Source organism: Winslowiella sp. 2C04, assembly GCF_050037805.1.
In the GTDB taxonomy this organism is placed as follows: Bacteria; Pseudomonadota; Gammaproteobacteria; order Enterobacterales; family Enterobacteriaceae; genus Erwinia; species Erwinia toletana_A.
Map to the genome: position 1 here is coordinate 4,893,523 of NZ_CP188300.1, position 57,382 is coordinate 4,950,904.

General features: G+C 52.8%; 54 protein-coding genes (2 of these 54 running past the window's edge). 27 read left to right on the forward strand and 27 right to left on the reverse strand.

Going from position 1 to position 57,382, the window contains the following annotated elements; translation table 11 throughout:
* A protein-coding gene (locus tag ACP3TC_RS22245) for a glycosyltransferase family 9 protein (protein ID WP_426817272.1) crosses the window boundary here: on the forward strand, positions 1–459 show its 3' portion. Its footprint begins 642 nt before the window's first position; 459 of the gene's 1,101 nt are visible here — the last part of the coding sequence; its start codon lies off the left edge, out of view; its stop codon occupies positions 457–459.
* A gap of 32 nt (positions 460–491) precedes the next feature.
* Positions 492–1,739 carry an O-antigen ligase family protein gene (locus ACP3TC_RS22250; RefSeq protein WP_313854539.1) on the forward strand — a complete coding sequence of 416 codons (1,248 nt, stop codon included), beginning with the start codon at positions 492–494 and terminating at the stop codon, positions 1,737–1,739.
* A 21-nt stretch (positions 1,740–1,760) separates the two neighbouring features.
* Here ACP3TC_RS22250 and ACP3TC_RS22255 read toward each other — a convergent pair whose 3' ends face one another.
* From ACP3TC_RS22255 to rfaD, 4 genes are read right to left on the reverse strand one after another with little or no spacing between them, the layout of a single operon-like run.
* A complete protein-coding gene (locus ACP3TC_RS22255) occupies positions 1,761–2,684 on the reverse strand; it encodes a glycosyltransferase family 2 protein (protein ID WP_426817273.1) in 924 nt (307 codons plus the stop codon).
* A 10-nt stretch (positions 2,685–2,694) separates the two neighbouring features.
* Positions 2,695–3,660, reverse strand: a complete 966-nt coding sequence (gene rfaC, locus ACP3TC_RS22260) for a lipopolysaccharide heptosyltransferase RfaC (RefSeq protein WP_426817274.1) — start codon at positions 3,658–3,660, stop codon at positions 2,695–2,697.
* Entirely contained in the window at positions 3,660–4,709 is a 1,050-nt protein-coding gene (gene rfaF / locus ACP3TC_RS22265) for an ADP-heptose--LPS heptosyltransferase RfaF (protein ID WP_313857837.1), read from the reverse strand. Before rfaF ends, rfaC begins: the two co-directional genes overlap by 1 nt.
* Before the next feature lie 17 nt (positions 4,710–4,726).
* A complete protein-coding gene (gene rfaD / locus ACP3TC_RS22270; RefSeq protein ID WP_426817275.1) occupies positions 4,727–5,659 on the reverse strand; it encodes an ADP-glyceromanno-heptose 6-epimerase in 933 nt (310 codons plus the stop codon).
* Between the two features lie 235 nt (positions 5,660–5,894).
* Between rfaD and kbl the strand changes: the two genes are divergently transcribed.
* Both kbl and tdh read left to right on the forward strand, forming a co-directional pair.
* Entirely contained in the window at positions 5,895–7,091 is a 1,197-nt protein-coding gene (kbl, locus tag ACP3TC_RS22275; RefSeq protein ID WP_313854529.1) for a glycine C-acetyltransferase, read from the forward strand.
* An 11-nt stretch (positions 7,092–7,102) separates the two neighbouring features.
* Complete coding sequence (gene tdh, locus ACP3TC_RS22280) at positions 7,103–8,128, forward strand: L-threonine 3-dehydrogenase (protein ID WP_313854528.1); 1,026 nt, start codon at positions 7,103–7,105, stop codon at positions 8,126–8,128.
* Between the two features lie 49 nt (positions 8,129–8,177).
* On the opposite strand, the gene ACP3TC_RS22285 is transcribed toward tdh, so the two are convergent.
* Positions 8,178–9,095 carry a divergent polysaccharide deacetylase family protein gene (locus ACP3TC_RS22285; RefSeq protein ID WP_390902470.1) on the reverse strand — a complete coding sequence of 306 codons (918 nt, stop codon included), beginning with the start codon at positions 9,093–9,095 and terminating at the stop codon, positions 8,178–8,180.
* 3 nt (positions 9,096–9,098) lie between these two features.
* On the reverse strand, positions 9,099–10,406 hold the full coding sequence (gene envC, locus ACP3TC_RS22290; protein ID WP_313854527.1) for a murein hydrolase activator EnvC: 1,308 nt from the start codon (positions 10,404–10,406) through the stop codon (positions 9,099–9,101).
* A gap of 515 nt (positions 10,407–10,921) precedes the next feature.
* Here envC and ACP3TC_RS22295 point away from each other — a divergent pair.
* The 5 genes from ACP3TC_RS22295 (at position 10,922) to cysE (ending at position 14,049) form a co-directional block, all read left to right on the forward strand.
* Entirely contained in the window at positions 10,922–11,353 is a 432-nt protein-coding gene (locus ACP3TC_RS22295; RefSeq protein WP_313854526.1) for a rhodanese-like domain-containing protein, read from the forward strand.
* Between the two features lie 19 nt (positions 11,354–11,372).
* The gene (gene grxC / locus ACP3TC_RS22300; protein ID WP_313854523.1) at positions 11,373–11,624 is read left to right on the forward strand and encodes a glutaredoxin 3; all 252 of its coding nucleotides are present in this window, start codon (positions 11,373–11,375) and stop codon (positions 11,622–11,624) included.
* A 48-nt stretch (positions 11,625–11,672) separates the two neighbouring features.
* Complete coding sequence (gene secB, locus ACP3TC_RS22305; RefSeq protein WP_313854521.1) at positions 11,673–12,137, forward strand: protein-export chaperone SecB; 465 nt, start codon at positions 11,673–11,675, stop codon at positions 12,135–12,137.
* Positions 12,137–13,156 (forward strand): NAD(P)H-dependent glycerol-3-phosphate dehydrogenase, encoded by a 1,020-nt coding sequence (gpsA, locus tag ACP3TC_RS22310; protein ID WP_313854520.1) that lies wholly within the window; start codon positions 12,137–12,139, stop codon positions 13,154–13,156. Before secB ends, gpsA begins: the two co-directional genes overlap by 1 nt.
* 71 nt (positions 13,157–13,227) lie before the next feature.
* Positions 13,228–14,049 (forward strand): serine O-acetyltransferase, encoded by an 822-nt coding sequence (cysE, locus tag ACP3TC_RS22315; protein WP_313854518.1) that lies wholly within the window; start codon positions 13,228–13,230, stop codon positions 14,047–14,049.
* A 34-nt stretch (positions 14,050–14,083) separates the two neighbouring features.
* On the opposite strand, the gene trmL is transcribed toward cysE, so the two are convergent.
* From trmL to cpxR, 3 genes are read right to left on the reverse strand one after another with little or no spacing between them, the layout of a single operon-like run.
* Positions 14,084–14,554 carry a tRNA (uridine(34)/cytosine(34)/5-carboxymethylaminomethyluridine(34)-2'-O)-methyltransferase TrmL gene (gene trmL, locus ACP3TC_RS22320; protein WP_313854517.1) on the reverse strand — a complete coding sequence of 157 codons (471 nt, stop codon included), beginning with the start codon at positions 14,552–14,554 and terminating at the stop codon, positions 14,084–14,086.
* 43 nt (positions 14,555–14,597) lie between these two features.
* The gene (gene cpxA, locus ACP3TC_RS22325) at positions 14,598–15,971 is read right to left on the reverse strand and encodes an envelope stress sensor histidine kinase CpxA (RefSeq protein ID WP_313854516.1); all 1,374 of its coding nucleotides are present in this window, start codon (positions 15,969–15,971) and stop codon (positions 14,598–14,600) included.
* Positions 15,968–16,666, reverse strand: a complete 699-nt coding sequence (cpxR, locus tag ACP3TC_RS22330; RefSeq protein WP_313854515.1) for an envelope stress response regulator transcription factor CpxR — start codon at positions 16,664–16,666, stop codon at positions 15,968–15,970. The genes cpxA and cpxR overlap by 4 nt, the downstream gene beginning before the upstream one ends.
* A gap of 151 nt (positions 16,667–16,817) precedes the next feature.
* Between cpxR and cpxP the strand changes: the two genes are divergently transcribed.
* A complete protein-coding gene (cpxP, locus tag ACP3TC_RS22335) occupies positions 16,818–17,333 on the forward strand; it encodes a cell-envelope stress modulator CpxP (RefSeq protein WP_313854513.1) in 516 nt (171 codons plus the stop codon).
* 204 nt (positions 17,334–17,537) lie between these two features.
* Here the strand turns inward: cpxP and ACP3TC_RS22340 are convergent, their stop codons facing one another.
* Positions 17,538–18,419, reverse strand: a complete 882-nt coding sequence (locus ACP3TC_RS22340) for a transcriptional regulator (protein ID WP_313854512.1) — start codon at positions 18,417–18,419, stop codon at positions 17,538–17,540.
* A 353-nt stretch (positions 18,420–18,772) separates the two neighbouring features.
* Here ACP3TC_RS22340 and fieF point away from each other — a divergent pair, with 353 nt between their 5' ends.
* From fieF to ACP3TC_RS22360, 4 genes are all read left to right on the forward strand, one after another.
* The gene (fieF, locus tag ACP3TC_RS22345) at positions 18,773–19,675 is read left to right on the forward strand and encodes a CDF family cation-efflux transporter FieF (protein WP_313854511.1); all 903 of its coding nucleotides are present in this window, start codon (positions 18,773–18,775) and stop codon (positions 19,673–19,675) included.
* A gap of 215 nt (positions 19,676–19,890) precedes the next feature.
* Complete coding sequence (pfkA, locus tag ACP3TC_RS22350) at positions 19,891–20,853, forward strand: 6-phosphofructokinase (protein WP_313854509.1); 963 nt, start codon at positions 19,891–19,893, stop codon at positions 20,851–20,853.
* A gap of 148 nt (positions 20,854–21,001) precedes the next feature.
* A complete protein-coding gene (locus tag ACP3TC_RS22355; protein WP_313854507.1) occupies positions 21,002–21,991 on the forward strand; it encodes a sulfate ABC transporter substrate-binding protein in 990 nt (329 codons plus the stop codon).
* 114 nt (positions 21,992–22,105) lie between these two features.
* Complete coding sequence (locus tag ACP3TC_RS22360; RefSeq protein WP_313854506.1) at positions 22,106–22,858, forward strand: CDP-diacylglycerol diphosphatase; 753 nt, start codon at positions 22,106–22,108, stop codon at positions 22,856–22,858.
* Positions 22,859–22,926: 68 nt separating this feature from the next.
* Here the strand turns inward: ACP3TC_RS22360 and tpiA are convergent, their stop codons facing one another.
* Together tpiA and ACP3TC_RS22370 are read right to left on the reverse strand one after the other, a co-directional pair.
* The gene (gene tpiA, locus ACP3TC_RS22365; protein WP_426818315.1) at positions 22,927–23,691 is read right to left on the reverse strand and encodes a triose-phosphate isomerase; all 765 of its coding nucleotides are present in this window, start codon (positions 23,689–23,691) and stop codon (positions 22,927–22,929) included.
* Positions 23,692–23,812: 121 nt separating this feature from the next.
* Positions 23,813–24,403 (reverse strand): DUF1454 family protein, encoded by a 591-nt coding sequence (locus ACP3TC_RS22370; protein ID WP_426817276.1) that lies wholly within the window; start codon positions 24,401–24,403, stop codon positions 23,813–23,815.
* Positions 24,404–24,505: 102 nt separating this feature from the next.
* Here ACP3TC_RS22370 and ACP3TC_RS22375 point away from each other — a divergent pair, with 102 nt between their 5' ends.
* Positions 24,506–24,943, forward strand: a complete 438-nt coding sequence (locus ACP3TC_RS22375; protein WP_426817277.1) for a DUF805 domain-containing protein — start codon at positions 24,506–24,508, stop codon at positions 24,941–24,943.
* On the opposite strand, the gene fpr is transcribed toward ACP3TC_RS22375, so the two are convergent.
* Complete coding sequence (gene fpr / locus ACP3TC_RS22380; RefSeq protein WP_313854502.1) at positions 24,934–25,680, reverse strand: ferredoxin--NADP(+) reductase; 747 nt, start codon at positions 25,678–25,680, stop codon at positions 24,934–24,936. The two genes, ACP3TC_RS22375 and fpr, sit on opposite strands and share 10 nt — an antisense overlap.
* A 313-nt stretch (positions 25,681–25,993) precedes the next feature.
* Here fpr and emrD point away from each other — a divergent pair, with 313 nt between their 5' ends.
* Positions 25,994–27,172, forward strand: coding sequence for a multidrug efflux MFS transporter EmrD (gene emrD, locus ACP3TC_RS22385; protein ID WP_313854501.1), 1,179 nt, complete (start codon positions 25,994–25,996; stop codon positions 27,170–27,172).
* 39 nt (positions 27,173–27,211) lie between these two features.
* Here the strand turns inward: emrD and glpX are convergent, their stop codons facing one another.
* From glpX to ACP3TC_RS22400, 3 genes are all read right to left on the reverse strand, one after another.
* Positions 27,212–28,222: a class II fructose-bisphosphatase gene (glpX, locus tag ACP3TC_RS22390; protein ID WP_313854499.1), complete on the reverse strand. Its 1,011-nt coding sequence runs from the start codon at positions 28,220–28,222 to the stop codon at positions 27,212–27,214.
* A gap of 153 nt (positions 28,223–28,375) precedes the next feature.
* On the reverse strand, positions 28,376–29,887 hold the full coding sequence (glpK, locus tag ACP3TC_RS22395; protein ID WP_313854497.1) for a glycerol kinase GlpK: 1,512 nt from the start codon (positions 29,885–29,887) through the stop codon (positions 28,376–28,378).
* 34 nt (positions 29,888–29,921) lie between these two features.
* Positions 29,922–30,776, reverse strand: coding sequence for an MIP/aquaporin family protein (locus ACP3TC_RS22400; RefSeq protein ID WP_313854496.1), 855 nt, complete (start codon positions 30,774–30,776; stop codon positions 29,922–29,924).
* A gap of 441 nt (positions 30,777–31,217) precedes the next feature.
* Here ACP3TC_RS22400 and zapB point away from each other — a divergent pair, with 441 nt between their 5' ends.
* The gene (gene zapB / locus ACP3TC_RS22405; protein ID WP_313854494.1) at positions 31,218–31,457 is read left to right on the forward strand and encodes a cell division protein ZapB; all 240 of its coding nucleotides are present in this window, start codon (positions 31,218–31,220) and stop codon (positions 31,455–31,457) included.
* 64 nt (positions 31,458–31,521) lie between these two features.
* On the opposite strand, the gene rraA is transcribed toward zapB, so the two are convergent.
* From rraA to priA, 6 genes are all read right to left on the reverse strand, one after another.
* Complete coding sequence (gene rraA, locus ACP3TC_RS22410; protein ID WP_313854493.1) at positions 31,522–32,007, reverse strand: ribonuclease E activity regulator RraA; 486 nt, start codon at positions 32,005–32,007, stop codon at positions 31,522–31,524.
* 199 nt (positions 32,008–32,206) lie between these two features.
* A complete protein-coding gene (hslU, locus tag ACP3TC_RS22415; protein WP_313854492.1) occupies positions 32,207–33,538 on the reverse strand; it encodes an HslU--HslV peptidase ATPase subunit in 1,332 nt (443 codons plus the stop codon).
* 11 nt (positions 33,539–33,549) lie between these two features.
* Positions 33,550–34,080 carry an ATP-dependent protease subunit HslV gene (gene hslV, locus ACP3TC_RS22420; RefSeq protein ID WP_004154863.1) on the reverse strand — a complete coding sequence of 177 codons (531 nt, stop codon included), beginning with the start codon at positions 34,078–34,080 and terminating at the stop codon, positions 33,550–33,552.
* A gap of 89 nt (positions 34,081–34,169) precedes the next feature.
* Positions 34,170–35,069 carry a cell division protein FtsN gene (ftsN, locus tag ACP3TC_RS22425; RefSeq protein ID WP_426817278.1) on the reverse strand — a complete coding sequence of 300 codons (900 nt, stop codon included), beginning with the start codon at positions 35,067–35,069 and terminating at the stop codon, positions 34,170–34,172.
* 180 nt (positions 35,070–35,249) lie between these two features.
* Positions 35,250–36,284 (reverse strand): DNA-binding transcriptional regulator CytR, encoded by a 1,035-nt coding sequence (gene cytR, locus ACP3TC_RS22430; RefSeq protein ID WP_313857834.1) that lies wholly within the window; start codon positions 36,282–36,284, stop codon positions 35,250–35,252.
* Between the two features lie 211 nt (positions 36,285–36,495).
* Positions 36,496–38,691, reverse strand: coding sequence for a primosomal protein N' (gene priA, locus ACP3TC_RS22435; protein WP_313854488.1), 2,196 nt, complete (start codon positions 38,689–38,691; stop codon positions 36,496–36,498).
* A gap of 217 nt (positions 38,692–38,908) precedes the next feature.
* On the opposite strand from priA, the gene rpmE reads away from it, so the two are divergent.
* On the forward strand, positions 38,909–39,124 hold the full coding sequence (gene rpmE / locus ACP3TC_RS22440; protein ID WP_313854487.1) for a 50S ribosomal protein L31: 216 nt from the start codon (positions 38,909–38,911) through the stop codon (positions 39,122–39,124).
* 92 nt (positions 39,125–39,216) lie between these two features.
* Here the strand turns inward: rpmE and metJ are convergent, their stop codons facing one another.
* Positions 39,217–39,534, reverse strand: a complete 318-nt coding sequence (metJ, locus tag ACP3TC_RS22445) for a met regulon transcriptional regulator MetJ (RefSeq protein WP_125290568.1) — start codon at positions 39,532–39,534, stop codon at positions 39,217–39,219.
* Between the two features lie 341 nt (positions 39,535–39,875).
* Here metJ and metB point away from each other — a divergent pair, with 341 nt between their 5' ends.
* The 3 genes from metB to metF all read left to right on the forward strand — a co-directional run bounded on the left by metB (position 39,876) and on the right by metF (position 44,600).
* Complete coding sequence (gene metB / locus ACP3TC_RS22450; RefSeq protein WP_313854485.1) at positions 39,876–41,036, forward strand: cystathionine gamma-synthase; 1,161 nt, start codon at positions 39,876–39,878, stop codon at positions 41,034–41,036.
* Between the two features lie 2 nt (positions 41,037–41,038).
* Positions 41,039–43,474: a bifunctional aspartate kinase/homoserine dehydrogenase II gene (locus ACP3TC_RS22455; protein WP_313854484.1), complete on the forward strand. Its 2,436-nt coding sequence runs from the start codon at positions 41,039–41,041 to the stop codon at positions 43,472–43,474.
* Positions 43,475–43,700: 226 nt separating this feature from the next.
* Positions 43,701–44,600, forward strand: a complete 900-nt coding sequence (gene metF / locus ACP3TC_RS22460; RefSeq protein ID WP_426817279.1) for a methylenetetrahydrofolate reductase — start codon at positions 43,701–43,703, stop codon at positions 44,598–44,600.
* Positions 44,601–44,643: 43 nt separating this feature from the next.
* On the opposite strand, the gene ppc is transcribed toward metF, so the two are convergent.
* The gene (ppc, locus tag ACP3TC_RS22465; protein ID WP_313854481.1) at positions 44,644–47,295 is read right to left on the reverse strand and encodes a phosphoenolpyruvate carboxylase; all 2,652 of its coding nucleotides are present in this window, start codon (positions 47,293–47,295) and stop codon (positions 44,644–44,646) included.
* A gap of 244 nt (positions 47,296–47,539) precedes the next feature.
* Positions 47,540–48,691, reverse strand: coding sequence for an acetylornithine deacetylase (gene argE, locus ACP3TC_RS22470; protein ID WP_313854479.1), 1,152 nt, complete (start codon positions 48,689–48,691; stop codon positions 47,540–47,542).
* A gap of 186 nt (positions 48,692–48,877) precedes the next feature.
* Between argE and argC the strand changes: the two genes are divergently transcribed.
* The 4 genes from argC (at position 48,878) to argH (ending at position 53,378) form a co-directional block, all read left to right on the forward strand.
* Positions 48,878–49,882, forward strand: coding sequence for an N-acetyl-gamma-glutamyl-phosphate reductase (gene argC, locus ACP3TC_RS22475; protein ID WP_426817280.1), 1,005 nt, complete (start codon positions 48,878–48,880; stop codon positions 49,880–49,882).
* Between the two features lie 20 nt (positions 49,883–49,902).
* Positions 49,903–50,679, forward strand: a complete 777-nt coding sequence (gene argB / locus ACP3TC_RS22480) for an acetylglutamate kinase (RefSeq protein WP_313854477.1) — start codon at positions 49,903–49,905, stop codon at positions 50,677–50,679.
* A gap of 29 nt (positions 50,680–50,708) precedes the next feature.
* Positions 50,709–51,923: an argininosuccinate synthase gene (locus ACP3TC_RS22485; protein ID WP_052901678.1), complete on the forward strand. Its 1,215-nt coding sequence runs from the start codon at positions 50,709–50,711 to the stop codon at positions 51,921–51,923.
* Positions 51,924–52,004: 81 nt separating this feature from the next.
* Complete coding sequence (gene argH / locus ACP3TC_RS22490) at positions 52,005–53,378, forward strand: argininosuccinate lyase (RefSeq protein WP_426817281.1); 1,374 nt, start codon at positions 52,005–52,007, stop codon at positions 53,376–53,378.
* Between the two features lie 45 nt (positions 53,379–53,423).
* On the opposite strand, the gene ACP3TC_RS22495 is transcribed toward argH, so the two are convergent.
* A complete protein-coding gene (locus ACP3TC_RS22495) occupies positions 53,424–54,158 on the reverse strand; it encodes a redoxin family protein (protein WP_313854472.1) in 735 nt (244 codons plus the stop codon).
* 137 nt (positions 54,159–54,295) lie between these two features.
* Here ACP3TC_RS22495 and oxyR point away from each other — a divergent pair, with 137 nt between their 5' ends.
* On the forward strand, positions 54,296–55,213 hold the full coding sequence (gene oxyR / locus ACP3TC_RS22500) for a DNA-binding transcriptional regulator OxyR (protein ID WP_313854469.1): 918 nt from the start codon (positions 54,296–54,298) through the stop codon (positions 55,211–55,213).
* Here oxyR and sthA read toward each other — a convergent pair.
* Positions 55,196–56,596 (reverse strand): Si-specific NAD(P)(+) transhydrogenase, encoded by a 1,401-nt coding sequence (gene sthA, locus ACP3TC_RS22505; RefSeq protein ID WP_313854467.1) that lies wholly within the window; start codon positions 56,594–56,596, stop codon positions 55,196–55,198. The genes oxyR and sthA overlap by 18 nt on opposite strands.
* Before the next feature lie 194 nt (positions 56,597–56,790).
* Here sthA and fabR point away from each other — a divergent pair, with 194 nt between their 5' ends.
* Positions 56,791–57,382 carry the 5' portion of an HTH-type transcriptional repressor FabR gene (gene fabR, locus ACP3TC_RS22510; protein ID WP_052901668.1) on the forward strand. The gene runs 50 nt beyond the window's last position, so 592 of the gene's 642 nt are visible here — the first part of the coding sequence; it begins with the start codon at positions 56,791–56,793; its stop codon lies off the right edge, out of view.

Here is a 57,382-nt window from a genome sequence, read left to right on the forward strand (position 1 = left end):
CGTTGCTGGCCTGCGGAAAGTTTTGCCGATGTTGCCAATACGCTGCTGGCGGAAAATCCTCGGGCCAGCGTGGTATTGATTGGCGGGCCAGGCGAAAAACATCTGGAAAGTCCGTTTATGGACAAGGTCGATCCGGCTTTCCGCGACCGAATTGACAGCCAAATTGGTAAGACGACGTTGCCGGCGTTGGTTGAGACCATCAATAACTTCGATGTATTGCTGACCGGTGATACCGGGCCGTTGCACGTGGCGATTGCACTCAAAGTACCGACATTGAGCTTGTTTGTTACTGAGGAGCCGTATTCAAGTGGCCCGTATCAGGATACTGAGATACATCAGATTCTGTATGGTGTGCGAATGGCACTTATTCCAGGATCGTTGTCTAACGAAGCGATGAAAACGATTACATCAGCGCAAGTGATTGCCTGTTTACGAAATAATTTTGCTGTTTTTAGCTGAATCAACGGCCATTGCTGCCAGGCAGGAAGAGAATGTCTTTACTCGGACCGTTAAAAAATTATCGTCGCACGTTGTTTTACACCGTTTTGCTGCTGGTTTTATTGTCTAACCTGACAATGTTTTTCAGTGTTAAAAGCGCCAAAGTGGCATTTTACTGGGCGTTCTATTTTTCACTACTGGGGATGCTCTGTGATTTTCATCGCCTGCAAAATCGTCACTGGTGGATTATTGCCCCGATACTTTTGCTCGGCATCAGCGATCTTATCTGGTTTGCCTGGATCTATATCGGCAATCCCGACTTCGACGAGTTCAACGCTTACCTTAATACCGGCAAGCGCTTAATTCTGGCTGCGGTGATTGGCTACTATTTGCTCAGTGTGATGCCGAAATATCACCAGACCAGCCGGGCAGTGATCAAGCTGGCGCTGGTTCTGACCTTTATTGTCGCCAGTGGCGTGGGCATCTGGCAGCATTTCTATATGCCGGGTCGGGTAGACTTCTTCCTTGGCCGTGCCACCAATGCTGCCTATGATTACTCCATTCTGTCTGCTGCATTAATCTTTCTGCTGGTCTACGAAAATGTGAACCGCAGAACCATGCTGTGTAGCCTGGTGATCTTTGCCGTCTCTTATTACATTATTTTCCAGACCGGAACGCGTAATGTTATGGCAACGTATCCGCTGCTGATTATCTTTGTCGGTATTGTTAAGCTGCGTCATCTTGGCTTTAAGCCACTGATTTTTGTGTTACTGAGTATTGGCGTCGTCACTGCGTTGAGCTATCAACATGTTATTAAGCCGAAGTTTGATGCCACGGTTAGCGAGTTCAATCGCTATGAAAATACGAATGGTAATGAGCATGGCTCACTGACCAGTCGTCTGGCTATGTGGAGTATCGGCAAGAGTTTAATCATCGATCATCCGCTCGGTAACAGCCTCGAGGAACGCTGGAACTATGCGCAGGATTATGTGAAGCGTAATGACGCGGATAAAAGTGCATTAAGATATGTTAACGTCCATCTGCATAACGAATTGATCGAGGTGGCCAGTTTAATGGGCGTACAGGGAGCGCTGGTGCTGCTTTTTTTCTACTTCTCACTGTTGGGATACGCTTATTACACCCGTAACCCGCCGCTGTTCGCCATTATGATGGGGATTATCGTTTGTGGGCTTACGGATGTGCTGTTTGGCAGCCGCGAGCAGACCATTATGCTGAGCTTACTGATTATTTCAGTGGTGGTATGGCATAACGATCGCTTGCCAGGTACGCATCGTAAATAAGCCCCTGTTGGGCAGGCGTGATTATTGCGCCTGCCTGGCGACTCTCAGCAGTTTACGTTTATAACTAAAGCGAACGCGCCTGTTGGCTAAAAACGCTAACTTCCCTATCTCCCTGATGCGCTTCTTTGTCTTCTCCAGTTCTACTGTCCCGGCCATTTCCCCCGCGTAGCGGTTAAAGAGATCGATCCAGTGGCAGGCAATAAGATGGCTGAAACGGGCAGGAAGTACCAGATCCATATGTTCCAGCGTCTGATACAGGCATTGCACTTTCGCCAGATTAATTTTGCCGGAAAGGCTTCCGCTGCGCTTGATATACAGATAGAAACCGCTGCGTGAATAGAGGATTTTGTTGCTTAACGCCAGCACCTGCGGAAACACCCAGCTGTCTTCGTAGCAAACAAATTCAGGAAAGGGTGCAGCAATTAAAATCTCTCGCCGGAAGAACTGGCCGATAACATGTGCCTGAAAATCACGGTGAATCAGGAAGCGCTCAATAGCATTATCCGGCGACAGGATTTCTGGCGCGGATGCGGTGACGATTTCGGGATGCGTGGCGTTTTCTTCTGTCTCAATCAGCTTACAAATCAACAGATCGGGGCGCTGCTGTTGCAGAATTTGCAGTTTCTCGTTCAGCTTATTGGCTAACAGCAAGTCATCACCATCGATCATCAGAATATATTCACCCTGACACTCGGCGACGGCAAAATTACGCACCTTTCCAATATTGGCAAATTGCGTAATAAAAGTTTTACTGGCCGGATAAGTTGCGGCGAACCGATCGATAATCTGCTGGGTGTTGTCAGTGGAGTTATCATTGGTAATGATAAATTCGCACAGTGGCAGGGCGCCACCGAGCGACGTAATCACGCTAGCCAGAGTGGCTGATAACCATGCCTCGCCATTATGTGCCGTGATAATAATGCTTAACAGTGGAGGCATTGGCATAGTGTGCTCGTTATAAGAGATTGTTCAAAGCCGCCGCCACGCTGGCAGCGGAAATATCAGCCATTAGATGACCGCTTTCAGGCTTCAGCACAAACTGATTTTTACCATAGCCGCCAATCAGGCCGGGATCGGTTGGACCATAAAGCGTGATATTAGGGCGATCGAGCGCTGCCGTTAAATGGCTCAAGCCAGTATCCACTGAAACCACCGCTTTAGCGCCCGCCAGCGTTTTTGCTACCTGTTCCAGCGTCAGCTTCGGTAATACATCAACGAAATCAAAACCCTCTGCCAGCCGCTGCGCACGCTGATGCTCATGCTCTGCGCCCCAGGGTAATTTAATGCGTAATCCCGAGTCGGCCATCAGGGCAATCAGCTCGCGCCAGTGCTCTTCCGGCCAGTGTTTGCTGTCACGGGTCGTCGCATGCAGAAATACCAGGTAAGGATGAGCATCAACCGGTGGCTGTGCGAGGAAGTGCGCCGCAATGGCGTAATCCCCGTTTGTCTGCGGTTTTTCATAGCCGAGACTTTTGGCAAACAGCTCACGCGTGCGCTCTACTGCATGTTGCTGCTTACTGATTTCGTGGCGTTTATCAAACCACCAGCTGGAAAACGGCTCGCGTGCGCTGCGGCTGTCGTAGCCGTGTTTCTCACCTTTGGCGAGGCGGGTAACCAGCGCGGCGCTCTTAATCAAACCCTGAGCGTCGATCACCCGATCGTAAGTGCGCAATTGCAGCTCACGTTTAAACAGCACGCGTTCTTCACGCTGCTGGCTGCCAAACCAGTGCTTCCGCCAGCGGCGGATTGCCACCGGTAATACGCGATCGACCGCCGGATGCCACGAAGGAATCTGCGCGAAACCCTCTTCAACCACCCAGTCAAAACGAATATCGGGAATGGCATTCATGGCGTCAGTCAGTGCCGGCAGCGTATGCAGCACATCGCCCATAGAAGACGTCTTAACAATCAAAACCTGCATTAATTCTCCTGGCTCTGTACGAGCAGGGTTTCCAGCTCATTCAGCACGCGAGCCGGCTGAATATCGATCAGGCTTTGGTGATAGCCCTGTTCCGCGTCACCTTTACGGACTTTGTGATAGCCGGTAATCAGGCGGATAACCCGCGCCTGCTGGGAAAGTGGCGGAGTAAAGTCCGGGCTGCTGGGGCCATAAAGTGCCACCAGCGGGCGATTCAACGCAGCAGCAATATGCATCAGCCCGGAATCATTGCTGACCACCGCCCGGCAATGTGCCAGCAGAATTACCGCCTGCTCCAGCTGGGTTTCACCCGCCAGATTGCGACAGAATGGCCGCGCTGATTCATCCAGAGATTGCAGAATTTGCTCGCCGGTTTCATGGTCTTTCGCCGATCCAAACAGCAGGATTTGATAGCCCTGATCGATCAGCTGCTGCGCTAGCGCCGCGTAGTGATAGTGTGGCCAGCGTTTTGCCGGGCCAAATTCGGCTCCCGGACAAAAACCGATAATCGGACGCGCGCTGGTTAGTGAAAAAGCGGCAGCAGTGGCGACTTTTTCCTCTTCGCTGACCTGCAACTGCGGCCACAGCAGCGGCTGCGGCAGATCGCGCGCTGAGCGAATCCGATCTTTGTCATAAGCCAGCGCGGCATAACGCTCGACCATTAACGGGAAAGCTGGTTTATCCAGCACGCGCAGATCGTTCAGTAAGCCGTAGCGCATTTCACCGCGCCAGCCGGTACGTTGCCGGATACCGGCAAAGAACGGTACTAACGCCGATTTGAATGAACCCGGCAGTACATACGCGCGGTCATAGCCTCTGGCGCGGAGGGATTTCCCCAGCCGACGACGTTCACCGATCGCCAGCGCGCCGTGACCCAGCGGCATCGCCAGCGCTTCGTTGACTTCCGGCATGCGGGACAGCAGCGGCCGGCACCACGCGGGTGCCATAACGTCTATCACCGCTTCAGGATGGTTTGCCTTCAGCGTGCGATACAGACTTTGCGACATCATCATGTCACCGACCCATGACGGCCCGATCACCAGAATTTTCATCAACGAATTTGCCTTCCTTAAGCGTCGCGGTTCAGCCAGGCCATATAGTCAGCCACGCCTTCAGCAACGGTTTTAAACGGCTTGTCATAGCCCGCTGCACGCAGCTTGGTCAGGTCGGCCAGGGTAAATGCCTGGTAGCGTCCTTTCAGTTTTTCCGGGAACGGCACATACTCAATCTCACCTTTCTGGTGATAATTCAGCGCGGCATCCGCCACTTCCTGGAACGACTCGGCACGACCGGTGCCGCAGTTGTAAATGCCGGAAACGCCATTTTTCCAGAACCACAGATTCACCGCCGCCACATCTTCAACGTAGATAAAATCGCGCTTGAAGCTATCGCTGCCTTCAAACAATTTTGGATTCTCGCCGTTGTTCAGCTGGGTATTCAGGTGGAAAGCAACGCTGGCCATGCTGCCTTTGTGGCCTTCACGCGGACCATAAACATTGAAGTAGCGGAAACCACAAATCTGCGACTCTGCTTCTGGCAAAATCTGGCGAACATACTGATCAAACAGTACTTTTGAGTAGCCGTAGACGTTCAGCGGCTGCTCATACTGACGCTCTTCTATAAAATCAGTATTACGACCGCCGTAAGTGGCTGCGGAAGAGGCGTAGAGGAAAGGAATTTCGCGTTCAAGGCAGAAGTGCAGCAGCTCTTTCGAATACTGATAATTGTTGTCCATCATGTACTTGCCATCCCACTCCGTAGTGGAAGAGCAGGCACCTTCATGGAATACCGCTTCGATAGGGCCGAAATCATCACCGGCAACCACGCTGGCGATAAAATCTTCTTTATCCATATAGTCAGTGATGTCCAGATCGACCAGATTGACGAACTTGGTGCCGTCTTTCAGGTTATCCACTACCAGGATGTCGTTAAAACCGTCGTTATTGAGTGCTTTAACAATATTGCTGCCGATAAAACCAGCGCCGCCAGTCACGATAATCATGAGCTTAACCTTAACCTTGAACAGTGGTATGAAACAGGAGGTTTCATACGCTTATAACTGACATCATAACATTTCATTGCCGGGCAGACAGCCAGATGAGTCCGTAACGTAATGTAAGTAATCTTTCAGGGCGTGATATATGCTGCAAAAATGATAATCGGTAACGCAGATTATCGTTTAATGATTTTCTCTTCAGTAAGATATCCCGGACATTAGCCCGGAATGGAGGATAAACATGGCCGCAGATTTTTATCGTCAAATCAATGATCAACTGTCGCAGGCGCGTCAGGAAGGTCTGTTCAAAGAAGAGCGCATTATTACCTCGGCACAACAGGCCGATATCGAAGTGGGTGAAGGGAATCACGTCATCAACTTCTGCGCTAACAACTACCTGGGGCTGGCTAATCATCCGGCGCTGATTCTGGCGGCGAAAGAGGGTATGGAAAGCCATGGTTTCGGTATGGCCTCAGTGCGCTTTATCTGCGGCACGCAGGATACGCATAAACAGCTGGAAAAACGGCTGGCCGAGTTCCTCGGCATGGAAGATGCGATCCTCTACTCCTCCTGCTTCGATGCCAATGGCGGCCTGTTTGAAACGTTGCTCGGTGCGGAAGACGCGATTATCTCAGATGCGCTCAACCACGCTTCAATTATTGACGGTGTGCGTTTATGTAAAGCGAAACGTTATCGCTACGCTAATAACAATATGAGCGAGCTGAAAGCGCGGCTGGACGAGGCACAAGCAGCCGGTGCGCGACACATCATGATCGCGACCGACGGCGTATTTTCGATGGACGGGGTGATCGCTAACCTGAAAGCCGTGTGCGACCTGGCTGATGAATATGGCGCACTGGTTATGGTTGATGACTCTCATGCGGTAGGTTTTGTCGGTGCCAATGGGCGCGGCACCCATGAGTACTGCGACGTGATGGGCCGCGTGGATATTATTACCGGCACGCTGGGTAAAGCGCTGGGTGGCGCTTCCGGCGGCTATACCGCCGCGAAAAAAGAGGTGGTTGAGTGGCTGCGCCAGCGTTCACGACCTTATTTGTTCTCTAACTCGCTGGCTCCGGCGATTGTGGCTGCCTCAATTCGCGTGCTGGATTTGCTGGCCGAAGGCGACGGCTTGCGTCAGCGTCTGTGGGATAACGCCCGCTTCTTCCGTGAAGAGATGACCAAAGCTGGCTTTACCCTTGCCGGTGCCGACCACGCCATTATTCCAGTGATGCTGGGCGAGGCGACGGTAGCGCAGGAATTTGCGCGTCTACTACAGAAAGAGGGGATCTATGTCACCGGCTTCTTTTATCCGGTGGTGCCGAAAGGCCAGGCGCGTATCCGTACTCAGCTGTCGGCAGGGCACACTCACCAGCAGATTGTGCGGGCAGTTGACGCTTTTACGCGTATTGGTAAGCAACTTAAGGTTATCAGCTGAGGAGTGAAGAGATGAAAGCACTGGCGAAACTGAAAGCGGAAGAAGGTATCTGGATGACCGAGGCGCCCATTCCGCAGCCGGGCCATAACGATTTGCTGATTAAAATTCGTAAAACCGCCATTTGTGGCACTGATGTGCATATCTACAACTGGGATGAGTGGTCGCAGAAAACCATTCCAGTGCCAATGATTGTCGGGCATGAGTATGTCGGCGAAGTGGTGGCAGTTGGCCAGGAAGTGAATGGCTATCAGATTGGTGACCGCGTCTCTGGCGAAGGACATATTACCTGTGGACACTGCCGTAACTGCCGCGCGGGGCGTACGCACCTCTGCCGCAATACCATCGGCGTCGGCGTGAACCGTCAGGGCTGTTTTGCTGAGTATCTGGTGATCCCGGCGTTTAACGCCTTCAAAATCCCCGATAATATTTCCGATGAGCTGGCGGCGATTTTTGATCCGTTCGGTAATGCGGTGCACACTGCGCTGTCATTCGATCTGGTTGGCGAAGATGTGCTGATATCAGGAGCCGGGCCGATTGGCATTATGGCGGCGGCGGTGTGTAAACACGTCGGCGCGCGTAATGTGGTGATCACTGATGTAAACGACTATCGCCTTGGGCTGGCGCGTAAAATGGGCGTCACGCGCGCGGTTAACGTCAACACGGAAAATCTGAATGACGTGATGAGCGAACTGGGCATGACGGAAGGCTTTGACGTCGGGCTGGAAATGTCCGGCGCACCACCGGCTTTTCGCACCATGCTGAGCGTGATGAATCACGGCGGCCGTATTGCTTTACTGGGTATTCCTCCTTCTGAGATGTCGATTGACTGGAATCAGGTCATCTTCAAAGGTTTGTTTATCAAAGGGATTTACGGTCGTGAGATGTTTGAAACCTGGTACAAAATGGCTGCGCTGATTCAGTCTGGCCTTGATTTAACGCCGATAATTACTCATCGCTACAGTATCGATGATTTCCAGCAGGGCTTTGACGAGATGCGTTCCGGCAGATCCGGCAAAGTGATTTTAAGCTGGGATTAAGAAATAATGCAGGGGAGCCGCTTTCGGCTCCCTTGTAGAAAAGTCGACGTCAGAACAGGCTTCCCAGCGTCTTCGCAATATGTCCTTCGGCGATACTGTCGCCAATCACACCCAGTGCGCGTGTGGCTGGTACCGGTTGTTGTGGCAGTTTATTCACGCAGGTTTCAATACCCCGGAATGGATTACGCGGTTTAACCGGTGGAACGGGCTTACTCTCTGGCGGCAGTGGTTTATTATTAATCCGCTGTGGCTCGTTTAGTAACTGACTTGGCCGTACCAGCGTAATGTCACCAGGCAGAGTTGGCAGCATCTGTTGCAATACCCTGACGGTAGAAGGGTGCGGGTGACCAATGGCAATGGCTGAACCATCGCGCTGAGCAAGCCGTACCGCGCGGGTAAACTGCTTGCGGATCTCTGCTTCATTCTGATTATCATCAAGGAACACGCGGCGTTTAATCACTTTCACACTGGTGCCTGTCGCGGCGCGCGTTGACTGGCTGTTGCCGATAGTCATGCTATCGAGGAAGTAAAGGTTGTAGTGATCAAGCACCTGCATCACTTTTTGCATACCAAACAGGCTGGAAGTCATCGCGCTACCCATATGATTATTGAGACCGACCGCATAAGGTACATCCTTCACCGCTTCGCTGATAATACGCTCGATCTCTGCGCTGCTCATATCGGGACGTAAGGTGTCTTTTTCCAGCGGCTGTTTGCTGAGCGGTGCCATTGGCAGATGGATTAACACTTCATGACCACGCTGATGGGCTTTGGTTGCCATTTCACGAGCGTGCGGCGCGTTTGGCAATACCGCGACGGAGATCGCCTGTGGCATCTGCAAAACTTGATTTTCCTGCGCGGGGCGATAACCGAAATCGTCGATAACGATGGCCAGTTTGCCTGCATGGGCTGAGCTGGCAAGCAACATGCCGCCGAGCAGTGCGGTGAGTTTTAAGCGCTGAAACAAGACTTATTTTCCTAACCACGGCAGTGGATTGACGGCCTGTCCTTGTCGTCTGATTTCAAAATAGAGTGAAGGCGTGCCCCGGCCACCGCTGGTACCGACCAGTGCGATTGGCTGTCCTGCCCTAACCTGGGTTCCCACGCTCACCAGTGCACTTTGGTTGTAGCCATACAGGCTCATATCGCCTTTACCGTGCTCCACTACCACAACCAAACCGTAGCCTTGCAGCCAGTCGGCCATTAAGACCCGGCCATCTGCAATGGCTTTAACTTCAGTACCTTCGGGCGCATCAATCACCAGGCCTTTCCAGCGTAGCTCGCCCTGCAGCGTTTCGCCAAAGCGATGCTCAATTTTGCCGCGCACTGGCCACACCGCCTGACCGCCTGCGCGGCCCAGGCCACCGGTGCGTGACATCAGGGAACGTTCGCTTTCGGTGGGTTTGTAGGTGGTGCCTTTGCTCTTCGCCTGCTGCTGGCGAGCGCGTACGCGCTCAGCTTCTTTTGCCTCACGTTCAGCACGCGCACGCGCTTCGCGCTCGGCTTTGGCAATTTTGTCCTGCAGGCGCGTCTGGTTCTGTCGCATTTCTACCAGCTGAGCCTGATCTTTCTCCAGCGACGACTCCAGCGTGGTGATGGTTTTCTGCCGCGCGGCACGCGCTTGCTCCAGCCTGGTTTGCTGATTCTGCTGCTCGCCCAGCAGTGATTTCTGCTGCGCCTGCTTACTTACCAGTGATGCTTTCTGCGTGGAGAGTTCAGTACGCGTCTGTTGTAACTTATCGATATTTTTTTGCCGCTCGGCGTTGAGATAGCCGAAATAGGCAAGAATACGTTCGCTGCGCTGGCTCTCTTCGCCACTCAGCACCAGTTCCACACCACTGTGTTGCCCCTGGCGAAAAGCGGCATCAAGCTGTTCTGACAGCAGTTTTTCTTGCTGGACTTGCTGAGTTTGCAGTTTATTAATCGACGCGGTCAGCGCGGCGATCTCTTTATTCAGGGAGGTCAGTGAGGTTTGCGTGTCGCGCAGTTTGCGGCTGGCCTGAGCGATAACTTTTTCCTGACTTTGCAATTGGTCGAGCAGTTTACTGCGCTGCTCTTTTTGCAGTTTGACGCTCTTTTCCTTCTCAGCGATATCCTGCTGGATGGATTTTAGCTGCGATTTATTATCGTCGGCGGCGTAGCCAGAAAAAGGCAACAGCAAAACGCCAGCGCACAGAACGCTGGCAGACAGAGTGGACAATCTTGAGCGTAACGGGATGCGTGTGGCTAATCCGTTAAACCGGGTCCGTTGATATGAAACTGTCGCTTTTTCCCTCACAGCAGGGATTATTCCACGATGAACAGCGGCTTACCAGTCATCTCTGCGGAGATTTCCATTTCATTCAGTGACAAATTACCGCTGATGCCGATGCCACTAATGCTGGCAGTGTGATTATTATTGCAACAGAGAGTTAAGAAACGCGGCTAATAGTGTCGCTATTCTGCCAGGTTAATACGATAAAATCAGGCTGACTCAGGCCATGAACGACGAAAGCCCCGAAACCTTTAGTTACATATGCCAGAGGTAATCTGTCCGTGCATTCAGCGCGACAAGCTTGAAGCAACAACGTAAAATATCTGGCGGCCTCACGCAGCCATTGCCTGGTAAATGACCGCTTAAGAACAAAGCAGCAGGGCAGCGAATAACAGTTTTCCGCGTGAAGGCACTTTTTTTTTAAATCTGCCTCATAAAACGTAACTCTGGCGGCTTCGCGACTGTACATGAGAAGTGGCGCAGGTATACTCAGAAACCTTGTTTTAGCTTATTAACCCTGTCGGGAGTTGTTACCCCTCATGCAAGAAATTATGCAATTCGCAAGCAATCACCCAATCCTGAGTCTGGCGTGGGTTGCTTTGCTGGTTCTGGTGATCTTTACCACCGTTAAGGGCATGTTCTCTAAGGTAAAAACCATTAGCCGTGGCGAAGCGACGCGCCAGATTAATAAAGAAGATGCCGTGGTAGTCGACGTGCGTTCGCGTGATGACTATCGTAAAGGTCATATTTCTGGCGCGATTAACATTGCGGCGGCAGATATCAAAAAGGGCAGTTTCGCTGAGCTTGAGAAGCATAAAGCTCAGCCTATTATTGTGGTTGATGCAACCGGAACGTCTGCAGCAGAATCTGCCGCTCAGCTGAATGCTGCTGGCTTTGCTCAGGTATCGGTGCTCAAAGAGGGTGTGTCGGGCTGGAGTGGTGATAATCTGCCTCTGGTTCGTGGAAAATAAAACTTTCGAGGTACAGTAAATGGCCAACGTAGAGATCTACACCAAAGCGACGTGTCCGTTTTGCCATCGTGCAAAAGCACTGCTGAGTGAAAAAGGCGTAGCGTTTCAGGAAATCCCGATTGATGGCGATGCCGTTAAACGAGAAGAGATGATTCAACGTAGCGGTCGCACCACCGTACCTCAGATATTTATTGATGCGCAGCACATTGGCGGCTGCGATGACTTATATGCGTTGGATGGACGCCAGGGGCTAGACCCGCTTTTGAAATGATGCTCCTCCAGGGCGATAACGGATTATTAACGAATAGGATTGAGTAAAATGTCAGAACAAAACTCCAGCGAAATGTCTTTCCAGATCCAACGTATCTACACTAAAGATATTTCTTTTGAAGCGCCGAATGCACCACAGGTTTTCCAGAAAGAGTGGGAGCCGGAAGTTAAGCTGGATCTGGACACCGCATCCAGCTCGCTGGCAGATGATGTTTTCGAAGTGGTGCTGCGTGTGACGGTAACGGCTACCGTTGAAGAAGATACTGCGTTCCTGTGTGAAGTTCAGCAGGCAGGTATCTTTAGCATTTCCGGTATCGAAGGCAACCAGATGGCACATTGCCTGGGTGCATACTGCCCGAACATTCTGTTCCCGTATGCTCGTGAGTGCATTACCAGCCTGGTTTCACGCGGTACTTTCCCGCAGTTGAACCTTGCGCCAGTTAACTTTGATGCGCTGTTTATGAACTATCTGCAGCAGCAAGGTGAAGGTGCAGAAGTCCGTCAGGATGCCTGATGAATAAGCTGAACGCGTCTATGACCGTTATCGGTGCCGGTTCTTACGGCACCGCTTTGGCAATCACGCTGGCCCGCAATGGCCATAACGTGTTGATGTGGGGCCATAACCCGCAGCATCAGGCGCAACTTCAGGCCGATCGCTGCAATGTTGCTTTCCTTCCCGACGTTCCCTTTCCCGACACCTTACTGCTTGAAAGCGATCTCCAGCGAGCCATCGACGCCAGTCGTGATTTGCTGGTGGTGGTGCCGAGCCATGTCTTTGGTGACGTATTGCGTCAGATAAAGCCACTGTTACGCGCTGACTCGCGTATTGTCTGGGCAACGAAAGGGCTGGAAAAAGAGACTGGCCGACTGTTGCAGGATGTAGCCCGTGAAATTCTCGGTGATGACATTCCGTTAGCGGTAATCTCTGGCCCCACCTTTGCGAAAGAGCTGGCTGCCGGTTTACCGACGGCGATTGCACTGGCGGCAACCGATACGCAATTTGCTGACGATTTGCAGCAGTTATTACACTGTGGCAAAAGCTTCCGTGTCTATAACAACTCTGACTTTATTGGCGTGCAGCTAGGCGGCGCGGTTAAAAATGTTATCGCGATTGGTGCCGGTATTTCCGATGGCATTGGTTTCGGCGCTAACGCCCGCACCGCGCTGATTACCCGCGGCCTGACGGAAATGACTCGTCTGGGTACTGCTTTGGGTGCCGATCCCACCACCTTTATGGGAATGGCAGGGCTGGGCGATCTGGTACTGACCTGTACCGATAATCAGTCACGTAACCGCCGTTTTGGCATGATGCTGGGGCAGGGTGTGGATGTTGAAAGCGCGCAGACGACCATTGGCCAGGTGGTAGAAGGTTACAGAAATACCAAAGAAGTCAAAGCTTTGGCTGCGCGATACGGTGTTGAGATGCCGATAACTGAGCAAATTTATCAGGTATTATATTGCGAAAAAAGTGCTCGCGAGGCAGCATTAACTTTGCTGGGGCGCGCAAGGAAGGACGAAAACAGCAGCAACTGATGCCGGATGCACAGCAATTCACCTGAAGCGTACCGCTTAACTGTGCGCTGCTTTTTTATGGGGAGAGAGTAATGTCGTCTGAAGAGTTAGAACTGGTCTGGAATAATATCAAAGCGGAAGCGCGCGCGCTTGCGGATTGCGAACCGATGCTGGCCAGCTTTTACCATGCGACATTACTGAAGCATGAAAATCTCGGCAGTGCGCTGAGCTACATGCTGGCGAATAAACTCGCTAACCCGATAATGCCCGCTATCGCGATTCGTGAAATTGTTGAAGAAGCTTATCGCAATGATCCGTCGATGATTGCCTCGGCGGCCTGTGATATTCAGGCGGTGCGCCAGCGTGATCCGGCGGTAGACAAGTATTCCACTCCACTGCTTTATCTGAAGGGTTTCCATGCGTTGCAGGCTTATCGCATTGGTCACTGGCTGTGGAATGAAGGCCGCCGTGCGCTGGCGGTTTATCTGCAAAACGAAATCTCCGTTTCCTTTGCCGTTGATATTCATCCTGCTGCGCGCATTGGTCACGGCATCATGCTCGATCATGCAACCGGTATTGTAATTGGTGAAACCGCGGTGATTGAGAATGATGTTTCGATTCTGCAATCGGTGACGCTGGGCGGTACCGGCAAAACCAGTGGCGATCGTCACCCGAAGATTCGCGAAGGGGTGTTAATTGGCGCTGGCGCCAAGATCCTCGGCAATATCGAAGTGGGCCGTGGTGCGAAAATTGGCGCCGGTTCCGTGGTATTGCAACCGGTGCCGCCGCACACTACGGCCGCTGGCGTGCCAGCGCGTATCGTCGGTAAACCCGGTAGCGAAAAGCCATCGATGGAGATGGATCAGCATTTTAATGGCATGGTGCCAGGTTTCGAATTTGGCGACGGAATTTGACTGATATTTCTGCAACCCGCCGCCCAACGGTGGGTTATTTGATGACGGCTCCGGCGTAATCGAGCTGTCGCCACGCCTCATATACCACCACTGAAACTGCATTCGATAAATTCATACTGCGACTGTCAGGCTGCATTGGAATGCGGATTTTTTGCTGCGCCGGAAGTACGTCGAGGATCGAGGCTGGCAAGCCGCGTGTCTCAGGGCCAAACAGCAGATAATCGCCCGCCTGATAACTTACTGCGCTGTGCGCAGGCGTTCCTTTAGTGGTCAGGGCAAATAGCCGCTGTGGCGCTTCAGCGCTCAGGAATGCCGCATAGTCAGCATGACGTTTGATATCTGTGAACTCGTGATAATCGAGACCAGCACGACGCAGGCGTTTATCGTCCCAGGTAAAACCCAGTGGTTCAATCAGATGCAACTGGAAGCCGGTATTGGCGCACAGGCGGATAATATTGCCGGTATTTGGTGGGATTTCAGGTTCAAATAATACGATATTTAACATCAGTAGCAGCCCTCAATAGCGAGGGCTGCAGGATAGCAAAATATTAACGGCTGGAGTACAGCGGTAGCCACATGGTCAGGCGTAACCCCCCCAACGGACTGTCATCGGCCTTGACCCAGCCTCGATGCTGCTGAATCGCGGTTTCAACGATCGCCAGACCCAGCCCGGTGCCACCGGATTCGCGGTCGCGTGCTTCATCTGTACGGTAGAATGGACGGAATATTTGTTCACGGTCTGCTTCACTGACGCCCGGGCCGTCATCATCGACATGCACGGTAATCCCCTGATTATCCACTGAAAAACTTACAGAGATCTTTGAGTGAGAATAACGCAGCGCATTGCGCACGATATTTTCCAGCGCGCTGTCCAGTGCATTCGGATTACCGTAAAGCGGCCAGGGTCCCGGTGGATAAGGAATTTCCAGCGTCTTGCCCATCTGCTCTGCTTCAAACCTGGCATCATCCAGCACGCCAGACCACAGCTGATTGGCTTTCATTGCTTCGCTGATCAGCGCGTTCTTATGCTGGGTGCGTGACAGCACCAGCAGATCGTTGATCATGCCGTCCAGCCTTTGCGCTTCAGTCTCAATACGTTGCAGCTCCTTGCCTTCACCCTGACGACGGCGCATCAGCGCAGTGGCCAGTTGCAGGCGAGTCAGCGGAGTACGCAGCTCATGAGAGATGTCAGAGAGTAACCGTTGCTGACCGGTCATCATGCGTTCCAGCGCGCTGACCATCTGATTAAAGCTCGAACCCGCAGCAAGGAACTCTTGCGGCCCGGCTTCTAATTCCGGATGCTGGCGCAGATTGCCGCTGGCGACTTCATCCGCCGCATATTTCAGCTTACGCGCTGGTTTTGCCAGGCTCCAGGCTAACCACAGTAACAATGGCGAGCTGATTAACATGGTAACAATCAGCAGCAGTAAAGGGCGGTCAAACAGCAAATTGATAAAATCCAGCTGGGAACTGCCGGCCGGACGAATCAAATACAGCTGATAGTTGTCTTCGCCATCGCTCACCGAGAAAGGGCCAGCCAGCTCAATACGGCCATATTTCTTTTTCTGTGGATGATCGGCGTTATCAGACTGGCCGATAAAGTTACGAATGATCTGCATTTCATTATGCTGAGCGCCAATCACCCGACCTTCACTGGTGACTAATAACAATCGCTGACCCGGCGGCGCCCATTTTTCAATGGCGCGGAACAACCGCCGCCACCACATCAGATCATTAGGCGGATCGTGTCCCAGCTCGGCTTCAACATGCTGTTCGATCATGATTCCCTGTCGCTGCTCACTTTCGAGCAGCGAAGTCATCTGGCGGGAATCAAGTTTGGGAACCATCAGTACCAGCATCAACACCAGCGCCAGAGTTAACCAGAAAATGGCGAAGATGCGGGTGGTCAAACTGCTTATCATGTTGCGGAGACCATTAAATATCCGCGTCCACGTAAGGTTTTGAACCACGGGTGCCCGTCACGGCGTTCAGGGAGTTTGCGGCGAAGGTTAGAGATATGCATATCAATAGCACGGTCAAACGGTGTCAGTCGTTTGCCCAGCACTTCCTGACTGAGATGTTCACGCGAGACGACCTGGCCAAGATGCTGTGCCAGTAAGTAGAGCAGCGTAAACTCAGTGCCGGTCAGATCGAGCGTGATGCCATCAAAGCTGGCTTCCTGACGACCAGGATTCAGGCGCAGGAAATCGACTTCCAGCGTCGGAGAACTGTTGTCATGCTGCTGCTGTTGTTCGCTCCAGTTAGAACGACGCAGAATCGCACGTATACGCGCGACCAGCTCGCGATCGTTAAATGGCTTAGGTAAGTAGTCATCTGCACCCAGTTCCAGCCCCAGAACGCGATCCAGCTCGCTTCCGCGTGCTGTAAGCATAATGACTGGCGTCTGATGCTGCTGACGTAACTCTTTTAACGTGTCGATACCGTTTTTCTTCGGCATCATCACATCGAGCAATAACAGATCAATTGAGCTGTCGAGGATACTGAGTGCCTGTTCGCCATCACTGGCAACCACCACATCAAATCCTTCCATTTCTAACAATTCTTTAAGTAGCGAAGTTAATTCGCGGTCATCATCAACCAACAGGATTTTATTCATTTTTATTTCCCTCCGAAGGCAAAATACCTTGATCCAATGGCGTCAATCCATCGCTTTACGTAGTTTTACACCCCCTGACGCTAGTTTGCAGCCATCTCCGTAAACTGGACCTCGTTGAATCGAAATACGGAAACGTAACCGGGAGTGAACGATGCGCAACTTAAGCGCCGTCGTCATGGCTTTAGCGATGGTGGTCAGTCTCTCCAGCGCATGGGCAGCAGACGTAACGACGATTGACGAGATGCATCAACAGGATGATGGATTGACGAATCGCAGTATGGCGCAAAATTCGCAAACTCACATGTTTGATGGCATCAATCTGACAGAGCAACAACGTCAGCAAATGCGAGACCTGATGCAGCAAGCGCGCCATGAACGTTCTCCCATTAGTCTTAGTGATTTAGAAACTATGCATGACTTAGTCATTGCAGAAAAATTTAACGAAACGGCCGTCAAGGCTCAGGCAGAAAAGTTAGCACAGGCACAGGTTGCCAGGCAGGTCGAAATGGCCCGCGTACGTAACCAGATGTATCACCTGCTAACGCCAGAGCAGCAGGACGTTTTGCAAAAGCGTCACCAGCAGCGCATGAGTGAATTGCGCAGGCTAACGAACATGCAGCAAGCTTCACCGCTGCAGGCAGTGAGAAGTACCGGCAGTAACCAGTAACATAGTATCCCTGTTTTTCCTTGCCATAGACACCATCCCTGTCTTCCCCCTCATGATGAGGGGGTTTTTTTTATGATTTTCACGAAAAAAAACCAGCCCTGAAACCTGTCAGCATTTTAATGCGCTTTTAAATTTCCTTCAGTGTGGACGTAATGTGGGCAGACTTATCATCTGGCACTATCCCTGTGCCGCCCCCCGCCCTGATTAGCCAAGCAATGTGACAATGCGGCCGGTATTTTGTGGTGTACACCACATTGATTTGTACTCACCAGACATCATTCCATACGAAAAATGCAGCGGCAGTGCTGCGCGCTCTGCATGCTCATGCGCGCTAACAAGGTTATTCCACATCATAATGGTGCCCAGTGAGTGATTCCTGATGTCCGTGTCATAGCCGATATTGATAAAATCCACAAAAAAACCCAACTTAGATGTGGAGGTAATCAGCAGCTGCACGCCGACGGGATCACCGCGCCATAACGCTATTTTTCCAAAAAAATCATTATGGTAAGTTGAGAAAAAAGATTTTGTCGTCTCGCAGAGCTTCACCTGTTTTTGTCTTCTTTTCGCAAACAGTTGATGATAAGAATCATGCAAAAATGCTGAACTGATATCACCCACATCAACAAACTCGCCGCCAGACTCAAGAAAGTTTCTCACTTCGCGGTTTCTGTTATAACGGACCTTTTTAGAGAATCCTTCCCTCAGGCAACGTGAATAGGCTACCTGCCGCCGGGAGAAAAGGTTAAAGGAAGCGTTTCTGAAGTTTCGAGTATGTGCGCTGAGGCTTTTAGACTTGAAAGGGGCGACGCACTGCACGTTTTCTTTGAAAGGTGGGATCACGCAGAAAGCGGGTAGCGGCATGCCGCCGGTTTGCATCTTTGGGTTCTTATAGTCGTTGGCAATCCATCCATTATCCAGGCACACAGCGCCTGACAACTCGCCTTTACGCCTGTAAGCAAGAAACTTTAAAGCAGCCCCATTATTTAAAAAGAACGTTAAAAACCTGGCTGATGACTCAGAGTTATAGCCAAATTGATTGCAACACTGCGTGTAATCACTGATTGAGCAATCCTCCCAGCCCATAAATTTCCTTATATACACGGCCCCTCCCAGATAAGGTTAGTGGTGTTGTTGCCTTGTTAATTATTAATTAACTAAATATAAGTTTGCTATTTAGATGACTGATAGTATTGGTTTATTTTGAGACTTGGATATTAGCGAGTTAGAGGATACCAGGGAAGACAAGGCAAAACCCACGGCTGGCAGCTTTTATATCGACTGGGAAAATATGCAGAAGTGAACAATAATTAACCTATTGTTTTAAAATGAAAAAATTAATAGCGGCCAGGATTTTTTCCGTATGCTCATTGATGCAGGCATACTTTTTTTTGCTTTAATTTAAGTATACTTACACTCCAACTTTGGAGGAGCACAGTATGGATCCTCAATACGCGCGCCTGGTTAATGCGGCGGCTATCGCGGCAACGGTATTGGCCTCGCTGTTGCTGATTATTAAAATTTTCGCCTGGTGGCATACCGGATCGGTCAGCGTGCTGGCCGCGCTGGTAGATTCTCTGGTCGATATCGCCGCCTCGCTGACCAACCTGTTAGTGGTGCGCTACTCCCTGCAACCGGCCGATGCGGAACATACTTTTGGACATGGCAAAGCCGAGTCGCTGGCGGCACTGGCGCAGAGTATGTTTATTTCTGGATCGGCGCTGTTCCTGTTTCTGACCGGCCTGCAGCACCTTGCCAGCCCCGGCACGATGCACGCACCGCTGGTTGGAATTATCGTTACGGTTATCGCACTTATTTCCACGCTGTTTCTGGTCGCCTTTCAACGCTGGGTGGTGCGCAAAACGCGCAGCCAGGCAATTCGGGCCGATATGCTGCACTATCAATCGGATGTGGTGATGAACGGCGCGATATTGCTGGCGCTGGCACTAAGCTGGTATGGTTTTTCACGCGCGGATGCACTGTTCGCACTGGGTATCGGCGTCTGGATACTCTATTGCGCGCTACGAATGGGCTATGAAGCGGTTCAGTCATTGCTGGATCGCGCCTTACCGGACAGTGAGCGCGACGATATTATTGATATTGTCACTGCCTGGCCCGGCGTGCGCGGTGCACATGATTTGCGTACTCGTCAGTCAGGCCCGACGCGCTTTATTCAGCTGCACCTTGAGATGGACGATCACTTACCGCTGGTACAGGCGCATCGGGTTGCTGAGCAAATTGAGCAGGCATTGCTGTTAAGATTCCCCGGTGCGGATATTATTATCCATCAGGATCCCTGTTCCGTGGTTCCTGCTGATCGTCAGGGTTTTTTTGAATTATAATGTAATAAAATTAACCAGATAGCAGTCAGAAGGTTCAAAGATTATCCGTTAGCAAAAAATTTTGCGGAAACTTGTCTGACCTGAATCAATTCAGCCTGAAGTGTTTGATATACTATGTGTCATTATTAGTCTTCGGCTCAATTTCTGTTTTAGGCGTCGTGGCCCATTCGGCGCACTGAATTCATCATTTTGTATCAACAAGTTCAGAGGTTGTCATGATCAAAAAAATCGGTGTACTGACAAGTGGCGGCGACGCCCCAGGGATGAACGCAGCTATTCGTGGGGTTGTCCGCGCCGCACTGAGTGAAGGACTTGAAGTTTTTGGTATTTATGATGGCTATCTGGGTTTGTATGAAGACCGGATGATTAACCTGGATCGCTACAGCGTCTCCGACATGATTAACCGTGGCGGCACCTTCCTTGGTTCGGCGCGTTTTCCTGACTTCCGCAACGAAGATGTGCGTGCGGTAGCGATTGAAAACATGAAGAAGCGTGGTATTGACGCGCTGGTGGTTATCGGTGGCGACGGCTCATATATGGGTGCTAAGCGTCTGACTGAAATGGGCTTCCCTTGTATCGGTCTGCCAGGCACCATCGACAATGACGTTGCAGGAACCGACTATACCATCGGCTATTTCACCGCGCTGGAAACCGTGGTGGAAGCGATTGACCGCCTGCGTGACACGTCCTCTTCTCACCAGCGTATCTCTATCGTTGAAGTGATGGGGCGCTACTGCGGTGATTTGACGCTGGCGGCGGCGATTGCCGGTGGTTGCGAATTTATCGTGTTGCCAGAAATCCCTTACACCCGTGAAGAGTTGGTGGAAGAGATAAAAGCGGGGATCGCCAAAGGTAAGAAGCATGCCATTGTGGCGATTACCGAGCATATCTGCGATATCGATGAGTTAGCGAAGTATATTGAGACGGAAACCAAGCGTGAAACCCGCGCAACGGTGCTGGGGCATATCCAGCGCGGCGGTGCGCCGGTAGCTTATGACCGTATTCTGGCTTCACGTATGGGTGCTTACTCTATCGAACTGCTGCTGCAGGGTTATGGTGGTCGCTGCGTCGGTATTCAGAATGAAAAAATGGTGCACCACGACATCATTGACGCAATTGAAAATATGAAGCGTCCGTTTAAAGGCGACTGGCTGGATACCGCGAAAAAGCTCTACTGATTAACACCTTTCTTTCAAGGCGCTGGGTTCAGCGCCTTTCTTATGCACTCTCTTATTCTCTTGGGTTATAAAAGCTACTTTTTAATTCTTTAAGTCGCGCAATGGTTTGTGTCACGCTTCTGGCATAACAACTTTGGGAGAGTGTGCGATGAATAAGTGGAGTGTGGGATTTACCCTGTTACTGGCCTCAACCAGCGTGCTGGCAAAAGATATTCAGCTGTTGAATGTGTCCTACGATCCAACGCGTGAACTGTACGAGCAGTACAACAAAGCGTTCAGCGCACACTACAAGCAAGAGACCGGTGATAATGTGGTGATTCGTCAGTCCCACGGTGGTTCCGGCAAGCAAGCAACTTCGGTGATTAACGGTATTAAAGCCGATGTGGTCACCCTGGCGCTGGCTTCCGATGTCGACGCGATTGCTGAACGCGGCCGCATTGATAAAAACTGGATTAAACGCCTGCCGGACAACTCTGCCCCTTACACTTCAACCATCGTATTCCTGGTGCGTAAAGGCAATCCAAAACAGATCCACGACTGGCCAGATTTGGTTAAGCCGGGCGTGGCGGTGATTACACCAAATCCGAAAACCTCTGGCGGCGCACGCTGGAACTATCTGGCGGCATGGGGCTACGCGCTGGATCAGAATAATGGCGATCAGGCGAAAGCGCAGGAGTTCGTCAAAGCGCTGTTTAAAAATGTTGAGGTACAGGATTCCGGCGCACGCGGTGCCACCAATACCTTCGTGGAGCGCGGTATTGGCGATGTGCTGATTGCCTGGGAGAATGAAGCTTACCTGGCGGTGAACAAGTTAGGGAAAGATAAGTTTGAAATTGTTACGCCGAGCGAATCCATTCTGGCTGAGCCAACCGTTTCTGTAGTGGACAGAGTGGTCGACGAGCGTGATTCACGCAAAGTTGCCGATGAATATCTGAAGTATCTCTATTCGCCACAGGGGCAGGAGATTGCTGCGCAAAACTATTATCGTCCGCGTGATGCTGAAGTGGCGAAGAAATTTGCCAGCACCTTCCAGCCGGTGAAGCTGTTTACTATTGATAATAAGTTTGGTGGCTGGACCAACGCGCAAAAAACCCACTTTGCCGAAGGCGGCAGCTACGACCAGATAATGAAGCGCTGACCAATCTAAAAAAGAGCGACATTGATTGTCGCTCTTTTTTTGCCTGTCGGTTACGTGACTTTTATCGTTGGTTCAGCGACTATCTGCGCAGACTCTCAAATCAGGTTAATGCAGATGCAAGGAAGAGACCGCGCGGTTACTGTAGTGATGCTGCTGATCGCCGCGCTGGTGGTGGGGCTGGCAATTGCCGCCTTCAGTTTCCATAAAAACAGTGATGCGCTGTGGCAGATTGTCAGCCAGCAGTGTGTGCCAGGCCTGCAACAGAAGGGTATTCCCGCCCCCTGCGAGCATGTCGATATCAGCCAGGGCTATGTGACTTTTAAAGATCGCAACGGTCCGCTGCAATACTTGTTAATGCCGGTAGCCAGAATCACCGGTATCGAAAGTCCGCTGGTGCTTAATCATCAGACCGCAAACTTCTTTTATTACTCCTGGCAGCAGCGCGATTTAATGGCGAGAAAGCGCGGTGCGCCGGTGCCAGACAGCGCGATTTCTCTGGCGATAAATTCTGAGTATGGGCGGACGCAAAATCAGCTGCATATCCATATTTCCTGTCTGCGTCCTGATGTGCGCCAGCAGCTTGATCGGCTGGCTCCGGCGCTGGATGAGCAGTGGCAGTCAGAGAAAATACTGAACCACGTTTATTTGATCAGAACGCTGACCCGTGAGCAGCTGGCGCAACAGAGTGTGTTTATCCGTTTAGCCGGGGAAGTACCGGGTGCGGCTGGGCAAATGGGTAAATATGGGCTGGCGCTGGCGATGTTACCGGACGGTCGTCTGGCACTGATGGCGATCGAACGTAACTGGCTTAAGTTAAACCGGGCATCGGCTGAGGAGATACAGGATCATAGCTGTAAGATTCTGTAGGAATGAATGCTTTGCACGGTGCAAAGCATTAATACGGGCGGCGAGAAAACCGCCCGTGCAGTCAGATATTACTTTTTGGCTTCGGCTGCTGCTTTCACGATAACCGCAAAGGCATCAGCTTTCAGCGACGCACCGCCAACCAGCGCGCCGTCGATATCCGGCTGGGTAAACAGTTCTGCGGCATTTTTATCGTTTACAGAACCGCCGTACTGAATGATCACCTGGTTAGCGATAGCAGCATCTTTTTTGGCGATATGGTCACGGATAAATTTGTGAACCGCTTGTGCCTGTGCAGGCGTGGCAGATTTACCGGTGCCGATTGCCCAAACTGGCTCATAAGCAACAACTACGCCTTCGAATGCTGCTGCACCCTGAGTTTCCAGTACCGCATCAAGCTGGCGTGCACAGACTTCTTCGGTTTTACCCGCTTCGTTCTCTGCTTCAGTTTCACCGATGCACAGCACCGGAATCAGACCAGCAGCCTTCAGCACGGCAAACTTCTTAGCGATAAACTCATCGCTCTCAAGGTGGTAAGTACGACGCTCAGAATGGCCGATGATGATGTATTTTGCGCCGATATCTTTCAGCATATCCGCTGAAACTTCACCGGTGAACGCGCCTGACAGATTTACGTCAACGTTTTGTGCGCCCAGAGCAATGTGGCTGCCGGAAATGGCGTGTTTAGCCTGATCCAGATACATCACCGGTGGGGCGATAGCAACGCCGCAGCCATCAACAGTGCTGAGCTCTTTACGCAGAGCCTCGATCAACTCGTTGACCATGTGTTTGTTGCCGTTCAGTTTCCAGTTACCCATCACTAATGGATGTCGCATCATATCCTCCACGCTTAACGTGATACTTTAAATAGCACTGCTTTTCAGCAGTGAGGTCTGCAGACAGTATAGAGATCAAAACCCCTAAAGGCTTTGCTTTTCGTCATATTTGCCCGAGCTGTTAAGGGGTTGCCAGCGCCAGTTTTATTGGCTCAACGGCAAACGTCAGCCCTTTTTCACCGTTATCTGCGATGACAAAGCGCAGTGCGCCTTCCGTCTGGGTAAAGTAACGCGATCCCTTACCTTTGTTCAGTAAGTTATTCAGGCGTTTAGCTGCATCCTCGGCGGATATTCCCGGCTCGAAAAAGCGCAGCATTGATGCCATATAGGCCAATGCTTTATCGTGTGCGCTCTTTTCTTCCGGCCCCTGAATTGGCAACCAGGTGATCTGAATAGTTTTAATCTTTCCGGTGCCGTGTTCCAGCGCGGTTGAGCTGTAAAGATTTTCGTTAATTTTGCTGGCGGCGCGCGTCAGGTTACTTTTGTCATCGCGATCTTCGATGGCGCGGTATTCACTGATCGGCAGATCGGGGTTTGCCGTATTATATTGTTCACGAAACTGGGCGATAGTCATATCGAAGGTGGGTGAGCCTGCCAGCAGGTAAGGGGCAGTTGGCATATGTTCGGTGCGATCCTGCGGTTCGGGATCGGCCCAGGCCGGATGCAATAATAAACAGCCATATAGTAACGCGGCACCTGCGGCTTTCTTCATTTTGTTGGCCCTAACCAGTAAACTCAGGCAACGATTAAAACGGTTTTTACCCGCCAAAGTCAAAAGCTGCGGCCAATAATTCATGCTTCTCGGGACTTTTTAATGACCTTACAACAATGGTGCTTTTCATATCGTGGCCGTCTTAGCCGGCGCGATTTCTGGATTTGGCAGGGTGTGTGGCTTGTCGCTATGGTGGTGTTGTTCACGCTGGCGGGTAATAACTGGGTTGATACGCAAATGGCGGCCTTCTGCGTGGTCTGCCTGCTGTGGCCTGCCAGTGCAGTGATGGTCAAGCGTTTGCATGACCGCAATAAAAAGGGCTGGTGGGCATTGCTGGTGATCCTGGCGTGGATGCTGCTGGCCGGTAACTGGACGATGTTTAACGGCACATGGCAGTGGGCACTGGGCCGGTTTGTACCCACGCTAATCTTTGTGATGATGCTACTCGATCTCGGGGTATTCACCGGCACCGCGGGTGAGAATCGTTTTGGCAGCGAAGCACGGCCGGTAAACTATTTTGGTAAACCTGATTACCAGTAGTGTTCACTGGTCATATGGCCAGGTTTGCGGCGCAGATGTTTGCGCATCTGGCGTGACTCTTTCAGCAACTGCTGGGTGTCACGCACCATCTGAGGATTACCGCACAGCATTATATGACTGGTTTCAGCATCCATCGTCAAACCCACTGCTGCTTCCAGTTGCCCGCTCTCAATAAGCGCAGGCACGCGGCCGGTCAACGAACCGGCAACCTCTTCACGGCTGACGACCGTCTGAATATGCAGTTTACCGTTATAGCGCTGCTGTAATTGTTGCATCAGCGGCAGGTAGCTGAGATCGGCGGCGAAGCGCGCAGCATGCACCAGCACGATATTGCTAAAGCGATCGAGATTTTTGCTTTCCTGTAAAATAGACAGGTAGGGACCGATGGCAGTGCCGGTCGCCAGCATCCACAGTGTTTCACACTCGGGCACCTCTTCCAGCACAAAGAACCCCGCAGCGTCCTTGGTAATCATCACCTCGTCACCTGGCGTTAAGGCATGCAGCCGCGGGCTCAGTTTACCTTCCGGTACTGTGACCAGATAAAACTCAAGATTATCGTCGCTGGGCGCATTGACGTAGGAGTAAGCACGCTGCACGCGCTCGCCATCAACTTCCAGTGACAGTTTTGCAAACTGACCGGCGGTAAATGGCGCGACAGGGGCATTGACTGTGATACTGAACAAACTGTCGGTCCAGTTGGTCACTTTGGTCACTTTTCCGGTGATCCACTCAGCCATGTAAACTCCTTAGTGGTTGATTTGTGGCATGCGAAACCTGCCTTGCCTCATCTTCGCCAGTGTGTGATGATTTTTCTACCCCCCTGGCAGCGGCAAAGCTCATATCGACAAACTTTTCGCCCTTTCAGCCACCATTGCGTAAAACTAACTGTACAGCAGTGCGCAGTTTCAGTGACATCCTGGTCTCAGCTGTTTCAGCTTGTCCTCTCGATTTGTCATCAATTCCTGATATTTTCTCCGCCATTAATCTTAGCTTGCCCGGTATTTTCTGTCTGACGGAAAGTACGGCGACGTTCGTTCTGCAGAAATTATCATGAAGAAAATTGAAAACAGTCACCTGTTAGTGATGTTGATTGTGCTGGTGGCCGTCGGCCAGATGGCGCAAACCATCTATGTTCCGGCCATGGCGACCATCGCGGATGCGTTTAACGTGCGCGATGGCGCGGTGCAACGGCTAATGGCGGCCTATCTGATCACTTACGGCGCTTCACAGCTGCTGTATGGCCCGTTGTCCGACAGCTTTGGTCGGCGGCCGATTATTTTAATCGGTATGGCGATCTTTATTACCGGCGCTATTGCTGCATTGTTTGCACCCACTTTCGATAGCCTGATCTTCGCCTGCGCGTTGCAGGGGATGGGAACCGGTGTGGCTGGCGTAATGGCGCGCACCATGCCGCGCGACCTGTATGCCGGCGCCGCGTTACGCCACGCTAATAGCCTGCTGAATATGGGTATTCTGGTCAGCCCGTTACTGGCACCGGTGATTGGCGCCGTGTTAACCCATCTGTTTGGCTGGCACGCCTGTTTTGCCTTTCTGCTGATTCTGTGTCTGGGCGTCAGCGGCGCGATGTTGCGCTGGCTGCCGGAAACCCGGCCTGAGCCGCAGGATAAGCGCCCGCTGTTTTCGCGCTATCGCCCACTGCTGGCCGATACCACTTTTGTGCGTTATCTGATTATGCTGATCGGGGCGCTGGCGGGTATTGCGGTATTTGAGGCCAGCTGCGGCGTGCTGATGGGCGGTGTACTAAAGCTAAGCGCACTGACCGTCAGTATTCTGTTTATTCTGCCGATTCCGGCGGCATTTTTTGGTGCATGGTATGCCGGGCGCGATAATAAATCGTTTAACACGCTGATGTGGTACTCGGTTAACAGCTGTCTGCTGGCGGGAATGATGATGTGGGTCCCGGCGTGGTTTGGCATCATGAACATCTGGACGCTGATTGTGCCTGCGGCGCTGTTCTTTTTCGGCGCGGGAATGCTGTTTCCGCTGGCGACGACCGGTGCGATGGAGCCTTATCCTTATCTGGCAGGTACTGCTGGTGCGCTGGTCGGCGGTATGCAGAATTTAGGATCGGGGCTGACTGCCTGGCTGTCAGCAATGCTGCCGCAGAACGGGCAGTTCAGCCTCGGCATGCTGATGTTTGCCATGGCAATGCTGATACTGGTTTGCTGGTGGCCTTTGTCAAAAAGACCGGAACCGCAGGCTGTCTGACGAAATACTGAGGGCCAGACGTCTCTGGCCCTGGCCGCATTATAAAATATATTCCTGCAGGCTGGTGTCTTTACGATCGAGGTAGTGAATAGACTGAATGCGGCGAATGGTGCGCGATTTGCCACGGATCAGCAGGGTTTCCGTGGTGGCGATATTGCCGTTGCGCGTAATGCCTTTCAGCAGGTCGCCGCTGGTAATGCCAGTAGCAGCAAAAACCACATTATCGGTACGCGCCATCTCATCCAGCTGCAATACCTTACCGGCAGTAATGCCCATCTGCTCGCAGCGCTCCAGTTCCTGCTCGCCAATGCGGCGGTTGTCGGCGTTATCCCCTTTTACCACGTGACGTGCCAGCAAACGCCCCTGCATATCACCATCTAAAGCGCGGATCACCGCAGCGGAGACCACGCCTTCTGGCGCGCCGCCGATGCCATAAAGCACGTCGACTTCACTGTCCGGCATGCAGGTCAGAATCGATGCGGCAACATCACCATCAGGAATAGCAAAGACGCGAACGCCCAGCTGCTGCATCTGTTTTATTACGGCGTCGTGGCGCGGCTTGGCAAGGATCGTGACGGTGAGTGCCGCCAGCGGTTTGCCCAGCGCCAGTGCAATGCGCTGTAAATTCTCGTCCAGTGGCAGATTAAGATCGATACTGCCTTTCGCGCCTGGGCCGACAATCAGCTTTTCCATGTACATATCCGGCGCATGCAGAAAGGTGCCTTTATCGCCGACGGCCAATACCGCCAGTGCATTGGCCTGGCCCATGGCGGTCATGCGGGTGCCTTCAATAGGATCGACGGCAATATCGACTGCATCGCCGTTGCCGGTGCCGACTTTCTCGCCAATATACAGCATTGGCGCTTCATCAATTTCGCCTTCGCCAATCACGATTTGCCCGTCGATATCCACTTTATTCAGCATGATGCGCATGGCATGAACGGCAGCGCCATCGGCGATATTTTTATCTCCGCGTCCTAACCACTTATATCCGGCCAGCGCGGCGGCTTCGGTAACGCGTGAAAATTCAATGGCGAGTTCTCGTTTCATGACATGCCTCGGAGGGAGTTAAAGAGGCAAGGAGTTTATCACAGTTGGTGGCAGGCAAAACTTCAGCGAATGCGCATCGTTAACAGCAGGGGAGCCGTTGTTGGCTCCCCTGTTGATGGCTTACAAGCTGCTTATCCCGTATGGGGTAAAGCATTACTCGTCGTGATCTTCCCAGGATTTCGCACGGGCAACCGCTTTCTGCCAGCCAGCATAACGGTAGTTACGCTCGGTAGTTTCGATGCTGGGACGGAATTCACGTTCAATGACCGATTTGGCGCGAACTTCCTCGAGATCTTTCCAGAAACCGACGGCCAGGCCGGCGAGGTAAGCGGCACCCAGTGCGGTAACTTCACGCACTTCCGGGCGCTCAACGCGGGTGCCAAGAATGTCGGACTGGAATTGCATCAGGAAGTTATTGGCAACCGCACCGCCATCAACACGCAGCGACTGCAAGCGGGTGCCGGCATCAGCCTGCATCGCTTCCAGCACGTCACGCGTCTGATAAGCGATGGATTCCAGCGTAGCGCGAATAATATGGTTCGCATTTGCACCGCGCGTCAGGCCGAAGATTGCGCCACGCGCATACGGGTCCCAGTACGGAGCACCCAGGCCGGTAAATGCCGGAACCACGTATACGCCGTTGGTATCCTTCACCTTGGTGGCGAAGTATTCTGAATCTTCAGACTCGCTGATGAGCTTCATTTCATCACGCAGCCACTGAATTGACGCGCCACCGATAAATACAGCACCTTCCAGCGCATAGTTCACTTCACCGCGTGGACCACAGGCGATGGTGGTCAGCAGTCCATGGGTAGAGGTTACGGCTTCGGTGCCGGTATTCATCAGCATAAAGCAGCCGGTACCGTAGGTGTTTTTCGCCATCCCTTCAGTGACGCACAGCTGGCCATACAGCGCCGCCTGCTGATCACCGGCAATACCGGCGATAGGAATACGCGTGCCGCCTTTACCACCAATATTGGTCTGGCCGTAAACTTCGGAGGACTTACGTACCTCTGGCAGCATTTCGCGCGGGATATCAAGGATATCCAGCATGCGCTGATCCCATTCCAGTTTATGAATATCAAACATCATGGTACGCGAGGCGTTGGTAAAGTCGGTGATATGTACCCGTCCCTGAGTCATTTTCCAGATCAGCCAGGTATCCACGGTCCCGAACAGCAACTCACCACGTTTGGCGCGCTCACGAGCGCCTTCAACGTGATCGAGAATCCATTTTACTTTAGTACCGGAGAAATACGGGTTAATTACCAGCCCGGTAGTATGGCGAATGTACTCTTCCAGACCTTCTTTCTTCAGTTTTTCGCAAAAGTCAGCGGTACGCGGGCACTGCCAGACAATGGCGTTATAAATCGGTTTGCCGGTCTCTTTATCCCAGACAATCGCAGTTTCACGCTGGTTGGTGATACCAATCGCGGCGATTTGATCCGAATTAATGTCGGCTTTTGCCAGCACTTCAACCAGCGTCGAGCTTTGTGAAGCCCAGATTTCCATCGGGTCGTGCTCAACCCAGCCCGTTTTTGGGTAAATCTGCTGAAATTCACGCTGTGAGACGGCGATGATATTCGCATCATGATCCAGTACTACAGCACGTGAGCTGGTGGTGCCCTGGTCGAGCGCGACGATGTATTTTTTCTCTGTAGTCATAATCAATTCCTGATGGTGTAAAAGATGGGCACAATTACGCTTTACGTTGTTCTGCGCGTGCAGGCTTTTCAGCCTCTTCTTTATCAGCGACACAAACATCGCACGGCAAGTGACGACCTATCAAAGCACGATAGCCGAATGCGCCCAGACATGCGCCCACTAAAGGTCCGAAAATCGGCACGAGGAAATAGGGAACCTCACGGCCACCGGTGAATGCTATGTCGCCCCAGCCTGCTGCCCAGGCAAACAGCTTAGGTCCGAAATCACGAGCCGGGTTCAGTGCAAAGCCGGTCAGTGGGCCCATTGAAGCACCAATCACCGCAATCAGCAGGCCGATCAGCAGCGGTGCCAGTGGGCCACGTGGAATGCCGTTACCGTCATCAGTCAGCGCCATAATCAGCGCCATTAATACCGCAGTAATCACCATTTCAATCAAAAATGCCTGCCCGGTTCCTACCAGTGAATTCGGATAGGTCGAGAAGATGCCTGCCAGGTCGAGGCTTTCTGTCGAGCCGCGCACAATCTGATGTGTTTCTTCAAAATTGAAAAACAGATTGTAGTAAAGACCGTATACCAGCGCTGCGGCACAAAAGGCCCCGGCAACCTGGGCGACAATATAAGGGACGACTTTACGACGATCGAAGCAGGCGAACAGCCACAGCGCGATGGTGACCGCCGGATTGAGGTGAGCACCGGAGATAGCGGCGCTCAGATAGATCGCCATCGATACGCCGAGACCCCAGATAATACTGATTTCCCACTGGCCGAAACTGGCGCCGGCTAACTTCATTGCTGCGACGCATCCTGCGCCGAAGAAGATGATCAAACCGGTTCCGAGGAACTCGGCGATGCACTGACCTTTAAGCGTACTTGTTGCTGTCTGGCTCATAATGAAATTCCTGAAGGCGAGGTTAAGTGTTGTCGGTCTTTGTTCTCTGTCCGTGAGTGACCCCGATCTAATGTAGGGCTTATGTGAATTTATCGTTAACGAGCATTTTCGAGAAATAGCGAAATCGAAAATTGTGTACCATGTCATAAAAATGAGCGATTCCGCGTCTTTTCACTTTCCAAAAACATCATTAAAGCCGCTAAAAATGTTCGCATCGCCGGATGTTCTTTTCGTCGCTACTATAGGCGTCACTGTTCGCGCCGAATTTTAGTCTTAGGCTGAAAATTGTTACAGACTGCACCTGGTATGGGTTCGCTGCTGGACTTGCAGTGCCGGGCTACATACAATCGGGGAATCGTTGTTATCCGCGGAGTTTTTCGATGAATCTCATAGCCTGCGGCTAGCATCATCAACGCCCTGCGATTAGGAGAGGTCATAAAGATGTCATTTGAAGTGTTCGAGAAACTGGAAGCGAAAGTACAGCAGGCGATTGATACCATCACTCTGCTGCAGATGGAAATCGAAGAGCTGAAAGATCAAAACAATAACCTGAAGCATGAAGTCAGCCAGGCTTCAGGTAATAGCGAGTCGCTGGTACGCGAAAACCAGCAGCTGAAAGAAGAGCAGCATGTCTGGCAGGAACGTCTGCGTGCTCTGCTGGGAAAGATGGAAGAAGTCTGATATCTCAGTACTGACAGAACAAAAACGGGTGCCTCAGGGCACCCGTTTTGTTTTCTGCAGCACGCTACTCGATGTCGAGTGGGTCTTCAGACAGGATAATGCCGGTGTTATCCGCATACAGATGGTCACCGGAGAAGAACGTTACGCCGCCGAAATTCACCCGGATATCGCTTTCACCAATGCCTTCGCCTGCGGCTCCCACCGGGATTGCAGCGATGGCCTGAATACCGATATCCAATTCTTCGAGATCATCTACCTGACGCACCGAGCCGTAAACGACGATACCTTCCCATTCGTTTTGCGCTGCCAGACGCGCCAGTGAGGCGTCAATCAACGCACGGCGTACCGAACCGCCGCCATCCACCAATAGCACACGCCCGCGGCCATTCTCTTCCAGCAGGTCCCAGAGCAGGCCGTTATCCTCGAAACATTTCACCGTGATGATCTGGCCACCAAAGGAGGTGCGGCCACCAAAGTTAGAAAATAGCGGTTCTACAACATTCACTTCTTCATGATAGATGTCGCAGAGTTCGGAAGTATCGTATTTCATAGGAGTTTCGTCTGTTTGCCACAGGAGCGCTAAGTATATCGCTTTATGGCGGCTGTTGGCAAAATCATCAATTGTCAGAAATTATGCACTGAGGTTGCCGGAGATAAATTTCGCATCACCAGTGAAACAGAAATTGATGAAAGGCGTGAAAAAAGCAGGCGGGTGAGTAGGGACGGCATGTTTGCCGTCCCGGCAATAATTACAGGATAAAGCGGCTGAGATCTTCGTCTGCAACCAGTTCATCCAGATGCTTACCAACATAGGCGGCATCAATGGTGACGGAGTCACCCGGGCGATCGCTGGCGTCATAGGAGATATCTTCCATCAGACGCTCCAGTACGGTATGCAGACGACGCGCACCGATATTTTCGGTGGACTCGTTAACCTGCCATGCCGCTTCGGCGATACGACGGATGCCATCGTCGGTGAAATCAACATTCACCCCTTCGGTACCCATCAGCGCTTTGTACTGCACGGTAACCGAGGCGTTAGGCTCAGTCAGGATGCGTTCGAAGTCATTTACCGTTAACGCCTGTAATTCAACGCGGATTGGCAGACGACCCTGCAGTTCCGGAATCAGATCGGAAGGGCTGGCAACCTGGAATGCGCCGGAGGCGATAAACAGAATGTGATCGGTTTTAACCATGCCGTGCTTGGTGGAAACGGTGCAGCCTTCAACCAGCGGCAGCAGATCACGCTGTACCCCTTCGCGGGAGACATCGGGACCGGAAGATTCGCCACGCTTACAGATTTTATCGATCTCGTCGATAAACACGATACCGTGCTGTTCCACCGCTTCGATTGCCGCTTCTTTCAGCTCTTCCGGATTGACCAGCTTCGCCGCTTCTTCTTCAACCAGCAGCTTCATCGCTTCTTTAATTTTCAGCTTACGTGGTTTCTGCTTCTGCCCACCGAGGTTCTGGAACATCGACTGTAGCTGATTGGTCATCTCTTCCATACCCGGAGGAGCCATGATCTCGACGCCCATCGGCGATGCAGCCAGATCGATTTCAATCTCTTTGTCGTCCAACTGGCCTTCACGCAATTTCTTACGGAATGACTGACGTGCGGAAGAGGGCTCAGCAGCGGCTTCTGATTGTCCCCAGTTGTTTTTCGCTGGTGGAATCAGCACGTCAAGAATACGCTCTTCCGCCATCTCTTCGGCGCGGTAACGATTCTTGTCGATAGCCTGCATGCGTACCATTTTCAGCGCAGAATCGGTCAGGTCGCGGATAATGGAATCCACTTCTTTACCGACATAGCCGACTTCGGTGAATTTAGTCGCTTCAACTTTGATAAACGGCGCGTTAGCCAGTTTAGCCAGACGACGAGCGATTTCGGTTTTACCGACGCCGGTCGGGCCGATCATCAGAATATTTTTTGGCGTGACTTCATGACGTAACTCTTCGTCCAGTTGCATGCGGCGCCAGCGGTTGCGCAGGGCGATTGCCACGGCACGCTTGGCGCCGTCCTGGCCGATGATAAATCTGTTGAGTTCGCTGACGATTTCGCGCGGAGTCATTTCAGACATAGTTAGGATCCTTACGCTTTGGACGGTAGTTCTTCAATGGTGAGATTATGGTTGGTGTAGATACAGATATCACCTGCAATGCCCAACGCTTTTTCCACGATATCGCGTGCGCCGATATCGGTATTTTCCAGCAGCGCGCGAGCGGCAGCCTGAGCGTAAGGACCACCTGAACCGATGGCAATAAGATCGTTCTCTGGCTGAATCACGTCACCGTTACCGGTGATAATCAGCGAGGCGTTTTCATCGGCGACCGCCAGCAGGGCTTCCAGCTTGCGCAGCATACGGTCGGTACGCCAGTCTTTCGCCAGTTCCACAGCCGCTTTCACCAGATGTCCCTGATGCATTTCCAGCTTACGTTCAAAGAGTTCAAACAGGGTGAAGGCATCTGCGGTGCCGCCAGCAAATCCGGCGATGACCTTGTCGTTGTAGAGACGACGCACTTTTTTGACGTTGCCTTTCATCACGGTATTGCCGAGAGTAGCCTGGCCATCACCGCCAATCACTACCTGGCCGTTGCGTCGTACACTTACTATTGTTGTCACGGGCAGACCCCTTGTTACAGTCGGAAGATGTCCCTGCACGCGTGGTGCAGGGCATTATGCAACAAGATATGGGGCGAGTTTGACGGGTTTCAACCCCCAACCGCGAGTGGAATGCAGTTTGAGTGGCCTGAACCACGCAGGCGCTTCAGCGTACTGTCGGCGCTTGCACGATTGTTGTACGGGCCAACCACCACGCGATTCCATCCGCCACCGGTGGTAATCCGGCTCTCAAATCCTTCGAATGCCAGTGCGGCACGAGCAGACTCAGCCTGGTCGGTGCCTTTGAAGGAACCGCACTGCACCATCCAGCTTTGTGTTTTCGGTTTCTCTTCTTTCTTCTCTTCTTTCGCCTTCGCCGTTTCCTGCGGTTTAGCCGCTTGTACCGGTGCCTGACGAACGGGTTCGCGCGTGACTGGCGCTACCGGTTGAGTTTGCTGCTGCTGCATGCGTGACTGCTGCTGCAACTGGTTTTGCTGCGACAGGCGCTGCTGCTGTTGCTTAGCCTGTTGCTGTTGTTGCTGCTGCTGAAGCGTTTGTTGGCGCTGAGCAGGTGTCTGCTCATTCCACGGTACTTCATTCAGCTGAGTCGGCGCCTGGCGCATATCGGCCTGCATCTGCTCCAGCAGCTGGCGCTGTTCATTGGTCAGTTGCGTCTGGGAGCGTACTTCGCCGCCGGCAGATGGCTCTTTCGGTATCGGCACACCAATCTGACGATTTTCCAGCTCTTTTATATAGCGCCAGCGCTCTTCAGGTTTTGGCGGCAGGCCATTACCTGTGGCTTTATGATCGGGAATGACCGGCACTTCCTCTTTTTTGTGATGGGCAATAAACCATAAGCCACCAACAAATGTGATCAATACCGCTGCAGCCAGAACCACCATCAGTTTGGATACACCTGATCCACTGCTGCGTTTTTTGCTGCGACTGTTACTCTTTTTGCGACGCGTCCCTGTCGAACGCCCGCGGCCTACATAATCTTTTTGTGCCACTATCGTTCCGCTAATATCAAATAAGAAAATGCACGCCGGGCAAGCGATGGTGAGCGGTGCTTAAGTCAGCACATTATCAGCCCGGCTATTAGCACGTCATGTTACTCAAGGGCTGGAAGTTTGACCAGCAGTGAGTCACCTAAGAATCTGCTGAATCTCACATTGGGATAAAACAGCCGGTTATTTATTACGCCCGGCGCGCGCGCTGCTGCCGCGAACTTTTAATTCAAAATCGAGCAGCCGCGACCCGTTACTGACCAGTTTTCCCTGTAACTGTTCCAGTAACAATAGCATCGCTTCGCGTCCAATATTAAAACGCGGCTGAGCGACGGTGGTCAGTGATGGGTCACTGTAGCGGGACAGCTCAATATCATCGAAGCCAACCAGCGAGATATCCTGCGGTACGCGCAAGCCCATGCTTTTCGCCTGCGACATGGCACCGAGCGCCATAATGTCGCTATGACAGAATAGCGCATCTGGCGGTTGTGGTAGCGCCATCAGCTGTTTAAATGCTGCTGAGCCCGCTTCAAACGTGAAATCACCACGCACAATATAGTCGGCATCGACGGCCAGGCCGTTACGGCGCAGCGCCTGAATATAGCCCTGCAGACGATAATGACAGAGTGGCATCTCTTCCGGCCCGGCAATACAGGCGATGCGACGATGGCCGAGCTGATGCAGATGACTGACCGCTTCAAAAGCGGCGGTCAGGTTATCAATATGCACCGTGGGTAACTCAAGTTCTGGCGCAAACTCATTGGCCATCACCATCGGCGGCAGATTACGCTGCTCTTCCACCCCGGTTTCAAACGGCAACTGCGAGCCAAGTAACACCATGCCGTCGATTTGTCGCGTCAGCATCAGGTTTAAAAATGATTTTTCCTGCTGATTCTGATGGGCGCAGTCACCAATCAACACCAGATAGCCTTCGGCGGCGGCAGTCACCTCCACGCCGCGAATAATCTCGCTGAAAAATGGGTCGCAAATATCCGGCACAATCACCAGGATGGTACGTGATTCACTGCGTTTAGCATTGCGCGCCAGCGCATGTGGGGAGTAGCCGACATCGATTACCGCTTGTTCAACTTTTTGCCGCGTTGCCGCTGAAACCTTTTCCGGATTCATCAGTGCGCGTGACACGGTGGCCGTTGAAACCCCTGCTCTTTCAGCCACATCTTTCATTGTAGCTGCCGTTGTCTCTGGATTGTGCTCCAACACTCTTCTCCTCACGCCAGCAAAGCTGACCTGACCAACTGGATTTTATGCGAACTATCATAGTCGTAGCGTGTCTGCGACTATTTGCGGATGACCATCACATTCTTAACAGATTGTGTTGAGATGCTGTTACTTAATTTGCATAAAAATTGTGACTTAATCGACTTTTTTCGATCCTTCTCGCAGAACCTTTACGGTTCTGGCTCTGCGATCAGCTTTCGCTGGGATCGACATCAAGCGTCCACTTGACCTTGCGCGACAGGGGCAGGGTGCTGACCAGCGGCAGGCTGGTTTTCAGCAGGCGCTGTAACAGCGCGCGTGAGGGATGCTGCAACAGTAGCTGCCAGCGATAACGACCACTGCGTTTTGCCAGCAGAGCGGGAACCGGGCCCATGGCCCACAGCGCCTCATCTTTTAACGGACTGGCTTCAAACAGGTTACGCAGCTGTTGCAGAAATGCGGCGGCCTGCTGATTGTCGTGATCTTCGGCGCGGATCAGTACATGGCTGGTATAGGGTGGTAAAAATACGCTTTTACGCTCCTGCAGCGTCTGGCTGGCAAAGGCGTCATAGCCCTGATGCAACAGCGTTTGCAGCAGAGGATGATCCGGGTGATGAGTTTGTAATAACACTTCGCCCTGTTTACCCGCGCGACCGGCACGCCCGGCAACCTGGGTATACAGCTGGGCGAAACGCTCTGCGGAACGGAAGTCGGCAGAGAACAGCGCGCCATCGACATCAAGTAGCGAAACCAGCGTAACATCAGGAAAGTGATGGCCTTTTGCCAGCATCTGGGTGCCCACCAGAATGCGTGCGCCGCCGCGATGTACCTCATTGAGATGTTGTTCCAGCGCGCCTTTGCGGCTGGTGGTATCACGGTCAATGCGTGACAGCGGTACGCCGGGAAACAGCGCGGAGAGGTTATGTTCCAGCTGCTCGGTTCCCAGACCGACCGGCACCAGGTGGGTGGAGCCGCACTGCGGACACTGGTGAGGCACCGGGCGCTGGCTGTCGCAGTGATGACAGCGCAGCTGGCGCTGGTTCTGATGCAGCGTGTAGTAGTGATCGCAGCGCTGACATTCGGCTATCCAGCCACATTCATGGCACAACAGCGCAGGCGAAAAGCCGCGGCGATTGAGAAACAGCAGTACCTGATTATCGGCTTGCAGGTGCTGACGAATTTTTTGAATCAGCGCCGGAGATAAGCCACCCTGCAACTTGACGCCTTTTAAATCGATCAGCTGCTGCGTCGCCTGACGCGCATTACCGGCACGTTTACTCAGGCTGAGCTGGCGATATTTGCCCATCTGCACGTTATGCAAGGTTTCCAGCGCTGGCGTCGCCGAGCCCATTACAATCGGAATGTCCTCTTCGCGCGCACGAAATACCGCCAGGTCACGCGCCTGATAGCGCCATCCCTCTTGCTGTTTGTAGGAACTGTCGTGTTCTTCATCGATAACGATGACACCCAGCCGGGCAAAAGGAGTGAACAGTGCGGAGCGAGTGCCAATGACGATAGCGGTTTCGCCACTGCGCGCGCGCAGCCAGACGGCAAGACGCTCGCTGTCGTTGAGTGCCGAATGCAGTACGTCGACGGGAGCATTAAAACGCTCGCGAAAGCGGGCGATGGTCTGCGGCGTCAGGCCAATTTCCGGCACCATAATCAGCGCCTGACGGCCACTGGCCAGCACGTTTTCCAGAATGCTGAGATACACCTCGGTTTTACCCGAGCCGGTAATGCCAGCCAGTAACCAGGCGGCAAAATGGTCATCTTCGCTACGGATCGCCCCGACGGCGGTTGCCTGCTCGGTATTCAGCCGCAGGCGTTCACCTTTTACCGCATAGTTGTCGCGCCAGTCGTCCGGCGCGCGTTGATGCTCACGCAGTTCACATAAGCCTTTAGCACGCAGCGATTGCAGAGTGGCATCCGTCAAATCCTGAGCGGTGACTTCATGACGATAGATTGGGCGCTGGCGCAGCGCGGCTAATGCCTGCTGCTGCTTTGGCGCACGCTTTAAGCTCTCGCTGGCGGTTTCACGACCCTGTTCAGTGATAAACCACTGCCAGAGCGGCGCCTCCAGTGCCGGTTTTCCCTGGCGCAGCAATACCGGGATGGCATGGAACAGCACTTCTCCTAACGGGTAATGATAATAGTCAGCCGCCCACAGCAGAATGCGCCACAGCGAAGGGGAAAACAGCGACTGCTGATCGAGTACTTCATGCACCGCTTTTAGCTGATCCAGCGGAAAGTCACTGCTTTCGCTCACGCCAACGACGATGCCGATGGCTTTACGTTTGCCAAAAGGGACGCTGACGCGTCCGCCAGTCACCACCTGCAGGTGGGCGGGCAACAGATAATCAAAATTGCGGGCAAGTGGAACCGGAAGCGCGACCTGAACAACGGGCATGAATTCATCCAGATGAAAAAAATGACGAGATAGTGTACACTGTGTAGTCTGGAATGTGCGGATTCGATTGCAGAGGGTGGTGATTTTCTGTATAGTTCGCCGCCTTTGATACCGCGTTTCAGTATCAATGACACCTAATTTTTTAATCTTCGTGTGGTGCCGGTGCAGGAAATTTCCTGGCACGGGAGAGCGACGCGGCCTTAACTGAGGTTTTCCCATGAAAAAAGGTATTCACCCAACTTACACTGAAATTACTGCTAAATGTTCTTGCGGTAACGAAATGAAAATCGGCTCAACTGTTGGCCGTGACCTGAACCTGGACGTTTGTGGCAAATGCCACCCGTTCTACACCGGTAAGCAGCGTGACGTTGCTAGCGGTGGCCGTGTTGACCGCTTCAACAAGCGTTTCAGCATTCCAGGCAGCAAAGCTTAATAAAACCGCTTACGGTTTTGTTAATAAGAAAAACCCGGCTTCGGCCGGGTTTTTTTATGGCTGGTATTCAGCAAAGTTAGCTTAAAGCGGAATTAATATTCCCAGGTATCCGGATCGACACCCATTTCACGCATAATCGCTTTTGCTGCTTCAGGGATTTCGTCGCTACGCTCTTTGCGTAAATCCACGTCATCCGGCAGCGGCTGTCCGGTAAAGGCGTGCAAAAAGGCTTCACACAGCAGCTCGCTATTCGTTGCATGACGCAAGTTGTTTACCTGACGGCGTGTACGCTCATCAGTTAAAATTTTGAGAACTTTCAGGGGGATAGAAACTGTTATTTTCTTAACCTGCTCGCTCTTCTTACCGTGCTCAGCGTAAGGGCTGATATATTCGCCGTTCCATTCAGCCATGGGTTACCTTAATAATTATCATTTAAAAGTGAAATTGTCGGAAATCAGCCAATTATGCCCGATCTTGCCGCTTCTCACTAATAAATGTCAGCGTTTTCTGCTTAACATCAAACAGTGATGCGCGTGGATTTCAGCCTGGCCAGACCCTGCATGTTACCCATTGCCGAATAACGGCAACCATTGGGAAACTGTTGGGCGTATGTCGCGTAATCTTAGCGGGTATTGACGCTTTGCTCAATCTATACGCAAAGACATTTAGATGTCCAGATGTATTGACGTCTATTGTCGTAATGCTATTCTGTACACCTTCTATTACTCTCCAGTCAGGAACAGTGAGCACCATGACGCGTAAACAGGCAACCATCGCAGTTCGCAGCGGTTTGAATGATGACGAGCAATATGGCTGCGTTGTCCCACCGATTCACCTCTCCAGCACCTATAACTTCACCGACTTCAACCAGCCGCGTGCCCATGACTATTCGCGTCGTGGTAATCCTACACGTGATGTGGTTCAGCGCGCATTAGCGGAGCTGGAAGGCGGTGCCGGCGCCGTGATGACCAACACCGGTATGTCCGCAATTCATCTGGTGTGTACTGTGTTCCTGAAGCCTGGCGATCTGCTGGTGGCCCCGCACGACTGTTACGGCGGCAGCTATCGCCTGTTTGACAGTCTGAGCAAGCGCGGTGCTTACCGGGTGAAGTTTGTCGATCAAAACGATGCGGCGGCATTGACGGCGGCACTGGCGGAAAAACCGAAGCTGGTACTGATTGAAAGCCCGAGCAATCCGCTGCTGCGGGTGGTGGATATCGCCGCAATCTGTCAAGCCGCACGTGAAGCAGGCGCGATCAGCGTGGTGGATAACACTTTCCTTAGTCCGGCATTGCAGAATCCGCTGGCACTGGGTGCTGACCTGGTGATCCACTCCTGCACCAAGTACCTGAATGGTCACTCGGATGTGGTTGCCGGCGCGGTGATTTCGAAAGATGCCGATACCGCCACTGAATTGGCGTGGTGGGCGAACAATATCGGCGTCACCGGCGCGGCATTTGACAGCTATCTGCTGTTGCGCGGTCTGCGCACCCTTGCACCACGCATGGCAGCGGCACAACGCAATGCGCTGGCAATTGTTGATTACCTGAAGCAACAACCTTTAGTGAAAAAGCTGTATCATCCTTCACTGCCGGAAAATACCGGCCATGAATACGCAGTACGACAACAACGTGGCTTTGGTGCCATGTTAAGTTTTGAGCTGAATGGTGATGAGCAGACGCTGCGTCGCTTCCTCAAAGCGCTGGAACTGTTTACCCTGGCAGAATCGCTGGGCGGCGTAGAAAGTCTGATCTCCCATACCGCGACCATGACCCATGCCGGTATGTCAGCGCAGGCGCGTGCCGAAGCGGGAATTTCAGAAACGTTGCTGCGTATTTCTGTCGGAATTGAGGATCACGAAGATTTAATAGCCGATCTGGATAATGCATTCCGGGTAGCGGCCGAGAGGTAATCATGAGTATTTCAGCAGTAGCAGGGACGCACAACGCGCGGCAATTGCATAAATTTGGCGGCAGCAGTCTGGCTGATGCCAAATGTTACCAGCGCGTGGCCGGTATTATGGCGGATTACAGTCAGCCGGGCGATCTGATGGTGGTTTCGGCCGCCGGTAGCACCACTAACCAGCTGATTAGCTGGTTGAAGTTAAGCCAAAGCGATCGCCTTTCGGCTCATCAGGTGCAACAAGCGCTGCGTCGCTATCAAAGCGAGCTGATCGGTGGCCTGCTGCCTGCTGAATACGCCGAACCGATGATTGCTGAGTTTATCCAGGATCTGGAAAAGCTGGCGGTCTTGCTGGATGGCAAAATTACCGATGCGATTTATGCCGAGGTGGTAGGGCACGGTGAAGTCTGGTCGGCACGCCTGATGGCGGCAGTGCTGAATCAACGTGATATGGCAGCCGTCTGGCTGGATGCGCGTGATTTTCTGCGCGCCGAGCGCGCGGCGCAGCCGCAGGTGGATGAAGGCAAATCCTGGCCACTGCTGCAACAGCTGATCGCCCAGCATCCGCATCAGCGCCTGGTGGTAACCGGCTTTATTTGTCGCAGTGATGCAGGGGAAACCGTGCTGTTGGGGCGTAACGGCTCGGACTACTCGGCCACACAAATTGGTGCGCTGGCGGGTGCATCGCGCGTCACCATCTGGAGTGATGTCGCCGGGGTCTACAGCGCTGACCCGCGTAAAGTGAAAGATGCCTGTTTGCTGCCGCTGCTGCGACTGGATGAAGCCAGTGAACTGGCGCGTTTAGCGGCACCGGTATTGCATACTCGTACGCTTCAGCCGGTTTCAGGTAGCGACATCGATCTGCAATTGCGTTGCAGTTATCAGCCAGAGCAGGGTTCGACCCGCATTGAGCGTGTGCTGGCTTCGGGTACCGGTGCGCGTATTGTCACCAGCCATGATGATGTTTGCCTGATTGAATTCCAGGTTCCGCCTCAGCACGATTTTAAAACACTGCACAAAGAGGTCGATCTGCTGCTGAAGCGCGCGCAGCTGCGTCCACTGGCTACCGGTGTGCATCCTGACCGTAACCTTTTGCAGTTGTGCTACACCTCCGAAGTGGTTAACAGCGCGCTGGATGTGCTGCAGGACGCCGCTTTGCCTGGCCATCTTCAGCTGCGTGACGGGCTGGCGCTGGTGGCGCTGGTGGGGGCAGGCGTCAGCCGCAACCCGCTGCACAGCCACCGTTTCTGGCAACAGATCAAAGATCAGCCGGTAGAGTTTATCTGGCAATCAGAAGACAGCATCAGCCTGGTGGCGGTGCTGCGTGTTGGACCGACCGCACATCTGGTTCAGGGTTTACATCAGTCGCTGTTCCGCGCCGAAAAACGCATTGGCTTGATGCTGTTTGGCAAAGGCAATATTGGTTCGCGCTGGTTAGAGCTGTTTGCCCGCGAGCACGAAATAATTTCTGCCCGTACCGGTTTTGAGTTTGTGCTGGCCGGGGTGGTGGACAGCCGCCGTAGCCTGCTGAGCTATGATGGACTGGATGCCAGCCGTGCGCTGGCGTTTTTTGAAGATGAAGCGGTTGCACAGGATGAAGAGTCGCTGTTCCTGTGGATGCGCGCGCACCCGTTCGACGACTTAGTGGTGCTGGATGTGACGGCCAGTGCACCGCTGGCCGATCAGTATCTCGACTTCGCCAGCCACGGTTTTCACGTGATCAGTGCCAATAAGGTGGCCGGTGCTGCCTGTAGCAATACCTGGCGTCAGATTCGCGATGCTTTTGCCAAAACCGGTCGCCACTGGCTGTATAACGCCACGGTAGGCGCGGGTTTACCGGTTAACCATACGGTGCGCGATCTGCGCGAAAGCGGCGACAGTATTCTGGCTATCAGTGGAATTTTCTCCGGCACGCTGTCGTGGCTGTTCCTGCAGTTTGATGGCACGGTGCCGTTTACCGAGCTGGTGGATCAGGCGTGGCAGCAGGGCTTAACGGAGCCGGATCCGCGTGTTGACCTTTCGGGTCAGGACGTGATGCGCAAGCTGGTTATCCTGGCGCGTGAAGCGGGCTATGATATTGAGCCGGATCAGGTGCGGGTCGAGTCGCTGGTGCCAGCCGGTTGTGAAAATGATTCGGTCGATCACTTCTTCGAAAATGGTGATGCGCTGAATGACCAGATGTCACAGCGTCTGGAAGCTGCGCAGGAGCTGGGGCTGGTGTTGCGCTATGTGGCCCGTTTTGATGCCAATGGTAAGGCACGCGTTGGTGTGGAAGCAGTACGACCGGAGCATCCTCTGGCCTCATTGCTGCCGTGCGATAACGTCTTTGCCATTGAAAGCCGCTGGTATCGTGATAATCCACTGGTGATCCGCGGTCCGGGTGCCGGGCGTGATGTCACTGCCGGGGCAATTCAGTCAGATATCAATCGTCTGGCGCAGCTGCTGTAGTTCTTTTTACTCTTCTTTCAGTGGCCGGTTATCCCGGCCATTTTCATCTAATCTCCGCCATCCTGAATCTCTTTCACCTTGATTGAGGATTTGTCACGCCTGTTGATCATTTTTATGTTGACGATTTCATCGCGATAGTTCAATTTAAGTGTCTGGACGTCTAAACGTATGGATGTTCAACTTACGCAGCAATAATCATAAGAAGCGATGGATGAGGTAACCGGATATGAGTTTTTTCCACGCCAATCAGCGCGAAGCGCTGAATCAAAGTCTGGCAGAGCTGAACGGGCAAATTAATGTCTCTTTTGAATTTTTTCCGCCACGCACCAGTGAAATGGAACAAACTCTCTGGAGCTCGATCGATCGTTTAAGCAGTCTGAAACCGAAATTTGTTTCGGTCACATACGGGGCTAACTCTGGCGAGCGGGACCGTACGCACAGCATCATTAAAGGCATTAAAGATCGCACCGGTCTGGAAGCGGCACCGCATCTGACCTGTATCGACGCATCTCGTGATGAGTTGCGCACTATCGCCCAGGATTACTGGAATAACGGTATTCGTCATATTGTGGCACTGCGCGGCGATTTACCGCCGGGCGGCGGCAAGCCGGAGATGTACGGCGCCGATTTAGTGGCATTGCTGCGTGAAGTGGGTGACTTTGATATTTCAGTAGCAGCTTACCCGGAAGTGCATCCGGAAGCGAAAAGCGCGCAGGCCGACCTGATTAACCTGAAGCGTAAAATTGATGCCGGGGCTAATCGCGCCATCACTCAGTTTTTCTTTGATGTTGAGAGCTATCTGCGCTTTCGCGATCGCTGCGTAGCGACCGGCATTGACGTTGAAATCGTGCCGGGCATTCTGCCAGTGTCTAACTTTAAGCAGCTACAGCGTTTTGCCACCATGACTAACGTACGTGTTCCGGGCTGGATGACGGCGATGTTTGCGGGGCTGGATGATGACCCTGAGACGCGCAAAATGGTCGGTGCCAATGTGGCGATGGATATGGTGAAGATCCTCAGCCGTGAAGGGGTGAAAGATTTCCACTTCTATACGCTGAACCGTGCTGAGTTGAGCTACGCGATTTGCCATACGCTGGGCGTGCGTCCGGGATTGGCCGCGGTATAAAGATTAAGGGCGGCATAGAGCCGCCCTTGGATTTTAAGGCCTGTCAGCCAGTGTTACGCATCCCGGCTGCGACACCGGCGATAGTTACCATCAGCGCCTGCTCGACGCGGGCATCAGGTTCACTACCTTGTTCTTCCTGCTGACGCGAACGATGCAACAGCTCGGCCTGCAGTACGTTCAGTGGGTCGGTGTAGACATTACGCAGCGCGATAGATTCCGCAATCCACGGCTGATCCTCCATCAAATGTGAGTCATTGGCGATGGTCAGTACCGCTTTAATATCAGACTCCAACTGGTCGCGCAGCTGTTTGCCCAGCGGCCACAATGATTTATCCACCAGACGCTGATCGTAATATTCTGCCAGCCACAGATCAGCTTTAGAGAACACCATTTCCAGCATCCCCAGACGAGTTGAGAAGAATGGCCAGTCACGGCACATGGCTTCCAGCTGATCCTGATGACCTTCTTCCATCGCTTTATGCAGCGCTGCACCGGCACCCAGCCAGGCAGGCAGCATCAGACGGTTTTGTGTCCAGGCGAAGATCCAGGGAATGGCACGCAGTGACTCTACGCCACCGGTTGGGCGGCGCTTCGCCGGACGTGAGCCGAGTGGCAATTTACCCAGTTCCAGTTCCGGCGTTGCCGAGCGGAAGTAAGGAACGAAGTCCTCATTTTCACGCACATAACCACGGTACATTTCGCAGGAGACTGCCGACAGCTGATCCATAATGCTGCACCACTCATTTTTCGGTTCCGGCGGTGGCAGCAGGTTAGCCTCCAGAATCGCACCGGTATACAGCGAAAGGCTGGAGATGGTGACTTCCGGCAAGCCATACTTAAAGCGGATCATCTCACCCTGTTCGGTCACGCGCAGGCCGCCTTTCAGGCTACCCGGCGGTTGTGACAGCAGTGCCGCATGGGCCGGTGCGCCGCCGCGGCCAATGGTGCCGCCACGTCCGTGGAACAGCGTCAGCGCGATACCAGCCTTCTCACAGGTTTTGATCAGCGCATCCTGAGCCTGATACTGCGCCCATGATGCCGCCATCACACCGGCGTCTTTCGCTGAATCAGAATAGCCAATCATCACCATCTGTTTGCCCTGAATAAAGCCGCGATACCAGTCAATGTTTAACAGCTGGCTCATGACGTCATTGGCATTATTCAAATCATCAAGGGTTTCAAACAGCGGGGCGACCGGCATCGCATAGGTGATACCGGCTTCTTTCAACAGTAAGTGAACCGCCAGAACATCTGAGGGCGTCTTCGCCATCGAGATGACGTAAGCGGCGATAGAGCCTTTCGGTGCTTCTGCCGCGACGCGACAGGTATCCAATACTTCACGGGTATCGGCGCTCGGTTCCCACTGGCGCGGTAACAGTGGACGTTTTGAATTCAGTTCACGCACCAGGAAAGCCTGCTTATCGGCTTCAGACCAGCTTTCATAATCGCCGAGACCCAGATAGCGCGTCACCTCGGCAATCGCTTCGGTATGGCGGGTGCTTTCCTGACGGATATCAATACGCACCAGCGGCACACCAAAGCATTTCACCCGGCGCATCGTATCCAGCAGCTGTCCGTTGGCGATGATGCCCATGCCACAAGCTTGCAGTGACTGATAGCAAGCGTAGAGCGGGTCCCACAGCTGTTCGTTAGAGATCAGCAGATCAGCAGGACGCGGCGGACGTTCGCCTTTCAGGCGGCGTTCGAGGTAAGCCTGGGTATTCGTCAGCTGGCTGCGCAGGTTTTTCATGATCTCGCGATACGGTTCGAGCGCTTCCGGATTACCGCAAAGTTGACGTACTTCATCATTACATTCAGACATCGACAGTTCGGAAACCAGCACGGCAATATCACGCAGGAACAGGTCGGTGGCTTTCCAGCGGCTGAGTTGCAGCACGTGGCGGGTAATGTCGGAGGTCACATTCGGGTTACCGTCGCGGTCGCCGCCCATCCAGGAGGTGAACTGCACCGGCACAAAGTCGACCGGCAGCTTGTAGCCAAACGATGCTTCAACCTGTTCATTCAGTTCTCGCAGGAAGCTTGGTACGCCTTCCCACAGGCTGTTTTCCACCACCGCAAAGCCCCATTTGGCTTCATCAACCGGTGATGGGCGATATTTACGGATTTCATCGGTGTGCCAGGCCTGGGCAACCAGCTGACGCAGGCGGCGCATAATCTGGCCGCGATCGTAATCAGAGAGATCGTTATGGTCGAGCTGCTTCAGGCAGGTATTCACCTCGACCAGTTTATGAATCAGGGTACGGCGGGTGATTTCAGTCGGGTGTGCAGTCAGCACCAGCTCCAGTGACAGCGACTCGATCGCTTCACGGATTGCGCTTTCGGTCAGATTGGGCTGTTGTTTCAGGTGCTCAAAGGATCTGGACAGCATCTCGGGATGATTAGCGCCTTCACCTTTCGGGGAAATAGTGTGGTATTGCTCGGCGGTATTGGTCAGATTCAGAAACTGACTGAACGCGCGGGCGACCGGCAGCAGTTCATCATTCGACAGATTTTGCAGCGTATTGAGCAATTCCTGACGGTGAGCGTCATTTCCCGCACGGGATGACTTGGAGAGTTTACGGATGGTTTCCACCCGGTCGAGGATGTTCTCTCCCAAAGCATCCTTGATGGTATCCCCGAGCAGTTTGCCGAGCATACTGACATTACTTCGCATTGCGGAATATTGTTCGTTCATATGACCCCTGACACCCTTATATTTTTTGTAACTTTATTTCACCCAGACGGGCATAACTTCGTCTTTTATCTAGCCATGTAACTATCCATTCGTCAATTGACTTAATTGAGCAGCATCCTGATGCTAAATGACGGTAATTTATGAAATTTAATTACATCAAAGCGAGATAAGTTATTCTTATCACTAAACACGGGATAAATCTGGGGCAAGTGGCTGGTTTTACAGATATTTACCCCATTGTCGCTTAGTGATGGCAAAAGTGATGCACCACCTGAGCGATTAGCTCACGAGTGGGCTTAATAAATGCCGTATCGATAAATTCATCGGGCTGATGCGCCTGATTAATTGAGCCTGGACCCAGAACCAGCGTTGGGCAAATCTGTTGAATAAACGGCGCTTCGGTACAGTAGTTAACCACTTCGGTGGGCGTCCCTAACAGTTTCTCGACTACCTGCACCAGTTGATGATCGGGCGGACATTCATAGCCCGGAATCGGCGGATGCAACTCACCTACCGTCAGGCGACCCGGCCAGCGCTCACTTACCGGTGCCAGCGCTTCGTTTAACAAGCCATCAAGATCGCTCAGCGTCAGGCCAGGCAACGGACGAATATCCATATGCAGCTCGCAGCAGGCGCAGATACGGTTTGCCGCATCACCACCATTAATATGGCCGAAATTCATCGTCGGATAGGGAATTGCAAACCCATCGTGATGGTAGCGCTCTTTCAGCGTGTTACGCAGATTCATCAGATGGCCAATCGCATCGTGCATCAGTTCAATCGCATTGACGCCACGACCTGGATCGCTGGAGTGGCCTGATTGCCCCTCAATGCGAATAGCGTGTGACAGGTGGCCTTTGTGCGCGCGCACCGGCTTCAGTGACGTCGGCTCACCAATAATCGCGCAGTCCGGGCGCAGCGTGGTGGATTCCGAGAAATAGCGCGCGCCAGCCATGGTGGTTTCTTCATCGGCAGTCGCGAGGATATACAGCGGTTTTGTTAACGTTGAGACATCGACATCACGCAACGCATCAAGAATAAACGCAAAGAAACCTTTCATGTCGGCGGTGCCGAGGCCGTACAGCTTATTGTCGTGTTCGGTCAGGGTGAAAGGATCGCGCGTCCAGCGGCCGTCGTCATACGGCACGGTATCGCTGTGACCGGCTAACAGCAGGCCGCCAGCACCGAGACCGCTCTTCGCCAGCATATTGAATTTATGGCGAGTACCGGGTACCGGCTGAACCTCCACGCTGAAGCCAAGGTCGCGAAACCAACCGGCCAGCAAATTGATTAAAGTTTCATTACTCTGATCGAGCGCGCTGTCGGTAGCACTGATTGATGGTATCGCGATCAACTGGCGGTATAGTTCAATAAAAGGGGGTAATTTTGTCTTCACTGTTGACAGTCCTTGGGTTAGGATAGTATCAATATTCATGCATTAATAGTGAATAAAAATACATTAACGTCAGGCTTTAGGGAACGGTTAAATGTGCCCTGAACAAATAAACGCCTGGCATCGTGGGTCAGAAGCCTAAACGGCTGCAACCCGGAATTTGGTGACTGTAAAAAGGTATACAGCCTGATGTTGAATACGCTGATTGTTGGTGCCAGCGGTTATGCTGGTGTAGAGCTTGCGACCTATCTGAATCGCCATCCGCATATGAACATAACCGCTTTAGCGGTTTCAGCGCAAAGCCCGGATGCAGGAAAATTACTCTCCGAGCTTCATCCGCAGCTGAAAGGCATCGTTGATATGCCTTTACAGCCGCTGAGTGATGCTGCCGAGTATGCTGGCAAGGTTGATGTGGTATTCCTCGCCACCGCCCACGAGGTCAGCCACGACCTGGCGCCTGAATTCCTGAAAGCCGGCTGTGTGGTGTTCGATCTCTCTGGCGCTTTCCGCGTAAACGATGAGAACTTCTACACCCAATACTACGGTTTTACCCATCAGCATCAGCAGTGGCTGGATAAAGCTGTTTATGGCCTGGCCGAGTGGCAGCACGACAGAATTAAAGAAGCGCAGCTGATTGCGGTGCCGGGATGCTATCCGACCGCGGCTCAGCTGGCGCTGAAGCCGTTGATCGAAGCCGATCTGCTGAATCGCGATCAGTGGCCGGTGATCAATGCCACCAGTGGCGTCAGCGGTGCCGGTCGTAAGGCCAGTATTAACACCAGTTTCTGCGAAGTGAGCCTGCAACCCTACAACCTGTTTGCTCATCGCCATCAGCCGGAAATCGCTGAACATCTGGGGATGCCGGTAATTTTTAACCCGCATCTGGGCAATTTCCCGCGCGGTATTCTGGAAACTATTACCTGTCGCCTGAAAGCCGGCATCAGCCGTGAAGATGTGGCGGAAGCGTTGCACAACGCCTATCACGACAAACCACTGGTGCGTCTGCATGACAAGAACCTGCCAGCGCTAAAATCTGTGATTGGTCTGCCGTTCTGCGATATTGGTTTTGCCGTACAGGGCGAGCATGTGATCCTCGTTGCGGCGGAAGATAACCTGCTGAAAGGCGCGTCTTCGCAGGCGGTGCAGTGTCTGAATATCCGTTTCGGTTTCCCTGAAACGCTGTCACTTATTTAACTGACGAGTTTGAGAACATTATGACCAATCCACTCATTATCAAACTGGGCGGTGTGTTACTGGACAGTGAAGAGGCGCTGGCGCGACTGTTTGACGCGCTGGTGACTTATCGTGAATCTCACCAGCGTCCGCTGTTAATCGTGCATGGCGGTGGCTGTCTGGTGGATGAACTGATGAAGAAACTGGCGCTGCCGGTTCAGAAGAAAAATGGCCTGCGGGTGACGCCTGCCGATCAGATCGACATCATCACCGGTGCGCTGGCAGGAACCGCCAACAAAACGCTGCTGGCGTGGGCGAAGAAATATGCTATCAATGCTGTTGGCCTGTGTCTCGGTGACGGCAATAGCGTTAACGTGACGCAACTTGATGAATCACTGGGGCATGTTGGTAATGCGACGCCAGGTTCCCCGGTGTTAATTAATACCCTGCTGGCGGCTAATTTCTTGCCGGTAGTGAGCTCAATTGGCATTACTGATGCTGGCGAACTGATGAACGTCAATGCTGACCAGGCGGCGACGGCGCTGGCTGCCACGCTCGGTGCTGACCTGATTCTGCTCTCTGACGTCAGCGGTATTCTGGATGGCAAAGGTCAGCGCATCGAAGAGATGACCGCCGCGAAAGCCGAGCAGCTGATTGCGCAGGGCATTATTACCGATGGCATGATTGTTAAAGTTAACGCCGCTCTCGATGCTGCCCGTACGCTGGGACGTCCGGTCGATATCGCCAGCTGGCGTAACGCTGAACAGTTGCCAACTTTATTTAACGGTGTGTCCATTGGCACCCGGATTCTCGCATAACGAAACGTTTTATATTCAAGGATTAAAAGATGCAAAACCAAGGCATTAAGAAAATCGTTCTGGCTTACTCCGGCGGTCTGGATACCTCAGCAATCATTCCATGGCTGAAAGAGAATTACGGCGACTGCGAAGTGGTCGCATTTGTTGCCGATATCGGTCAGGAGCGTGGCGATCTGGAAGGCGTTGAGCAAAAAGCGCTGCAGTCGGGCGCATCCGAGTGCCATGTAGTCGATCTGCGTGAAGAGTTTATCCGCGATTACGTCTATCCGGTGCTGCAAACCGGTGCGCTGTACGAAGGCACTTATTTGCTGGGTACTTCAATGGCGCGTCCAATCATTGCTAAAGCCCAGGTTGAGCTGGCACTGAAAGTGGGTGCTGATGCACTGTGCCACGGCGCGACCGGCAAAGGTAACGACCAGGTGCGTTTTGAAACCACCTATACCGCGCTGGCACCCCAGCTGAAAGTTGTGGCTCCATGGCGTGAGTGGAACCTGCGTTCCCGTGAAGCCCTGCTGGATTACCTGAAAGAGCGTAACATCCCGACCACCGCGTCACTGGAAAAAATCTATAGCCGTGATGAAAACGCCTGGCACATCTCGACCGAGGGTGGCGTGCTGGAAAGCCCGTGGAATGCACCAAACAAAGATTGCTGGGTCTGGACCGTTGATCCGCTGGAAGCACCGGATCAGCCTGAGCAGGTCACCATCAAAGTCGAAAAAGGCTGTGTAGTGGCGGTAAACGGCGAAGCACTTAGCCCGTTCCAGTGCCTGGAAAAACTGAATGTGATCGGCGCCAAACACGGCGTGGGTCGTATTGATATCGTGGAAAACCGTCTGGTGGGTATCAAATCTCGCGGTTGCTACGAAACGCCTGGCGGCACCATTATGGTCAACGCCCTGCGCGCGGTTGAGCAGCTGGTTCTGGATCGCGACAGCTTCAAATGGCGTGAGCAGCTGGGCCTGGAAATGTCTTACGTAGTATACGATGGCCGCTGGTTCGCGCCACTGCGTAAATCCCTGCAGGCTTCCGCTGAAGCACTGGCTGAAGAAGTGAACGGTGAAGTGGTTCTGCAACTGTACAAAGGCCAGGTGACTGCGATTCAGAAAAAATCGCCGAACAGCCTGTACTCTGAAGAGTTTGCGACTTTTGGCGAAGACGAAGTGTATGACCACCGTCACGCGGGCGGCTTTATCCGTCTGTTCTCGCTCTCTTCACGCATCCGTGCACTGAACGAAAAGAAATAATTCGAACTCTGTAGTGGGCGGCGTTTTCGCCGCCCGTCTTAATGGCAATACCTATTCATTTTTATCAAACGGAGCAATAACATGGCACTTTGGGGTGGACGGTTTACTCAGGCAGCAGATCAACGTTTCAAGCTTTTCAACGACTCGCTGCGCTTCGACTATCGTCTGGCAGAACAGGATATTGTCGGTTCCGTCGCCTGGTCCAAAGCGCTGGTAACGGTTAACGTGCTGACCGAGGACGAACAGCAGCAGTTAGAACAGGCATTAACCGTGTTGCTGGAAGAAGTGCGTGCGAATCCGCAGCAGATTCTCGAAAGCGATGCAGAAGATATTCACAGCTGGGTGGAAGGGCGTTTAATCGATAAAGTCGGCGCGCTGGGTAAGAAACTCCACACTGGCCGTAGCCGTAACGATCAGGTCGCTACCGACCTGAAGCTCTGGTGTAAAACCGAGGTCAGCGAATTGCTGAGCGCCACGCGTCAGCTGCAGCAGGCGCTGGTCGCCACTGCCGAAGCTAATCAGGATGCCGTGATGCCTGGTTATACCCACCTGCAACGCGCGCAGCCGGTTACCTTTGCTCACTGGTGTCTGGCGTATGTTGAGATGCTGGCGCGTGATGAGAGCCGCCTGCAGGACACCCTGAAGCGCCTTGACGTCAGCCCACTGGGCTGTGGTGCGTTGGCCGGTACCGCCTATGAAATCGATCGTGAGCAGCTGGCGGGCTGGTTAGGCTTTGCGTCGGCAACCCGTAACAGTCTGGATACCGTTTCCGACCGCGACCACGTGTTAGAGCTTCTCTCCAATGCCTCAATCGGCATGGTGCACCTGTCGCGTTTCGCTGAAGATCTGATTTTCTTCAATACCGGTGAAGCCGGCTTTGTTGAGCTGTCCGACCGTGTGACGTCCGGCTCCTCGCTGATGCCACAGAAGAAGAATCCGGATGCGCTGGAGCTGATTCGCGGTAAATGTGGCCGCGTACAGGGCGCACTGACCGGCATGATGATGACGCTGAAAGGTCTGCCGCTGGCTTATAACAAAGATATGCAGGAAGACAAAGAAGGGCTGTTTGATGCGCTCGATACCTGGTCCGACTGTCTGCATATGGCGGCGCTGGTGCTGGATGGCATTCAGGTGAAGCGTCCACGTTGCCAGGAAGCGGCGGAGCAGGGTTATGCTAATGCGACTGAACTGGCGGATTATCTGGTTGGTAAAGGCGTGCCATTCCGTGAAGCGCACCATATTGTCGGTGAAGCGGTAGTGGAAGCGATTCAACAGGGTGTGGCGCTGGAAGCACTGAAACTGGCTGATTTGCAGAAATTCAGCAGCGTGATTGGCGATGATGTCTATCCGTTCCTTGCGCTGCAATCCTGCCTCGATCAGCGTAATGCCAAAGGTGGCGTCTCTCCGCATCAGGTTGCCCTGGCGATTACTGAAGCGAAACAACGTTTGGGCTAAGCGCATAACGGAAGGGAGCCGTAAAAGGCTCCCTTAAGCTATCTGTTACGCAGTGGCGAAGAACTGCTCCAGATCGTCACTACCACCGATATGGCGACCGCCAATAAACACCTGTGGTACGGTGGCGCGGCCGGTTACGGCGCGCAGGCTGACGGTGGTGGCATCCTGACCCAGCACGATCTCTTCGTACTGAATGCCCCGGTCCAGCAGCATCTGTTTCGCTTTGGTGCAGAACGGACAACCGGGTTTAGTAAACAGTGACACTGATTCCTGCACTTTAAATTCTGGTGCCAGGTAGCGCAGCATGGTATCCGCATCGGAAACTTCAAACGGGTCACCCGGTTTGTTTGGTTCAACAAACATCTTCTCTACCACACCGTTACGCACCAGCATTGAATAACGCCATGAGCGCGGGCCAAATCCGAGATCGGCTTTCTCAACCAGCATCTCCATGCCACGGGTAAAGTCACCGTTGCCATCAGGAATAAAGGTGATGTTGTTGGCATGCTGATCGGCTTTCCACGCGTTCATCACGAAGGTGTCATTCACCGAAACGCACAGAATGCTGTCGACGCCGTGCTGAGCGAATACGCTGGACAGCTCGTTATAGCGTGGCAGGTGGCTCGACGAACAGGTCGGGGTAAATGCACCTGGCAGTGAAAACACGATTACCGTTTTATCTTTAAACAGCTCATCAGTTGTAACGTCGATCCAGCGATCGCCCTGACGCGTATGAAAAGTGACCTGCGGGATGGACTTACCTTCCTGACTTGCAAACATAAAGTACCTCGCGGTTAAGATTAATGAATTTGGCCCTTGCCTGAATGCTGAACATTATTGCTTTATCAGCTTGATAGGGATAATCGTTGATTGCTATCCTATCTATCGCCACGGACTATCGTGGCTCGGAGGATAAAATGAATATTCGTGATCTTGAATATCTGGTGGCGTTAGCCGAGCACCGTCATTTTCGACGTGCTGCCGATTCCTGCCATGTCAGTCAGCCAACGCTGAGTGGCCAGATTCGTAAACTGGAAGATGAATTAGGCGTCATGCTGCTGGAGCGCACCAGCCGTAAAGTACTTTTCACGCAGGCGGGTTTGCTGCTGGTGGATCAGGCGCGCACCGTGCTGCGTGAAGTGAAAGTACTGAAAGAGATGGCGAGCCAACAGGGCGAGGCGATGTCCGGGCCACTGCATATCGGCCTGATTCCAACCGTTGGGCCTTATTTGCTGCCACAAATTGTGCCGATGCTGCACCAGACTTTTCCCAAGCTGGAAATGTATCTGCATGAATCTCAGACCCAGCAGCTGCTGGCGCAACTCGACAGCGGTAAGCTGGACTGCGCGATCCTGGCGTTGGTCAAAGAGAGCGAAGCCTTTATTGAGGTGCCGTTATTCGACGAGCCAATGAAACTGGCGATCTATGCCGATCATCCATGGCACGATCGCGATCGTGTGCCGATGTCCGATCTGGCGGGTGAAAAGCTGCTGATGCTGGAGGACGGTCACTGTCTGCGCGATCAGGCGATGGGCTTCTGTTTCCAGGCGGGTGCCGATGAAGATACGCATTTCCGGGCCACCAGTTTAGAGACGCTGCGCAATATGGTGGCGGCAGGCAGCGGTATTACGCTGTTACCTTCACTGGCGGTGCCGAAAGAGCGCGTGCGTGATGGCGTCTGCTATCTGTCGTGCTACAAGCCGGAACCGCAGCGCACGATTGCGCTGGTCTATCGCCCTGGCTCGCCACTGCGCAGCCGTTATGAACAGCTGGCAGAGGCGATTCGCACCCATATGCAGGGTGTGATGGGCAGTAGCTTAAAACAGGCGGTTTAAGCCGTTCAGTGCCGCTACCCGATAGGCTTCCGCCATCGTCGGATAGTTAAAGGTGGTATTCACGAAGTATTCAATCGTGTTGCCACCATTTTTTTGCTCCATGATCGCCTGACCGATATGAATAATCTCGGCGGCGCGCTCACCAAAGCAGTGAATGCCTAAAATCTCTTTGGTTTCGCGATGGAACAGGATCTTCAGGCTACCAACGTGCATACCCACAATCTGCGCACGCGCCAGATGTTTAAACTGCGCACGACCCACTTCATATGGCACTTTCATCGCCGTCAGCTGCTGTTCGGTTTTACCGACAGAACTGATTTCCGGAATGGTATAAATCCCGGTTGGGATATCCTCAATCAGATGGGCTGAAGCTTCACCTTTAATGATCGCCTGTGCTGCAATGCGCCCTTGATCGTAGGCCGCCGACGCAAGGCTTGGATAACCGATCACGTCACCGACCGCGTAAATATGCGGCTGGGCAGTCTGATACATACTGTTAACCTTCAGCAGGCCACGGCTGTCGGCTTCCAGACCCACCTTGTCCAGCGAGAGCGAATCAGTGTTACCGGTACGGCCATTGGCATACAGCAGGCAATCAGCTTTCACTTTCTTGCCGGATTTCAGATGCACAATCACGCCATCCTGTACGCCTTCTACTTTCTCAAACTCTTCGTTGTGACGAATCACCACGCCGCTGTTCCAGAAGTGGTAAGAGAGCGAGTCGGACATCTCCTGATCGAGGAATGCCAGCAGACGATCGCGAGTGTTAATCAGATCGACTTTGACATTCAGGCCACGGAAGATCGATGCGTATTCACAGCCGATCACCCCGGCACCATAAATGATCACATGGCCCGGCTCATGATGCAGATTGAGGATCGAGTCGGAGTCATAAATGCGCGGATGGGTAAAGTCGACTTCGGCCGGATGATACGGGCGTGACCCACAGGCGATAACAAATTTCTCTGCGGTCAGGCGGTCAGTAGTGCCGTCAGGAAAGACAATTTCAACGGTGTTGGCATCAACAAACTGGGCATCGCCCTGAAACAACTCGCAATGGTTGCGCTCATAAAAACCCTGACGCATGCGGGTTTGCTGGCTGATAACGTTTTCGGTGTGGTTAAGAATGTCAGCAAATGAGGAGCGAAGCAGGCGGCTGTGGTCACTGTAAAGCGGGTTCTGATTGAATTCGATGATGCGGCTTACAGCGTGACGGAGCGCTTTCGACGGGATGGTTCCCCAGTGGGTACAGCCACCGCCGATATTGTGAAAGCGCTCGATTACCGCGATACGCGCTCCCTGTTTAACCAGGCCCATGGCGGCACCCTCGCCACCAGGACCTGAGCCAATGACTATGGCATCGTAATCGTAAGACTGTTGCATACCAGTACGTCCTATATTTTATCTACATTTTTACAACGAGATTCTAACATCTCATTGCAGACATCCCAATTGTATCAGCGATTTTTGCCTCGATTTGACAAAGCGTGAGGTTAACAAGCGTTGACAAAGTTGATAGGACTGTACGCTGAAAAGTTTGCTATAGTTCCGCTTCGGCAGGACAAACAGGCACAACCATGGGCGTCAGAGCACAACAAAAAGAACGTACACGGCGTTCGCTCATTGAAGCGGCATTCAGTCAGCTGAGTGCCGAAAGAAGTTTCGCCAGCCTGAGCCTGCGAGAAGTTGCGCGCGAAGCGGGAATCGCGCCGACATCATTTTATCGTCACTTTCGTGATGTAGATGAGTTAGGGTTGACCATGGTCGACGAGAGCGGTCTGATGCTGCGTCAGTTGATGCGTCAGGCTCGTCAGCGTATTGCCAAAGGCGGCAGCGTTATTCGCACCTCGGTCTCTACTTTTATGGAGTTTATCGGCAACAATCCCAACGCTTTTCGCCTGTTATTACGCGAGCGTTCGGGTACTTCTGCCGCTTTCCGTGCCGCTGTGGCGCGGGAGATACAACATTTTATCGCTGAACTGGCGGATTATCTTGAGCTGGAAAACCGTATGCCGCGCAGTTTCACCGAAGCGCAGGCCGAGGCAATGGTTATTATTGTCTTTAACGCCGGTGCAGAGGCGCTGGACATCGATGTCGCGCAGCGCCGTCAGCTCGAAGAGCGACTGGTGTTACAGCTGCGCATGATCTCGAAAGGTGCGTATTACTGGT

Excerpts from the sequence above, each read along its gene's own strand:
- ACP3TC_RS22250 (WP_313854539.1), top strand. The coding sequence starts at position 492 with ATGTCTTTACTCGGACCGTTAAAAAATTATCGTCGCACGTTGTTTTAC.
- ACP3TC_RS22255 (WP_426817273.1), bottom strand. The coding sequence starts at position 2,684 with ATGCCAATGCCTCCACTGTTAAGCATTATTATCACGGCACATAATGGC.
- rfaC (WP_426817274.1), bottom strand. The coding sequence starts at position 3,660 with ATGCAGGTTTTGATTGTTAAGACGTCTTCTATGGGCGATGTGCTGCAT.
- rfaF (WP_313857837.1), bottom strand. The coding sequence starts at position 4,709 with ATGAAAATTCTGGTGATCGGGCCGTCATGGGTCGGTGACATGATGATG.
- rfaD (WP_426817275.1), bottom strand. The coding sequence starts at position 5,659 with ATGATTATCGTGACTGGCGGCGCTGGTTTTATCGGCAGCAATATTGTT.
- kbl (WP_313854529.1), top strand. The coding sequence starts at position 5,895 with ATGGCCGCAGATTTTTATCGTCAAATCAATGATCAACTGTCGCAGGCG.
- tdh (WP_313854528.1), top strand. The coding sequence starts at position 7,103 with ATGAAAGCACTGGCGAAACTGAAAGCGGAAGAAGGTATCTGGATGACC.
- ACP3TC_RS22295 (WP_313854526.1), top strand. The coding sequence starts at position 10,922 with ATGCAAGAAATTATGCAATTCGCAAGCAATCACCCAATCCTGAGTCTG.
- grxC (WP_313854523.1), top strand. The coding sequence starts at position 11,373 with ATGGCCAACGTAGAGATCTACACCAAAGCGACGTGTCCGTTTTGCCAT.
- secB (WP_313854521.1), top strand. The coding sequence starts at position 11,673 with ATGTCAGAACAAAACTCCAGCGAAATGTCTTTCCAGATCCAACGTATC.
- gpsA (WP_313854520.1), top strand. The coding sequence starts at position 12,137 with ATGAATAAGCTGAACGCGTCTATGACCGTTATCGGTGCCGGTTCTTAC.
- cysE (WP_313854518.1), top strand. The coding sequence starts at position 13,228 with ATGTCGTCTGAAGAGTTAGAACTGGTCTGGAATAATATCAAAGCGGAA.
- trmL (WP_313854517.1), bottom strand. The coding sequence starts at position 14,554 with ATGTTAAATATCGTATTATTTGAACCTGAAATCCCACCAAATACCGGC.
- cpxA (WP_313854516.1), bottom strand. The coding sequence starts at position 15,971 with ATGATAAGCAGTTTGACCACCCGCATCTTCGCCATTTTCTGGTTAACT.
- cpxR (WP_313854515.1), bottom strand. The coding sequence starts at position 16,666 with ATGAATAAAATCCTGTTGGTTGATGATGACCGCGAATTAACTTCGCTA.
- cpxP (WP_313854513.1), top strand. The coding sequence starts at position 16,818 with ATGCGCAACTTAAGCGCCGTCGTCATGGCTTTAGCGATGGTGGTCAGT.
- ACP3TC_RS22340 (WP_313854512.1), bottom strand. The coding sequence starts at position 18,419 with ATGGGCTGGGAGGATTGCTCAATCAGTGATTACACGCAGTGTTGCAAT.
- fieF (WP_313854511.1), top strand. The coding sequence starts at position 18,773 with ATGGATCCTCAATACGCGCGCCTGGTTAATGCGGCGGCTATCGCGGCA.
- pfkA (WP_313854509.1), top strand. The coding sequence starts at position 19,891 with ATGATCAAAAAAATCGGTGTACTGACAAGTGGCGGCGACGCCCCAGGG.
- ACP3TC_RS22355 (WP_313854507.1), top strand. The coding sequence starts at position 21,002 with ATGAATAAGTGGAGTGTGGGATTTACCCTGTTACTGGCCTCAACCAGC.
- ACP3TC_RS22360 (WP_313854506.1), top strand. The coding sequence starts at position 22,106 with ATGCAAGGAAGAGACCGCGCGGTTACTGTAGTGATGCTGCTGATCGCC.
- tpiA (WP_426818315.1), bottom strand. The coding sequence starts at position 23,691 with ATGCGACATCCATTAGTGATGGGTAACTGGAAACTGAACGGCAACAAA.
- ACP3TC_RS22370 (WP_426817276.1), bottom strand. The coding sequence starts at position 24,403 with ATGAAGAAAGCCGCAGGTGCCGCGTTACTATATGGCTGTTTATTATTG.
- ACP3TC_RS22375 (WP_426817277.1), top strand. The coding sequence starts at position 24,506 with ATGACCTTACAACAATGGTGCTTTTCATATCGTGGCCGTCTTAGCCGG.
- fpr (WP_313854502.1), bottom strand. The coding sequence starts at position 25,680 with ATGGCTGAGTGGATCACCGGAAAAGTGACCAAAGTGACCAACTGGACC.
- emrD (WP_313854501.1), top strand. The coding sequence starts at position 25,994 with ATGAAGAAAATTGAAAACAGTCACCTGTTAGTGATGTTGATTGTGCTG.
- glpX (WP_313854499.1), bottom strand. The coding sequence starts at position 28,222 with ATGAAACGAGAACTCGCCATTGAATTTTCACGCGTTACCGAAGCCGCC.
- glpK (WP_313854497.1), bottom strand. The coding sequence starts at position 29,887 with ATGACTACAGAGAAAAAATACATCGTCGCGCTCGACCAGGGCACCACC.
- ACP3TC_RS22400 (WP_313854496.1), bottom strand. The coding sequence starts at position 30,776 with ATGAGCCAGACAGCAACAAGTACGCTTAAAGGTCAGTGCATCGCCGAG.
- zapB (WP_313854494.1), top strand. The coding sequence starts at position 31,218 with ATGTCATTTGAAGTGTTCGAGAAACTGGAAGCGAAAGTACAGCAGGCG.
- rraA (WP_313854493.1), bottom strand. The coding sequence starts at position 32,007 with ATGAAATACGATACTTCCGAACTCTGCGACATCTATCATGAAGAAGTG.
- hslU (WP_313854492.1), bottom strand. The coding sequence starts at position 33,538 with ATGTCTGAAATGACTCCGCGCGAAATCGTCAGCGAACTCAACAGATTT.
- priA (WP_313854488.1), bottom strand. The coding sequence starts at position 38,691 with ATGCCCGTTGTTCAGGTCGCGCTTCCGGTTCCACTTGCCCGCAATTTT.
- rpmE (WP_313854487.1), top strand. The coding sequence starts at position 38,909 with ATGAAAAAAGGTATTCACCCAACTTACACTGAAATTACTGCTAAATGT.
- metJ (WP_125290568.1), bottom strand. The coding sequence starts at position 39,534 with ATGGCTGAATGGAACGGCGAATATATCAGCCCTTACGCTGAGCACGGT.
- metB (WP_313854485.1), top strand. The coding sequence starts at position 39,876 with ATGACGCGTAAACAGGCAACCATCGCAGTTCGCAGCGGTTTGAATGAT.
- ACP3TC_RS22455 (WP_313854484.1), top strand. The coding sequence starts at position 41,039 with ATGAGTATTTCAGCAGTAGCAGGGACGCACAACGCGCGGCAATTGCAT.
- metF (WP_426817279.1), top strand. The coding sequence starts at position 43,701 with ATGAGTTTTTTCCACGCCAATCAGCGCGAAGCGCTGAATCAAAGTCTG.
- ppc (WP_313854481.1), bottom strand. The coding sequence starts at position 47,295 with ATGAACGAACAATATTCCGCAATGCGAAGTAATGTCAGTATGCTCGGC.
- argC (WP_426817280.1), top strand. The coding sequence starts at position 48,878 with ATGTTGAATACGCTGATTGTTGGTGCCAGCGGTTATGCTGGTGTAGAG.
- argB (WP_313854477.1), top strand. The coding sequence starts at position 49,903 with ATGACCAATCCACTCATTATCAAACTGGGCGGTGTGTTACTGGACAGT.
- ACP3TC_RS22485 (WP_052901678.1), top strand. The coding sequence starts at position 50,709 with ATGCAAAACCAAGGCATTAAGAAAATCGTTCTGGCTTACTCCGGCGGT.
- argH (WP_426817281.1), top strand. The coding sequence starts at position 52,005 with ATGGCACTTTGGGGTGGACGGTTTACTCAGGCAGCAGATCAACGTTTC.
- ACP3TC_RS22495 (WP_313854472.1), bottom strand. The coding sequence starts at position 54,158 with ATGTTTGCAAGTCAGGAAGGTAAGTCCATCCCGCAGGTCACTTTTCAT.
- oxyR (WP_313854469.1), top strand. The coding sequence starts at position 54,296 with ATGAATATTCGTGATCTTGAATATCTGGTGGCGTTAGCCGAGCACCGT.
- sthA (WP_313854467.1), bottom strand. The coding sequence starts at position 56,596 with ATGCAACAGTCTTACGATTACGATGCCATAGTCATTGGCTCAGGTCCT.